Origin of the sequence: Terrabacter aerolatus (assembly GCF_007991735.1) — a bacterium.
GTDB lineage: Bacteria > Actinomycetota > Actinomycetes > Actinomycetales > Dermatophilaceae > Terrabacter > Terrabacter aerolatus.
This window is the reverse complement of the sequence record NZ_BJYX01000024.1, coordinates 1-47,728: the sequence shown is the minus strand read 5'-3', so window position 1 is coordinate 47,728 and position 47,728 is coordinate 1. Positions and strand designations below refer to the sequence as shown.

The 47,728-nt window shown below is 65.7% G+C and carries 35 protein-coding genes and 1 riboswitch; of the genes, 21 read left to right on the top strand and 14 right to left on the bottom strand.

What is annotated here, in order from left to right:
- A partial coding sequence (locus TAE01_RS17410) for an oxygenase MpaB family protein (protein WP_147068077.1) occupies nt 1-803 on the top strand: 803 nt, incomplete at its 5' end.
- Nucleotides 804-1,056: 253 nt separating this feature from the next.
- On the opposite strand, the gene TAE01_RS20740 is transcribed toward TAE01_RS17410, so the two are convergent.
- The gene (locus TAE01_RS20740) at nt 1,057-1,194 is read right to left on the bottom strand and encodes a hypothetical protein (RefSeq protein WP_222594174.1); all 138 of its coding nucleotides are present in this window, start codon (nt 1,192-1,194) and stop codon (nt 1,057-1,059) included.
- 306 nt (nt 1,195-1,500) lie between these two features.
- Here TAE01_RS20740 and TAE01_RS17405 point away from each other — a divergent pair, with 306 nt between their 5' ends.
- From TAE01_RS17405 to TAE01_RS17390, 4 genes are all read left to right on the top strand, one after another.
- Nucleotides 1,501-2,022: a glycine cleavage system transcriptional repressor gene (locus TAE01_RS17405; RefSeq protein ID WP_186815265.1), complete on the top strand. Its 522-nt coding sequence runs from the start codon at nt 1,501-1,503 to the stop codon at nt 2,020-2,022.
- A gap of 480 nt (nt 2,023-2,502) precedes the next feature.
- Nucleotides 2,503-4,401 (top strand): glycoside hydrolase family 15 protein, encoded by a 1,899-nt coding sequence (locus TAE01_RS17400; protein WP_222594173.1) that lies wholly within the window; start codon nt 2,503-2,505, stop codon nt 4,399-4,401.
- 43 nt (nt 4,402-4,444) lie between these two features.
- Nucleotides 4,445-5,122, top strand: coding sequence for a cysteine hydrolase family protein (locus TAE01_RS17395; protein WP_222594172.1), 678 nt, complete (start codon nt 4,445-4,447; stop codon nt 5,120-5,122).
- 80 nt (nt 5,123-5,202) lie between these two features.
- A complete protein-coding gene (locus tag TAE01_RS17390) occupies nt 5,203-5,760 on the top strand; it encodes a hypothetical protein (RefSeq protein ID WP_147068075.1) in 558 nt (185 codons plus the stop codon).
- Nucleotides 5,761-5,947: 187 nt separating this feature from the next.
- On the opposite strand, the gene TAE01_RS17385 is transcribed toward TAE01_RS17390, so the two are convergent.
- The 3 genes from TAE01_RS17385 to TAE01_RS17375 all read right to left on the bottom strand — a co-directional run bounded on the left by TAE01_RS17385 (nt 5,948) and on the right by TAE01_RS17375 (nt 8,178).
- Entirely contained in the window at nt 5,948-6,658 is a 711-nt protein-coding gene (locus TAE01_RS17385; protein WP_147068074.1) for a DUF6308 family protein, read from the bottom strand.
- A 96-nt stretch (nt 6,659-6,754) separates the two neighbouring features.
- Nucleotides 6,755-7,366 carry a PASTA domain-containing protein gene (locus tag TAE01_RS20735; protein WP_222594171.1) on the bottom strand — a complete coding sequence of 204 codons (612 nt, stop codon included), beginning with the start codon at nt 7,364-7,366 and terminating at the stop codon, nt 6,755-6,757.
- 158 nt (nt 7,367-7,524) lie between these two features.
- Nucleotides 7,525-8,178, bottom strand: coding sequence for a DUF4352 domain-containing protein (locus TAE01_RS17375; protein ID WP_147068073.1), 654 nt, complete (start codon nt 8,176-8,178; stop codon nt 7,525-7,527).
- A 173-nt stretch (nt 8,179-8,351) separates the two neighbouring features.
- On the opposite strand from TAE01_RS17375, the gene TAE01_RS17370 reads away from it, so the two are divergent.
- Together TAE01_RS17370 and TAE01_RS17365 are read left to right on the top strand one after the other, a co-directional pair.
- On the top strand, nt 8,352-9,719 hold the full coding sequence (locus TAE01_RS17370; protein ID WP_147068072.1) for a sensor histidine kinase: 1,368 nt from the start codon (nt 8,352-8,354) through the stop codon (nt 9,717-9,719).
- Nucleotides 9,707-10,396 (top strand): response regulator, encoded by a 690-nt coding sequence (locus TAE01_RS17365; RefSeq protein ID WP_222594170.1) that lies wholly within the window; start codon nt 9,707-9,709, stop codon nt 10,394-10,396. Before TAE01_RS17370 ends, TAE01_RS17365 begins: the two co-directional genes overlap by 13 nt.
- 384 nt (nt 10,397-10,780) lie before the next feature.
- Here the strand turns inward: TAE01_RS17365 and TAE01_RS17360 are convergent, their stop codons facing one another.
- The 6 genes from TAE01_RS17360 to queC all read right to left on the bottom strand — a co-directional run bounded on the left by TAE01_RS17360 (nt 10,781) and on the right by queC (nt 16,035).
- Nucleotides 10,781-12,814: a DUF3293 domain-containing protein gene (locus TAE01_RS17360; RefSeq protein WP_147068071.1), complete on the bottom strand. Its 2,034-nt coding sequence runs from the start codon at nt 12,812-12,814 to the stop codon at nt 10,781-10,783.
- The gene (locus TAE01_RS17355; protein ID WP_147068070.1) at nt 12,811-13,305 is read right to left on the bottom strand and encodes a cyclic-phosphate processing receiver domain-containing protein; all 495 of its coding nucleotides are present in this window, start codon (nt 13,303-13,305) and stop codon (nt 12,811-12,813) included. The genes TAE01_RS17360 and TAE01_RS17355 overlap by 4 nt, the downstream gene beginning before the upstream one ends.
- Nucleotides 13,306-13,341: 36 nt before the next feature.
- Nucleotides 13,342-13,459, bottom strand: a riboswitch (SAM riboswitch).
- Nucleotides 13,460-13,549: 90 nt separating this feature from the next.
- Complete coding sequence (folE2, locus tag TAE01_RS17350) at nt 13,550-14,335, bottom strand: GTP cyclohydrolase FolE2 (RefSeq protein WP_222594169.1); 786 nt, start codon at nt 14,333-14,335, stop codon at nt 13,550-13,552.
- A 4-nt stretch (nt 14,336-14,339) separates the two neighbouring features.
- Nucleotides 14,340-14,708 carry a 6-carboxytetrahydropterin synthase QueD gene (gene queD, locus TAE01_RS17345; protein ID WP_246111427.1) on the bottom strand — a complete coding sequence of 123 codons (369 nt, stop codon included), beginning with the start codon at nt 14,706-14,708 and terminating at the stop codon, nt 14,340-14,342.
- Complete coding sequence (queE, locus tag TAE01_RS17340; protein WP_147068068.1) at nt 14,705-15,340, bottom strand: 7-carboxy-7-deazaguanine synthase; 636 nt, start codon at nt 15,338-15,340, stop codon at nt 14,705-14,707. Before queE ends, queD begins: the two co-directional genes overlap by 4 nt.
- Complete coding sequence (gene queC / locus TAE01_RS17335) at nt 15,337-16,035, bottom strand: 7-cyano-7-deazaguanine synthase QueC (protein ID WP_147068067.1); 699 nt, start codon at nt 16,033-16,035, stop codon at nt 15,337-15,339. Before queC ends, queE begins: the two co-directional genes overlap by 4 nt.
- 101 nt (nt 16,036-16,136) lie before the next feature.
- Here queC and TAE01_RS17330 point away from each other — a divergent pair, with 101 nt between their 5' ends.
- The 12 genes from TAE01_RS17330 (at nt 16,137) to dpdD (ending at nt 38,439) form a co-directional block, all read left to right on the top strand.
- Complete coding sequence (locus TAE01_RS17330; RefSeq protein ID WP_147068066.1) at nt 16,137-17,006, top strand: hypothetical protein; 870 nt, start codon at nt 16,137-16,139, stop codon at nt 17,004-17,006.
- Nucleotides 17,003-18,139 (top strand): DGQHR domain-containing protein DpdB, encoded by a 1,137-nt coding sequence (gene dbpB / locus TAE01_RS17325; RefSeq protein WP_147068065.1) that lies wholly within the window; start codon nt 17,003-17,005, stop codon nt 18,137-18,139. Before TAE01_RS17330 ends, dbpB (TAE01_RS17325) begins: the two co-directional genes overlap by 4 nt.
- On the top strand, nt 18,136-19,374 hold the full coding sequence (gene dpdA, locus TAE01_RS17320) for a tRNA-guanine transglycosylase DpdA (RefSeq protein ID WP_147068064.1): 1,239 nt from the start codon (nt 18,136-18,138) through the stop codon (nt 19,372-19,374). The genes dbpB (TAE01_RS17325) and dpdA overlap by 4 nt, the downstream gene beginning before the upstream one ends.
- Entirely contained in the window at nt 19,367-20,470 is a 1,104-nt protein-coding gene (dbpB, locus tag TAE01_RS17315) for a DGQHR domain-containing protein DpdB (RefSeq protein ID WP_147068063.1), read from the top strand. The genes dpdA and dbpB (TAE01_RS17315) overlap by 8 nt, the downstream gene beginning before the upstream one ends.
- A gap of 128 nt (nt 20,471-20,598) precedes the next feature.
- Nucleotides 20,599-23,991: a protein DpdE gene (gene dpdE / locus TAE01_RS17310; protein WP_307723854.1), complete on the top strand. Its 3,393-nt coding sequence runs from the start codon at nt 20,599-20,601 to the stop codon at nt 23,989-23,991.
- Nucleotide 23,992: 1 nt separating this feature from the next.
- Nucleotides 23,993-26,590 (top strand): protein DpdF, encoded by a 2,598-nt coding sequence (gene dpdF / locus TAE01_RS17305; protein WP_147068061.1) that lies wholly within the window; start codon nt 23,993-23,995, stop codon nt 26,588-26,590.
- On the top strand, nt 26,590-27,510 hold the full coding sequence (dpdG, locus tag TAE01_RS17300) for a protein DpdG (protein WP_147068060.1): 921 nt from the start codon (nt 26,590-26,592) through the stop codon (nt 27,508-27,510). The genes dpdF and dpdG overlap by 1 nt, the downstream gene beginning before the upstream one ends.
- Entirely contained in the window at nt 27,507-30,563 is a 3,057-nt protein-coding gene (gene dpdH / locus TAE01_RS17295; RefSeq protein WP_147068059.1) for a protein DpdH, read from the top strand. The genes dpdG and dpdH overlap by 4 nt, the downstream gene beginning before the upstream one ends.
- A complete protein-coding gene (locus tag TAE01_RS17290) occupies nt 30,560-31,270 on the top strand; it encodes a type 1 periplasmic-binding domain-containing protein (RefSeq protein WP_147068058.1) in 711 nt (236 codons plus the stop codon). The genes dpdH and TAE01_RS17290 overlap by 4 nt, the downstream gene beginning before the upstream one ends.
- Complete coding sequence (gene dpdJ / locus TAE01_RS17285; RefSeq protein WP_147068057.1) at nt 31,267-35,763, top strand: protein DpdJ; 4,497 nt, start codon at nt 31,267-31,269, stop codon at nt 35,761-35,763. The genes TAE01_RS17290 and dpdJ overlap by 4 nt, the downstream gene beginning before the upstream one ends.
- A complete protein-coding gene (gene dpdK / locus TAE01_RS17280) occupies nt 35,760-36,284 on the top strand; it encodes a phospholipase D-like domain-containing protein DpdK (RefSeq protein WP_147068056.1) in 525 nt (174 codons plus the stop codon). The genes dpdJ and dpdK overlap by 4 nt, the downstream gene beginning before the upstream one ends.
- Nucleotides 36,274-38,439: a protein DpdD gene (gene dpdD / locus TAE01_RS17275; protein ID WP_147068055.1), complete on the top strand. Its 2,166-nt coding sequence runs from the start codon at nt 36,274-36,276 to the stop codon at nt 38,437-38,439. Before dpdK ends, dpdD begins: the two co-directional genes overlap by 11 nt.
- An 889-nt stretch (nt 38,440-39,328) precedes the next feature.
- Here dpdD and TAE01_RS17270 read toward each other — a convergent pair.
- From TAE01_RS17270 to TAE01_RS17255, 4 genes are all read right to left on the bottom strand, one after another.
- Nucleotides 39,329-41,065: a hypothetical protein gene (locus TAE01_RS17270; RefSeq protein ID WP_147068054.1), complete on the bottom strand. Its 1,737-nt coding sequence runs from the start codon at nt 41,063-41,065 to the stop codon at nt 39,329-39,331.
- A 273-nt stretch (nt 41,066-41,338) separates the two neighbouring features.
- The gene (locus TAE01_RS17265) at nt 41,339-41,560 is read right to left on the bottom strand and encodes a hypothetical protein (RefSeq protein ID WP_147068053.1); all 222 of its coding nucleotides are present in this window, start codon (nt 41,558-41,560) and stop codon (nt 41,339-41,341) included.
- Nucleotides 41,561-41,794: 234 nt separating this feature from the next.
- Nucleotides 41,795-41,974: a hypothetical protein gene (locus tag TAE01_RS17260; RefSeq protein ID WP_147068052.1), complete on the bottom strand. Its 180-nt coding sequence runs from the start codon at nt 41,972-41,974 to the stop codon at nt 41,795-41,797.
- A 168-nt stretch (nt 41,975-42,142) separates the two neighbouring features.
- A complete protein-coding gene (locus tag TAE01_RS17255; protein ID WP_246111426.1) occupies nt 42,143-43,867 on the bottom strand; it encodes a ribonuclease J in 1,725 nt (574 codons plus the stop codon).
- Between the two features lie 312 nt (nt 43,868-44,179).
- Here TAE01_RS17255 and TAE01_RS17250 point away from each other — a divergent pair, with 312 nt between their 5' ends.
- Together TAE01_RS17250 and TAE01_RS17245 are read left to right on the top strand one after the other, a co-directional pair.
- Complete coding sequence (locus TAE01_RS17250) at nt 44,180-46,942, top strand: MGH1-like glycoside hydrolase domain-containing protein (RefSeq protein WP_246111425.1); 2,763 nt, start codon at nt 44,180-44,182, stop codon at nt 46,940-46,942.
- Nucleotides 46,943-46,944: 2 nt separating this feature from the next.
- Entirely contained in the window at nt 46,945-47,712 is a 768-nt protein-coding gene (locus TAE01_RS17245) for a glucose 1-dehydrogenase (protein WP_147068051.1), read from the top strand.
- The last annotated feature ends 16 nt before the right edge of the window (nt 47,713-47,728 follow it).

Below are 47,728 nucleotides of genomic sequence, written 5' to 3'. Positions count from 1 at the left end.
GGGTCCACGCCGACGCCTCGATGTTCCCGGCGGGTGTCACCTCGCTCCTGCTGCAGATGCTGCACCCGATGGCCATGGCCGGGGTCGCCGGCCACAGCGGCTACAAGAGCGACCCGTGGGGCCGCCTGCAGCGCACGAGCCACTACCTCGCGACGACGACGTTCGGCACCGTCGAGCACGCCGAGGAGGCCATCGCGATGGTGCGCTCGATCCACGAGCGCGTCCGCGGCAAGGACCACCTCGGCCGGCCGTACCGCGCCGACGACCCCCACCTGCTGAAGTGGGTGCACGTCGCCGAGATCGACTCGTTCCTCCGCGGCTACCAGACCTTCGGTGACACGCCGCTGACCGACGCCGAGGCCGACGTCTACGTCGCCCAGGCCGGCATCCCTGCCGCGCGCCTCGGCGTCATCGACCCCCCGACGTCGGTGGCCGAGCTGCGTGCCGTCCTCGAGGAGTACCGGCCCGAGCTCCAGACGACGCCGGCCGCTCGTGAGGCGGCGCGCTTCCTGCTGCTCGACCCGCCGCTGCCCTACTACGCCCGTCCGGGCTACGGCACGCTCGCGTCCGGTGGCGTCTCCCTGCTGCCCGGCTGGGCGCGCGAGATGCTCGGCATCCCCGTGCCCGACATGGTCTCCTCGCTCGTGGCGCGGCCGCTCGGGCACCTCGGCACGGCCGCGGTGCGCTGGGGCATGGCCGGTCTCGCCGAGCGACGACCCTCGGACGTCCCGCCGGAGACGCCCGACCCCCACAGACCCCCCGACGAGCCGGATGAACTCGTCGGGGTCCAGGCCGCCAGCTGAGCGGCCACCTTTGACCGGGCCGGGTGGCACTCAAGAAGCGGGTGCCCCCGGCCCGGTGCCTACTGCTTCCGGGGACTCGACCCTGACCTGAGTGCGCTGTGCCAGCAGCCGCAGAGGGCTGTCCCGGTTCGGGATAGGGTCTGGGTCAGGACGGCGTCGGGGACGGTGCGTGCCTCCGTCGTGGGCATCGAGCAGACCCCCGGGTGCCGCGGCCTTTCGTGTCGAACAATCCGTGAGGGCGTCGCTCGCGGGCTCAGAAGAGGAACGGCTGGTTGGGCCGCGCCAGCTGCTGCTCGGCCTGCGCTCGCAGGGCCGCGTCGCGAAGACGGTTCCCGGCCGAGGCGCCGGTTTCGGGCGGTGCGGCCGGGGCGTCATCTGCCGGCCAGGTCAACGGCTCCCCCTCGGCGATCTCGTGGAGCCTGTCCGACGCCGGGACTACTGCCGACGGTCTCTGCCTCCTGCGCATGGGCTGCTCCCTGTTCCTCGGTTGCCGTGGCGGGTGCTGCGGACCGGTCGCCGGCCCGCGACCGTCCCGCCTGGTCATGGATACTCCCGCACGCCGCAGCGTCCTGGGCAAGGTCCTCTGGGGCTGTTATGGCTCCAAGGCGGACATGGGACTACGACCGGAGCTTGCTCCTCGTGATGCGGAATCGGAGCGCGACCGGCTTGGCCTTCACACGGTCAGTAGGCTGCAGTCGTGCCCAGACTCGTGTTCACCGTCATCGGCGACGACCGCGCCGGCCTCGTCAGCGCTCTCGCGGACGTCGTCACCGCGCACGACGGCAACTGGGAGGACAGCCAGCTCGCCGAGCTGGCGGGCAAGTTCGCCGGCATCGTCGTCGTGGGCGTGCCGGCCGAGCGGGTCGACGAGCTGACCGCGGCGCTGCGCGGGCTCGACGGGCTGCTCGAGGTGACGGCTCACCCGGGCGCCGAGGGAGCCGGGGTCGTGGCGGACGACGCCGATGCGCAGCGGCTGACCATAGACCTGCTCGGCAACGACAGCCCGGGCATCGTGCGCGAGGTGTCGTCGGTGCTGAGCAGGCGCGAGCTGTCGATCGAGACGATGACGACGGAGACGCGCGAGGCCCCGATGGCCGGCGGCCTGCTCTTCGAGGCGCACGTCGTCGTGCGGGTGCCGGGCGGCTCGGACACGGCGGCGCTGCGGGCCGACCTCGAGCGCCTGGCGACCGAGCTGCTCGTCGACATCGCCGTGGCCTGACGGGCCGACCGGCTGTTCGCTCGTCGCGCCCGCGGGTGCGGCGAAGACAATGGGGCCCGCCTCGCGATGCAAGCTCGGACCCCGAGACGGTTCACGTACCACAACGGGCCAACCGCCAAAGTCTGCGTCACCACGTCGGGCGACATCATTCAGTGGACGCCATCGACGGCGGTGATACGTCCCGATTCGGGACTGCTTGCGCAGATCTTGCAGTCGTCTTGCAGCGGTTGGAGCCGGCGGCTACTGCCAGGAGGCGGTCGGATCCGCGAAATCGCCGCGCCCGGTGGGGCGGCGGCGCACACTGGGAGGACGGGGACGATCACGAGCCGCAGGCGTCGTGCATCCAGGAACCGCCCGTCGCAGGGCGTCCACCGTCGTCGTGGCGCTGGGCCACTTCCCTCCCTGGCTGCGTGCAGCCGTGGCTCGGCGCTGCGACGGCCCGCCCTTGCGGGAGCATCGCGGCGCGCGCACAGTGAGGGCATGCAGGCTTCCGGCGAGATGGCGAGCTCGATGACCCACGTCAAGGCCGTGCCGATCGCGGACTACGGCTTCCTCTCCGACGGCGAGGTGACGGCGCTCGTCGCGCCGGGCGGTGACGTCGACTGGATGTGCCTGCCGCGCCTGGACTCCCCGAGCGTCTTCGGGGCGCTGCTCGGGCGGCACGCGGGGCGCTTCCGGCTCGGGCCGTCCGACGTCAGCGTGCCGACGGCGCGCCGCTACCTGCCGGGCACCATGGTGCTCGAGACGAGCTGGGGCACGCCGACGGGCTGGATCATCGTGCGCGACGTGCTGCTCATCGGGCCGTGGCACCACGACGACGGGGTCTCGCAGAAGCACCGGCGCACGCCGGCGGACTACGACGCCGAGCACACGCTGCTGCGGACCATCCGGTGCGTCTCGGGCGAGGTGCAGACGGTGATGGAGTGCGAGCCGGTGCTCGACTACGGTCGCTCGCCGGTCACGTGGACGTATGCCGACCACGGCTACCACGAGGGGCGGGCGGAGGCAGCGGGGTCCGACGTGTCGTTGACCCTGACGACCGACCTGCGGCTCGGCTTCGAGGGCGGGCAGGCTTCTGCCAGAACGCTGCTCAAGGAGGGTGACGAGCGCTTCATCGCGCTGTCGTGGGGTGCGGTGGCGCCTCCGACGACGAGCGAGGAGGCGCACGACCGGCTCGAGTGGACGGCGCACCACTGGCAGCACTGGCTGGCGCGCGGGCACTTCCCTGACCACCCGTGGCGCAGCTACCTCCAGCGAAGCGCCTTGACCCTCAAGGGTTTGACGTATGCGCCGACCGGCGCGATCGCGGCCGCGGCGACGACCTCGCTGCCGGAGAGCATCGGCGGGGAGCGCAACTACGACTACCGCTACACATGGATCCGTGACGCGACGTTCGCGCTGTGGGGGATGTACTCGCTCGGGTTCGACTGGGAGGCGGTCGACTTCTTCTCGTTCATCGCCGACGTCGCCGAGCGGGACGAGGACCTGCAGATCATGTACGGCATCGGCGGGGAGCGTGACCTGCCGGAGTCGACGCTGGACCACCTGCAGGGGTATGCCGCGTCGCGCCCCGTGCGCATCGGCAACGCCGCGCACTCGCAGGTGCAGCACGACGTGTGGGGCGCGCTGCTCGACTCGGTCTACCTCCACTCGAAGGTGGCCGACCACCTCGACGGGCGCATCTGGCCGATCCTCGGCAAGCAGGTCGAGGCGGCCCTCAAGCACTGGCGCGAGCCCGACGCCGGCATCTGGGAGGTGCGCGGCGAGCTGCAGCACTTCACGTCGTCGAAGATCATGTGCTGGGTCGCCGTCGACCGTGGCGCCCGGCTGGCCTCGATGATCGGGCAGGACTCGCAGGCGGCCGAGTGGCAGCTGGCGGCCGACGAGATCAAGGCCGACATCCTCGAGCACGGCGTCGACTCGCGCGGGGTGCTGACGCAGTACTACGGGACCGACGCCCTGGATGCGTCGTTGCTGCTGGCCCCGCTCGTGCGGTTCCTGCCGGCCGACCATCCGGTGATCCGGGCGACGGTGCTGGCGATCGCAGACGAGCTGACCGTCGACGGGCTGGCGCTGCGCTACCGCGTCGAGGAGACGGACGACGGCTTCTCCGGCGAGGAGGGGACCTTCACGATCTGCTCGTTCTGGCTCGTGTCGGCCCTCTCGGAGATCGGTGAGACGCGGCGGGCGCACGAGCTGTGCGCCAAGCTGCTCTCCTTCGCGGGTCCGCTCGAGCTGTATGCCGAGGAGATCGACACCCACACGGGCCGCCACCTCGGCAACTTCCCGCAGGCCTTCACCCACCTGGCCCTCATCAACGCCGTCATGCACGTCATCGCCACCGAGAGCGCGGCCGCCGCGGCGGCCGACCAGTCGTGACGCACCGTCGAGGACACCCGCACCGACCGGAAGGCCTGCCGTGATGCAGTTCGAGGTCGTCCCGTCGCGGATGGCGCTGCTCAACGTGGACATCCAGAACGTCTTCGTCGAGGGGGCCGTCGACGGGCTGGCGGTGACCCAACGCATCAACCGCCTCGCCGCGGTCTGCCGCGCAGCCGGCATCCCGGTCATCCACGTGCGGCACGCGGTGCCGGCGGGCGCCGACCTCGGCATCCTCGGCGAGATGTTCCCCGGCGTGGGCGACATGCTCGAGCGCACGTCGCGCACCGCGGCCTTCCACGAGGCGCTCGTGCTGGACCCGGGCGACCACCTGCTCGAGAAGCCGCACTTCGGCGCCTTCCACGACACGGACCTCAAGGCGCGGCTCGACCTGCTCGGGGTCGACACGATCATCATCACCGGCATCGAGACGAACGTCTGCTGCGAGACCACGGCCCGCGAGGCCATGGTCCGTGACGTCAAAGCTTTCTTCCTCAGTGACGCCACGACGACGGGCGGGGTGCCCGGGCTCGACGTCGCCGAGGTCCAGCGCGCATCGCTGGCGACCGTCGGCAGGTTCTTCGCGCAGGTGGCCACCGTCGAGGAGATGATCGGCTGGATCACCGAGGCGAGTGAGATGACTGGGGCGCGTGAGGCGGATCGCGACGTCGGGGCACCGCCTGCGGCGGCTCGGATCGAGGGCCGGACCGCTGTCGGCTGACACCGGGTCTCCACCACGGGCCTGGTGGGTGGAGACTGGTGCTCTGATGACGGATAAACGACGGAAGCGAATGGCTGACCATGTCTGAGCACGAGACGTACGTGACGCCGAAGTTCGCGCAGCCCCACTGGGCCAAGGCGGCATACGAGATCCTCGCCGAGACGGCCGGCCGCTACAACGCCGTGATCACCTACTCCGAGCTCGCCGAGGAGGTCCAGCGCCGCTCGTCGCTCCACACGAAGTCGCAGATGCGCAACTGGATCAGCAGCCTGCTCGTCGACCTCGTCAAGGTCAACCACCTGCGCGAGGAGCCGCCGCTGGCGTCGCTCGTCGTGCGCAAGGACGACGGGCAGGTCGGCGCCGGCTACGACGAGGTGCTCCGCATCTCCGGCGAGTCACCGATCGCGGACCCGCTCGAGCGCGAGACGCACGCCGCCGCGGCCCGGCTCGAGTGCTACCGCCACTGGGGAGCCGACGTCCCCGCCGACGCCGAGCCGACGCTGAGCGCCCGCGCCCGCGTCGTGCGTGCTCGGACACCGGTCGTGCGGACTGCTCACGTCGAGGCGCGACGCGGCGCGGTGTGCCCGACCTGCTTCATGGAGATGCCCGTCTCCGGCCCCTGCCCCAACTGCGACTGATACCGACTTCGCGGGTCCTGGTTGGTGTCTATTCGATGAAGTGAGGCTCTGGGATCGCAGGGTGCTGCGTAAACCGGCCAGGAGACTCCAAGAGCGTGATCGAATCGACGCCGTGGGTCGCCATGGTGCTTGAGCGGGCCGCTGGCGCTCTCGGACCACTCCGAGTCCTTCTGGACCGGCTTCTGCTTCAGGCAGGCGCCCCGCTGCGATCAGGCATCATGACGCTCGACCACAGCGCAGCGTCGAGGACGCGAAGCGGCTCCTGGTCGACCACCAGCACCGAACCGTCCGTGCCTTCGGTCGCCGCCCCCGTCGCCATCGCGATGGCGTCGAGGATCTCGGAGTCAGCCATGAGATGGCGGAAGACCTGCCAGTCGACTTGATAGTCGCCCTTGGGCAGGAGACCGAGCAGCTCGCAGACCACGTTGTCACGGACGGGAAAGAGGTCTGGCCGCTTGCGGGCGCACAGCTTGCTGGCGGTGACCCACGGGTTGGAGTTCTCGACTCGAGCCTTGGCCAGCGCCTTCTTGACGTGGCGGTAGAACACCTCCATGTCATGCAGGCCGTCCTCATCGACGTGCTGCAGTGAAGCAGTGGCAAGGGCTCGCAACGCCTCGTTAACCGCTTCCTTCGTCTCTCCCTCCTCCGTCAGGAGCCGCGCAGCGCCAGCCGGGACACCGACGCTGAGAAGGGTCACGGCGAACAGGTCGTCGGGGGCAATGACCCGCGGGTCATTCATTCCCATCGAGACGAAGCTGGCACCGGCGTAGTCGCCGGCAGCGTCGTAGTAGCGGCGCAGTCGCCAGCCGGAACGTTCGGGCGACAGCGCTTCCAGCGCCTGGCTCTTCGCGTGCGACAGCCGCTCCTGGGTCGGCCGGCTCCACTCGTCCTGCGTCATCGTCAGCCCCCCTGTTCGTGGATTCGCACCGTAACAACTGCGTACGACAGTCGGGCAGGTGCCGCGCCACGTGGCGCGGCACCCACCGATCCCACATCAGCCGTCGGTGTACTTCATCACGGTGGCGGTGATCATCGATCCGGATGCCACCTTGCTGCCGGCCGTCAGGTCCTGGCCCAGCACGACCCAGTTGGAGTCGAGCACCGGCAGGCGGTGAGCACGTGTCGCGTCATCGGCCGGAGCGACGACGAGACCTGCGGCCCGCCACAGGTCCTGGGCTTCCTGATAGTTCATGCCCACCCCGTCGGGCACCGTGATCTTGGACGCCGGCTTCGCCGCAGGCTTCGCGCCCGAGTCCGCTGCGGCGGGCGAAGCCGAGACGGTCACGGTCGCTCGCACGGTCTGGGTCACGGTCTCGGCAGGCGGAGCAGGCGCCGTCCGGGTGACCACGACGTTCGCCGGGGCCGCCGCCGGAGTCGAGGCATCTGCCCCGCCGCCGCCTGCGGCTCCGATGCCGAGTGCTAGCAGGGCCGTCACGGGATAGCCGATCAGGTGCTTCCTGCGGCGCTTCTGGGGCTGCGGCTGCAGCTGCAGCTGCGGCTGCGGCGACTGATTCGTCCACGCCTGGTGAGGTTGGCCCAGCGCAGGAGGCAGTTGGATGGTCGGCTCGTTCCGAGCGTCGGGTGTCGGCAGTCCCTGGGTGTCCACGTGAGTTTGCTTTCTGTTCGGCGCAAAAGGCCCATCTTGGACGTCGCGGGCGATGCGCGGGACGATTTCGCGAAACTGCCCCTGGCCAGAGCCCTTTGACAGGCGGTGGGCGCCGCGCCCCCTCACCACGCGGCGCCCACCACACGGCATACGACCGCTCAGCGCAGCTGGACGGTGATGCCGTCGGAGAAGGGCGAGTCGTGCAGCTCGATGCTGGCCGGCTCGGTGCCCTTGGGCATGTCGAAGACGAGGGTGCCCTTGACCGTGTTGCCGGGGTTGATCTCCTCGAGGAAGACCTTGTTGTCCTTGACGTAGATCGCAGCCGCCGTGTCGCTGGAGAACTCGCGCCCCTTGGCGTCGCGCACCTTCTGCGAGGAGTCCGAGAGCGTCTGCGCGGAGTCGCCGATGTTGCTCACGGTGACGTTGACGAGGACGAACTGGCCCTGCGCCTTCTCGTTGAGGTACTGGTCGCCGACGGACTTCACGCCCTTCTGCACCTTGGTGACGGTGAACTCGAACTGGCCGTCGCGGACCTTCTGGCCGACCTTCGCCGAGGCCGGCGCACCCTCGGCCGGCGCGTCGCCACCCCGTCCCCCGGCGGCTCCGGGCGAGGTGGTCGTGGGCAAGCTCGAGCCTCCCCCGTTCACGGCGCTCGCGACGACGCCGATGAGGACGAGGGCGAGCAGCCCCGTGATGATCTTGTGCCGGGCGAACCAGCTCTTGCGCGGCGGCGCCGGGACGGGCGGCGCGGGGACCACCGGCGTCTGCCAGGTGGTCTGCTGCGTCGGGTCGTGCGGCTGGTTGGTGCTCATGGCGGGTCTCCCTGGGATCGGTCTGCTGTATGCCGGGGAGACCGTCTCGCGTGGACGCCGGCGGCCGCCTCGGCCGAGAGGACGGAGCAGGCTGACCGAAAGGATGAGATCGGGACGGGCGAACTGCCCGGACGGTGGAGGCCGTGGTCGGCGCCGTGCCCTACCTTTCGGGTATGCCGTCCAGCCTGCCCCCGTGGGTGCGTGACCTCTCGCGCCGCGACCTCTGGCTGCGCCGGCTCCGCAGCGTAGGGCTCGGCTTCCTCCTGCTCGTGGACGCGGTGTATGCGTCGGGTGGCTTCGACGGTCGTCGCCGGGCTGCCGAGGGGCTGCCGGTGTCGATGTCCGATACCGCGAGCGGTATCGGCATGCTCATCGCGCTCCTGGGGATGACGCTCATGGTCGCCGTGGCCTGGCGGCAGCGGGGGCCGGTGGTGCTGACGCTCGTCGGGTGCGCCGCCACCCTCGTCCAGCTCGGCCCAACCGCTGCCCTGATCGGCCTCATGTCGGTCGTGATCTGCCGCCGCTTCGTCGACGCCTACCGGCTGGCCCCGCTCGTCGTGGCCGCGACCTTTTTCGCGGTGTCGCGCGACCTGCGGTGGACGCCGCGGCCGGTCTCCTTCTGGGGCAGTCTCTTTGCCGCCGACGGCGAGCCCGTCGGATGGTTCGTCGTGGTGGTCCTCACGGTCGTGCTCGTCGCGCTCTTCGTCGGCATCGGCGTGTGGCTGCGGACGCGAGCGCAGCTGCGCACGGCGGCCGAGGTCGTTGCCGAGGAGCGTGAGGTGGTCTCGTCGCTGGCCGACCAGGTCTCCCGCCAGGCCGAGCGCGAGCGCCTGGCGCGCGAGATCCACGACGGCCTCGGCCACAACCTCTCGATCCTTTCCGTGCACGCGGGCGCACTGCAGGCGATGGCCGACGCGTCGGCGGCGGAGGCGCAGACGGCAACTGAGCAGCCGCGTGCAGCCACGGCGCAGATGAAGGAGTCGGCGCAGGTGGTGCGCGAAACGGCGGCCCGCTCGGTGGCGGAGCTGCACAGTCTGCTCGACCTGCTCCGCAGCTCCGACGACCCCGACGTCGCGGCGCCGACGAAGACGCTGCGCGACGTCCGTGCCCTCATCGACGACTCCGTGACCGCCGGCATGCCACTGGTCGCGACGGTCTACGTCGAGGACGGCGAGGCGCTCGACCCGCACATCGCCCAGGCCGCCTATCGGATCGTGCAGGAGCTGCTGACCAACGCGCGCAAGCACGCTCCCACGGTCAGCGTCCGCCTGTCCGTGACGGGCAGCCCGGCCGAGGGGCACCTCGTCATCGCGACGGCGAACCACCTGCCGCCGCCGGTCGGGCCGCATGGTGCAGGCGCTGCCGACGGCGGCGGCGCGCGTGCCGGGATGGGTCTGACCGGCATCCGCGAGCGGGTCGAGCACTACGGCGGCGACATGCAGGCCGGCGTCGATCCCGACGGGGCCTTCCGGGTGTCGATCCGCCTGCCGTGGCGCGCTCCCGACACTGACTCGACGAAGGGGATCCGATGGACCACGTGAACGCCGGTGGCTCCGAGCGGGCGATCCGCGTGATGCTCGTGGACGACGACCCGATGGTGCGGATGGGCCTGCGGCACATGCTCGGTGCGGCCTCGGACCTCGAGGTCGTGGCGGAGGTGAGCGACGGCGACGAGGTGGTCGCCGCGGTGCAAGCGCACCGATCCGACGTCATCGTGCTCGACGTGCGCATGGCGCGCTTGGGTGGCATCGAGACGATCGCCGCGGTCAAGGCCCGGCCGGAGGCGCCGAAGGTGCTGATGTTCACCGTCTTCGACCACGACGACGTGGCTCAGCGCGCCATCCGCGCCGGTGCTGACGGCTTCCTGCTCAAGACCGCCTCGCCGGAGGAGATCTGCGGCGGAATCCGCAACGTGGCCGGCGGCCTCGGAGCCGTGTCACCGAAGACTGCGGCTCAGCTGTTCACTCGGGTCCGGGATGACCCGGCCGCGGCTCAGCGCGCCGAGGCGGCCCAACTCATGGCGACCTTGACGGCTCGCGAGCGCGACGTCGTGGCGGGACTGGCCCGAGGACTGTCGAACGCCGACCTGGCCCGCGATCTCTACGTCAGCGAGACGACGGTCAAGACGCACCTCCAGAGCGCCTTCATCAAACTCGGCGTGGACAACCGCGTCCAAGCCGGAGTCATCGCCGACCGGGCCTACCTTTCGAAGCCCTGAAGGGAAGACTCGTCACCGGCACGACAACGAGTTCACGCCCGTGTTGCGGGATGCCTGTGTCATCGAGGCAGTCCCGACACGGTCATGACCGTTCACACGCAGCCGTCGAAGCCTCGGTAGCCCGTCTCCCCGTCCGGTTGCTTCGTGATCCACTCGTGCCATAGGACCACTCGCTCAGCCTCGAGGGCGTCGTCGAACGGACCCTGTCGGTGCAGGCAGTCGTCGCAGAGCGTGTGATAGCGGTTGTCGCCGCCGATGCAGACGACGACCACGTGGCAACGCCACGGCGCTATCCCTTCTGGATGTCCGGGTCCCTCCGGCTACTCGCTCAGGCGGCCGGCGAGCTCGACGAGGGCGTCCTCCGGAAGCTTGTCTCGGTAGCCATCAGGCAACGCGCTCATCGCGTTGCCTCCTCGACGTGGGAAAGCCACTGCAGCCGGTACAGGTCGCCTGTGAAGCCCGTCTCGGAAGCTCGCTCGAGCGCTGCCGCGAGCGCGCGACCCGGCTTGCTCCCCGGGTGACGGACTGCCTCTCGCGCGGTCGCGTAGTCGGGGTTGCCGGCCAGGCGCCGCCGCAACGCATCACGCGTCTCGTCATCGAGTCCGAGATCGACACGTCGTACCAGACGAGCCACTGCTCGTCGCACGGCCACGGCTCGAGCACGAGTGCCGCGACGGTCTCGAGATCTGACTCCTTGATCCATTGGCCCACCACGCGGGCGCGGCCCTTCGCGGACGCAGGCCACGTGACGAACTCACGACCGTCGCCAAGGTCACCCCATTGCCTGATGACCGCGAGCTTGGGGGCCACCACCCCGATCGATCCGCCACCGTCCCAGCTGATCGGCGCACCACCGGACTCGCTGAACCACCGGTACTCGACGACGGTCTCCCCGGCGAGCTCGCCGTTCTCGATCTCGTCGTCGCCGACCGTGAGCCACCGCCATCCTTGGGCGGTTCGCACCGCGACGACGGGCTGGCCATCGACGGTGCAGTGCACGAGGCGCGATGGCACGCCCTGCACGAGACGAGCGATCTCGTCCAGGTCGAGCCCGGCCGCCACAGCTGCCTCTTCGTCGATGCCTGGACCTTCAGCATTCGGGTCGACGCCGACTCGCGGGACACGCAGGTGCTCCAGCAGGTTCACGCCGATGTCCCGCGCCACGTTGAGCTCACAGACGACGTCGGGCCTCAGGGTCGAGAGCTCACGCACTCCAGCCAACGCGGCCTCTATGGTGGGGTATGCCGCGACAACGGTGCTTGTCCACTCACGTGGTGCGGTCGCCGAAGGGGTAGCCATTTCCCAGCGCTCGACCCGGACGCTGCCAGCCGCGTCCGGCAGCACGAACCACCGGTCGCGCCGGCCGTCCGAGAAGGACCGCTTGACGGAGACCCGCGTCGAAGCGGGCACCTGCGGCCACGTGCCCGCCGCGATGCCGGCCAGGGAGTCGCCCCACCATGCCACCTCGTCAGGGTCACCGACGGAGCGGGGCAGGTTCGTGCCGCTCCCGTTTGCAGCGGCCGCGCCGACGACATCCGCCGCCGACCACCCCTCCTCCGACCAGCCCCGGGCCCCGTCGATGTCCCCGCCGAGTTCGACCCACTGGCTCACGTGGCGCGGCCGCCAACTTCCGGGCCATCCTGCCTCGACGTGCTCACGATGCTGGGCTGCGTTGCGCTTGCGGGCCTCCGCCTGGCGGGCACGACGCTCCTCGCGCCTCTCCTCGGACGCGCGCGCTTCCGCGGCCGCGGCTCGGTCCGCCTCGTGCTGCTGTTCCTTGCGCTGTGAGCGGCGCACTCGCTCCGCCTCGACGCGCGGTGCCCAGTAGTCCGCCGCGTAGCCAAGGAAGACGTTGTTGAGCAGTGCGGCTCGCTGGTCGTCGGCCACCTCGAGGGCCCGGTCCAGCGCCGCGCTGGCGATGGCGATCGGGACGTAGGGCGACGCCAGGCCGAGCTCCCGCCATGCCCGATCGGCGCCGACTGCCCTCGCGTCAGGAGTGATTTGGCGCCAGCCCAGCGCCACCGTCGTGTCGTCCGTGCATGAGAGGACCGTCAACGCATCAGCCGTCCACTCGAAGACGGCGTCCTGATTGAAACGTCGACCGAGGTCAATGGCATCCTGCCGCGTGAGCCCGACGATGGCGACGCTGGGTTCGACGTGCAGCCAAGCCGGGTCGGCTCCGGCCGCAGGGTTGTGCGACGCTTGCCCCCCATCCAATTGCTCGACCAGTGCGCGCTGCGCGCGACGGTTCTCCGTCTCGGTGGCCCCACGGCCGCGCGGGTTGTATGCCGTGACGATGTGGATCGGCTGCGGGGGTGCTTCACCGACCGCGACCCCGGACTCCGCACTCTCGATGACGAGGAGTCCGGCGGGAAGGTGCAGGCGCAACTGCACCGTGAGGTAGGCATCGCGAATCATGCGTAGACGCCCTCCGTGATCTCGGCGAGGGCAGCCTTCTCCGAGACGATCGGGGTGCGGCGATCAGACATGCCGCCACCTGGTTCGGGTCGCCACTCATCGTGGAGCGTTGCGTCGAATCGCGTCCAGATGCCCTGCGCGTAGCACCGTCGTGCGGGGTATCCAGCGCGCCGCAGACGCTGGGTGATGTGCAGCGCCTCCGGGACCCGAGCGGCGTGAACCTCGATCACATTGACGGACAAGCGATTACCGCGCGCTGCTCGGGCCACGAGATGGTCGACCGCGCTGGCGGACGTCGTCCCGTCCAGGAGGTCGTAGTCGAGCCACAACTCGTCGACCAGTCGGTCACGGACGCGACGAAGGAGTTCCACGGCGTCGTCCCCGTGGCGGACCTGTACGTGGGGTCGCCGGTCACGGAAGGCGCGCGTGTCGTCGACCAGAACGGTCAGCGGAGTTGCCGCGCTCGGCTCGGCAGACAGGGATGGGTGCATCGGCAGCCCTTTCGGTCCAAGGAGCCCCTGAACCGAGGCCCGCTCTGGCCAGACCGACGGATGCCGGCGCGGCCGGGTCTTCCTTGGACGGCACCGGGGCGGACCGGTTGCCGGGCGACCCCTCCAAGGTGGGTAACGGTCGCGCCTCTTGACCCACTAGAGATGATGACATAAGACGCCGACAGTCAGTTCATGTTGAAGCCCTGACCGGCGAACTTTGTCTCAGTTTGATGAGCGAACGGTTCTACCCTTCGGGGCGCCACGACAACGAGGCGATGGCATCGTGACTGTGAATGCTCTCCAGATTCCGCACTCGGACGCTATGACGCACTCGCTGCTTCCTTAGCAGCCCAGAGAGGTCGCGCGCCATGTCCTCTACAAATGCGGCGTGCTCGAAGGCCGTCATGGTGATAGAGCGCTCGTCCGGTCGCTTCACGATCGGAAAGACGGGGCAAGAACCCGTCAGGCGAATCAGTTCCACCAGACGGGCGACCGAAACGGGGTACGGACAGTCGTCGTGTCCGTGCACATCCACGGTTACAACGCTGCGTTGATTGTGTGCGCCGTAATCGCTGATCGCCTTACTACATGGGCACAGGCTGGTCACTTCGCTAGTAACAGATGTTACGAGTTCGAAAACGTCCCCACGCAGCGTTGCCCGCAAACGCAAGTCACTCGGTTGCCAGGCCTCTCGCCCGGACACGGGTGACAACACGCGCGTCGCGAACGGCAGACCAATGCCGATGGTGGCCACACCAACGTCAAGGCGGGAGGCTGCCTGCTTCAGGACTGTGGGCAACTCGCGCGGGTCGATGACCTCTAGGTGCTCGTGTACGAGCTCGACCATGCGACTCATGTGGGTGCCGCGCCGGTCCTCGGGCAGTTGCACCACTACTTCAAACGACGCCACTCCAGCCTGGGTGGTCACCCCGTCTGAGAACGTGCTTGGCATCCGGACTCCGTCAATGCCGACGTTGTCGAGGGAGATTCCTCGCTCGTCAACCTGGTCCTGAATGTCTGGCAGCGCCACGTTTCTACTCTCCTCGGTAAATGCAACCCGAGGTGCACGTCTCGCGCACCCTCACCTCGGTCAAGTTCGGAAGAGCCACTACGAGGCGATCCCAGATCCACTTGGCAAGCACCTCGCTCGTCGGGTTCTCGAGGCCCCGGACCTCATTGAGGAAGTGATGATCAAGTTGCTCCTCGAGGGGCTTGAATGCCGCCTTAATCTCGCCGAAGTCCTGCACCCACCCCGTCTCCTCGCCGACGGGACCAGCGACGTGGACCGCCGCTAGGTACGAGTGTCCGTGCAGGCGTGCACACTTGTGGCCCTCGGGCACGTTCGGCAACCTGTGAGCCGCCTCAAACGTAAACTCCCTATAGATCTCACTGTTGTGGGTCACGGTATTCCTAGCTGCTTGTGCGTCTGCAGACTGAGCTGCCATAGCGGGTGGTCGAGGCAAAACTGCACGGCCAGTTCGGTGTTCGCCGCCACATCCGGGCCATCCATCGGCTGCACTCGGTAACTCTCGAACTCGAGGTCTTCGAACGTGGTCGGATCGACGCCGCCCTGAGGGACGACAAATTTGAGCTCGTGGCCCTTCGTGACGAGTAGTTCGGACCCGATCTTGGGGCTCACGCAGAGCCAGTCGATACCGGGGGGCGGCGTGACAGTCCCGTTCGTCTCGACTGCAACATAGAAGCCACGTGCATGGAGGGCATCCACGGCGTCGGCATCCAGCTGCAGTAAGGGTTCGCCGCCCGTGCACACAACCATCGGTCGCCCTCCGCCGTTCACCGGCCATTTAGACGCCACTGCGGTCGCCAACGCCTCGGCGTCATGAAACTTGCCGCCCCCTTCGCCGTCCGTGCCAACAAAGTCGGTGTCGCAGAACTTGCAGATCGCTCTCTCACGATCGGCTTCACGGCCTGTCCACAGATTGCAGGACGTGAAGCGACAGAAGACGGCGGGGCGGCCGGCATGCGTGCCCTCGCCTTGAAGGGTGTAGAAGATTTCCTTGATCTTGTAACTCACGCAGTCGCCTCCTGATAAATGACCGGGTCAACGAGTCCGGCGTCAGCGAAGCCGCGCAAGCGCAACAAACATGAGTCGCAGTGACCGCACGCCCGCCCCTGGTCATCGGGGTCGTAGCACGACAGGGTCAGGGAGTAGTCGACCCTCAGGCGCGTTCCCAACTCAACGGTTTCAGCCTTGGTGAGGCTGATCAGGGGAGTGTGGATTTTCAGTTCATTGCCTTCGACACCGGCGCGAGTGGCCAGGTTGGCCATGCGTTCGTACGAAACTATGTACTCGGGCCGACAGTCGGGGTATCCGGAGTAGTCGAGGGCATTCACACCGATGAAGATGTCGGTCGCGCCGACGACCTCCGCGTACGCCAGTGCGAGGGAGAGGAAGACGGTGTTGCGTGCCGGGACGTAGGTGATGGGGATGTCGTCCTCTGACAACTCCTCCGCCGACTGATGCTTCGGCACGTCGACGTCGGCCGTGAGCGCCGACCCTCCGAATATTCGCAGGTCGATGTCGCACACGACGTGGCGTTCCACCCCGGCGGCCTGCGCCACCCGGCGCGCTGCCTCGAGCTCAACGACATGCCGTTGGCCGTAGCGGAAGCTGATTGCGTACGGCTCGAACCCCTGATCCTTCGCGACCGCGAGGACCGTCGTTGAGTCCAGCCCCCCGCTGAGCAGCACTACTGCCTTGCGGCCCATAACATCCACCTCTCGATACCGGCTGTGCGTACGCGCACCGTCCGACGAAACTACACGCTAGAGTACCGACAACCAAGCCGTAGTTTTGTATCCGAGGGGTCATGGCGCGCCAAAAACTGACGATCGTGGTCACCTGTACCGACCGCAAGACGGGTGCTCCGCACCACGACCTGATGGCCCGTACGCTACCAACCGGCACCGTCAAGGAACGCGCCGATGACTGGGTGGGCCGCCTCCGTGCGACAAGGCCGACGACGCGTCTGCTCGACCTCTACGCGGGGGAGAGTTGGACTCAAGCCAAGCGACTGGCCGCTACCGCTCGGAGCACTGGATTCCAACCGGAGGTCTTCGTCGCGTCTGCGGGCTTGGGCCTGCGCCCGGTCGATGACGTCGCGCCGCCCTATGCAGCAACGTTCGCCACCGGCCACCGTGACTCCGTGGTGCAGGCCACTCCTGATGCGAGCGTTTGGTGGAAGCAACTCGCCCACGCCGCTGGCCCTCGAGCCGACGCCCCTTCTATATGGGTCTTGTCGGAGTCGTACGCGCGGGCCATGACGGACGACCTCCAAGCGCTCGATCCTCAATCGACGGTTGTCTTCGGCGGGGCGTCGGACACGCCGGCGAGTCTCCGGATCCGATCGGATCGGAACCTCCGAGGAGCACTCGGCGGCACGATCACGAGTTTGAACGCACGCATGGCGATCCGTTGGTTAGAGATCGCCGATGGCAAGATGCCAGCCGCACCCGAGGTCCACCGCAACTGGGCTACCTGGGCCCTGGGCGCTCAGCAGCAGGAACGCTACGACCGCAAGCCCGTCTCTGATCACGCCATCAAGCAAATGATCGACCAGATGCGAGGACTGAATCCGAAGTTGCCCAAGACAGTTGCTTTAAGGAATCTGCGCAACTCCGGCATAGCGTGCGAGCAGCGCCGGTTCACGCGACTATTCGAGGAGGCCCTCACCTCATGAGCGGCATTGAATGGCTGGAACGGCGAGCACTGAAGGTGCTCCAAAGTGATGACACCCCCCTCTACCTGTTCACACTCGCCGCTGAGGAAGTCGACCTTGTTGCCGACGTCGCACGCATCAGCCGCGATGAGGCCGGCAAGCTGATTGGCTACCAGAGGCCGGAGAAGAAGAAGCACGTCAAGCAGATTCAGGAGTACCTCGACTCCGAGGCCCCACTGTTTCCCAACGGCCTGATCCTCGCCCTCCCGCAGGAGGTTCGCTGGAGGTCGAGTCGTGGACCCTCGACGAGCGACGGCCTGGCAGTCTCCGGAACATTGGAGATTCCGATCAGTAGAGATAGCGATGGTCCTCGACCAGCGTGGATCGTAGACGGCCAACAGCGAAGCCTCGCGTTGTCTCGCACGAAGAACCGGCGCCTGCCAGTGCCTGTCGCTGGATTCGTTGCGCCCACCCTTGAACTACAACGCGAACAGTTCTTGAGGGTGAACACGGTTCAACCGCTTCCCTCCGGACTGGTGACCGAACTGCTACCTGAGATCACTCGCGTCCCTTCGGGCCGTATGGCAACACGGCAGTTGCCATCTGCGCTTGTGGACATGCTCAATCAAGATCCGGAGTCGCCGTTCCGGGGAATCATTCGGCGCGCTTCGACGGACCCCGACGCCAAAAGGTCGACCTTTGTCACAGACACAAGCCTGATCGAGGCCGTCCGCGAGTCCATCGAGTCTCCTTCTGGCGTCCTTTTCCCATATCGCAACATCGCGACTGGCACGACCGATACGGAAGGCATCCGGCGTCTGCTCATCGCATATTGGGGAGCAGTCCACGATGTCTTCCATGACGCATGGGGTAAACCTGCGACTGAGAGTCGTCTGATGCATGGCGTTGGCATTCGCGCTATGGGACGACTCATGGACCGCGTCATGACACACGTGCGCGACGACGATCCGAAAGCTAGAGCGGCAGCTGCAACGGAACTCAGGCTCATCGCTATTCACTGCGCTTGGACAGGGGGTTCCTGGGACGCACTTGGACTCGCATGGAATGACTTGCAAAACACGCCCCGGCACATCAGCGCCTTGTCAAACTTCCTCATCCGCACCTATCTAGCGGAACGGACCCATCGCAAGTGAAGTTCTTCTTCCCCGACAGCCAGGACCTGGTCAGCCCCACGTACGACTTCCTGCACGACGAATACGCTGCCCACCGAATTCGACAGCGTGACGATCGATACGCCCATGAAGTCCTTGCTCGGGCACCTTACGACGGAATCCTCGTAAGCAAATCCATAGTGGACGGTTCGATTAAGGGCGCGGGCAAGTACACAGCAGCCCAGAGAGCACGCCTTTACCGCCTGGGCTTGAAGAAGTTTTTTCGCCTTCCTAGTGAGGTTAAAACTCTGGGTGACAACGGTGCGTTCAATTACGCCAGCGAACCTGTTCCTCCTGTCACCGTGGACGAGACTCTCGATTTCTACGAAGGATGCGGCTTTGATGCCGGAGTAAGCGTGGACCACATCATCTTCGGCTACCAACCTGCCGCGGATTTTTCAACAGTAGACCCCGCCTGGGCCGAGCGCCGACGTTTGACCCTGCGACTTGCAGAAGAGTTCATCACCCGGGTCGCGGAGCGCGGAGCAGATATCGAACCTGTCGGCGCGGCTCAAGGGTGGAGCCCTGCTAGTTATGCGGACAGCGTGAGAAACCTTCAGGAATTCGGATTTCGCCGTATTGCGCTCGGCGGCATGGTGCCGCTCAAGACGCGGGAGATACTCGCATGCCTCGAAGCGATCGAAGCGGTGCGCAAGCCCGAATGCGAACTTCACCTGCTTGGAATCACCCGGGTTGAGTCGATGGCACGCTTTGCGGAACTCGGCGTAACCAGCTTTGATAGCACTTCCGCGTTTCGGCAAGCTTTCATGGATGACCGCCTCAATTATCACACTCGCGACGAGGCATTCGTGGCACTGAGAGTCCCCCAAGTGGACGGCAACCCGACGCTCCGGCGCGCGATTCTTGCCGGACGGGTGTCCCAAAGTGACGCCCTCAAGGGCGAACGCGAATGCCTACGCTCGCTGCGGGCGTTCGACGGTTCAGAGACGCGCCTGCAGGAGGCCTTGGAGGCCCTGTCTTCTTACGAGCGACTCTGCCAGAGCAAGAAGACCTATCGCGCTCAATATGAACGGACTCTTCGCGCTGCCCCCTGGACCGCATGCTCATGCTCTGTCTGTCAGAAGCTTGGCATCGAGGTAGCCATATTTCGAGGCACCGAACGCAACAAGAGGCGCGGGTTTCACAACCTGTCGGTGCTCGCCGATAAGATGCATCGACTTGCCCACGAGGACTTAGCGGAGGAATCCCATGGCTGACCGATACGATTTGCGCCTTCCTGCCCTGCGGATTCGACAGGGCCGGAAGCATATCTACTCATTTGGCGTGGACGGGAAGCGCATTCATGACTTCGCTACGGTGTCGCGGGTCCATCGCGATGAAGCCGACCTCAAGGGCTATCAGCGTCCCGAGGTGATCAGCCATATTCGGGCGATTCGACGCTATCTTGAATCCGACGGGGCCCTGCTTCCTAACGCCGTGGTATTTGCCTTTGACGCCAGAGTCCGCTTCGAAATTAGCCATGAGTCGGCCGTTGATTATGCGACCGTGGGCGAACTCATAATTCCGGTCGACGAGGCAGCGTCCGAGGAATCACGCCCAGCGTGGCTCGTCGATGGACAGCAGCGCAGCGCAGCCATTCGCGATGCCGACCTGGCAGAATTTCCTCTCGCGGCGGTTGGATTCATCGCCGACGGCGAAGAAGAGCAGCGGTCGCAATTCATCCTGGTCAATAACACCAAGCCACTTCCCAAGGGATTGATCCACGAACTGCTGCCAAATACTACGGGCCACCTGCCGCCTGCGTATGCGCGAAAGCAATTACCCGCGCAGATCATGACGCGGCTAAATTCTGGCCCTCGCAAGCAAGTTGGGCACCCCTTTGCCAGTCGAATCTCGACGCCCACCCAACCTGACGGAGAGATTAAGGACAACAGCGTCCTCAGGATGATCGAGAACAGCCTCTCCGACGGCGCTCTATACCAATACCGGAACCCTGACGACGGATCCGGGAACGTTGACAAGATCGTCGGGCATCTGGACCGCTTCTGGAGTGCTGTGCAATCCACGTTCTACGACGCGTGGCAGGCCGAACCCCGCAAGTCCCGCCTCACCCATGGCGTCGGAGTTCAGTCTCTGGGGTACGTCATGGATGCTATGACTGAGGGGTACGACGAGACCGAACTGGATGCTCTCGATCTGGAGGGCAGGCTTGCTCGCCTGGTCCCACACTGCGCTTGGACCACTGGCACCTGGCAGTTCGCTGCGGACGACGTGCGCCGGTGGAACGGCCTCCAAAACACACCCAGCGACATCCGACTCCTGACCAACTTCCTCCTACAGGCGCTGAGGTAGGACATCCGTGTCCTAACCGGCCGTTTGCCCCCACGGACCCGGTTTCCGAGTTACCCTCCCGGAGTCGCCGGTCGTACGGAGGGTTCTGAGTGGTTGACCACGTTCGTTGTCCGCGTTGCGAAGCGGCAATGGTCATGCAGTTTGCATCGAAGGGCGCCAACGTCGGCAAGGCGTTCTGGGGTTGCTCGCAGTTCCCACGATGCCGAGGGTCGCGAGACGCGAATGGCGAAGCGGTCGAGAACCACACACCAGCGAGAAGGGTCAGCAAGGCCTCCTCCACGTCCAGGCAGGGGGGCCGGGGCAAGTCGCTATCGGGAGGTGACCTGCTCACTTCTTCCGACAACGTCCTCGGGCCCGGGAAACTCGTTGCGCGGGAAGGTGATGCTCTGGTCCTTGAGTACTTCGACACGCCAGGCCAGGCGCCTTCGGACCGCTATCGGGAGGCTGTGTCACGCGAAAGCCTCCGGCGAGTGACCCTCCCTCCCGAGCAACGTGCCTTCTGGCAGGACCCAACCGGCATTTGGCGCTCCGGACGCGTCATCGAGATCACGGCGTACAACGACATCCATGTGCGGGGCCACGAGTGGGAAGGCTTCATCCCGGAAGAACGCCTCTACGTGCGATGGAATAAGCCACTGACGGACCCGGTGGGTTTTGGCGAGGCCGGCATGCTCGAGTCGCCCATGCTCGCTGAACTGCGCTTGCCGTTCCTCCGCAGCATCCTTCAGCAGCGCTCGGCCGCTCATGGCATGCGCGCTGTGCTGTCGAGCTGCATCGAACTCCATGCCCACCAGGTCGAGACCGCTTGGCGCGTTCTACAGGATCCTGTCCAGCGCTATCTTCTCGCCGATGAGGTCGGCCTAGGCAAAACCATCGAGGCGGGAATCATCATCCGCCAAATGCTGCTGGATAACCCCAGTCTTCGGATCCAGTTCATCTTGCCTCCGTTCCTACTCGACCAGTGGAAGCGAGAGTTGACCCAGAAATTCCGCGTGCAAGACTTCACCCAGTCGCATATTCGCTTCAGTCGTGATGACGAGCCGTCGGCGTGGGACGCGGCCGACCTCGTGTTAGTCGACGAGGCACACAACCTTGCACGAATGTCAGTCAGCACGAATCCCGACCTCGCCCTCCGCTTCCAGCGGCTTCGTGAGATCGCACTTGCAAGTCCGCGCCTACTGATGCTCTCCGCGACACCAGCGCTGCATAACGAGGACGCCTTCCTCGCGATGCTCAAACTGCTAGACCCGGCGGTTTATGCCGACACCAATGCGGAGCAACTTCGATCGCGCTTGGAGGCTCGTGCGGGCTTGGGCCGGGTCTTTCTCGGGCTGCAACCCAGCCTCCCAGGGGTCCTTCTGAAGGGGCGCCTGACGGAGATCGAAGCCTCGTTCCCCGACGACGCCGAGGTCCGCGATCTGGTAGCGCGCGCCCGCGAGTCGGTGGCCACTCAAGACAGGGACGAGACGGCATCCCTGATCCAGGCGCTGCGCACGCACATTGCCGAGGTGTACCGCGTACACCGACGAATGCTCCGGACCCGGCGTACCACGGCGTTGGAGGGCACCTATCGGGTCTCTGGTCGTCGCGCGCCTGAGCCACTTCCCCTGGAGTCGACCCTGCGCGACGACGTTGCAGAGGCTCTCGACCGATGGCGGGAACAGGCTCTTGCGTCGGCAGAGGGCAACCCGGCGGCGATGACCCTGGCCGGGCGCGCATTCGCCGAGGCCGCAGCAGTGAGCCTTGACCCGAGTGCCCTGCAGAAGTGGGCACTGGAGCGGGCCGCCGCGCCGCTAGCCGCTGACGAAATCGCGGCGCTAAAGCGCATCGTGCAGGACGTGGCCTACGCGGACCGACGGGCAACCGTCAGCCGCCCGTTCGCTGACGCGCTCAGCGAGGTCATGACGTCCAACGAGCGTGCTGTCGTCTTCTGCCCCACAACTGAAATGGCAACCGAACTGGCTGAGGAGCTCAAGGATCTCTTCGGCGCCACGTCTGTCTTCTGCCATGTGACGACCCAAAGTAGCCAGGAGAACGACCGCTCGGTGCGCTCGTTCGAGGCGATCCATAATGCCGCAGTCATGGTCGCAGATTCATCGGCCGAAGAGGGTCGCAACCTCCAGTTCGCGAATGTTCTGGTGCATCTGGGACTTCCGGGATCAGCAAACCGTCTCGAGCAGCGCATCGGCCGTTGTGACCGGTGGTCGCCCGAAGGGTCCGGGGGGTGGCGGTCATATGTCGTTTCGGGACACGCGGATGACGCCTACTCCGGCGCCTGGGAGCGCATCCTCAAGGACGGTTTCGGGATCTTCGACAACTCGGTCGCCAGCCTTCAGCAAGCCGTCGACAACGCAACGGACGAGGCGTGGCACATCCTCCTTCAAATGGGACTCGACGGTGTTCCCTCCGCGGTGGCGCGGGTTCGAGAGATGCTGGACGCGGAGATCGAGCGCGTCCGCGAACAGGACGCGCTCGACAGCCTGGAGACGAGCGTCGACGAGCGCTCCGTGTATGCGCGGATCGCTGACGTGGAATCCGATGCGTCAACATTCGCCAACGTGAGCAACAACCTTCTCGCAGCGAATGGCGCGGCGGGCAACCTTAGATTCGAGCGGAGAGGCCACCCTGCCACTGGCTTGGGCGGATACGAGTCGCTCGGCCGTCTGCCGGGGAAGCAAGCGCAGATTCCGCTGATCCCGGCATCGCGCCTCGTTCGCGACTTCCTTCCGTTGAAGGACCACGTCGGAACCTTCGTTCGGGAGTTTGCCCTCTCGAGCGAGGACGTCCACCTCTACCGCTACGGAGACCCGTTCATCGACGCCGTCAGCGACTTCCTGTGGCACGACGATCGTGGCCGAGCCTTCGGCATGTGGCGTTCGATGCCCGAATGGCCCCGTGAGGACACTCCGCTCTACCGATTCGACTACGCCGTCGAGGCGAACCCCCTTGATGTTCCCTCCTCAAGGGACCCGCGTGGTGAACTCGTGACAGTCAGTGCGGGCATCGACCAGCTCGCCTTTACGCGGCGGGCCGATGGAATCTTTCCTCCCATCATCGTCAGCGTCTGGATGACAGCCAGCGCGCAGGAGTTGACCGCGCGGACGCATCTCGACGCCCTCGACGCCCCATACGCGAAACCGGGCACCACTCGTGCCGGCGGCGACTACTCGCTAAACCGTATGAGGATCCAGCACGCCTACGACCTCATTCCCGCACAACACTGGGGCGAGTCTTGGCGATCCGCGGAAAGAGCGGCTCAGCATCTCGTCCGCAGTCGCGAGGACGTTCGTTCGGCGGTCGAGCGAGCTTCTGCCATCGCCGATCGCGACGCGGCAACAAGGCTCTCCCAGTTGCGACTGCGAGCCATGCGCACTACAGGATCCGAACTCGTGCGTTTGCATGAGGAACTCCATCGCGAGGAAGTCATTGCCCGCGCCATGTCCGCCGCCGTGACCGCGCCCTCACTTCGGCTTGACAGCACTGGGCTTGTGGTTCTCTCCGGCCGAGCACTGACGAACTGACATGACGGATCAGTGGAACCTGGGGGCAGCCAAGTTGGCTGGAGCCACAAACAACCGCGATCTTCTCATCGGGCCCCACCGCCGACTGGTAGATGCATGGTTCTCAGATGTTCCGGGGCCCGAGATCGCGGGTGACGTTGCCGCGCTTCTAGGCCAGGTACTGCGTCATCGCCGAGGGACTACAGGGCATTCCAACAGCTACCTGACCCTTCGCCTCTACGACCGCGGCCTTCCGCTCGAGACGCTTCGCCGGGCAAACCTCGACGTCGCCACGTTCGGGCTGCACGAGCACCGCGTCACCCTTGGCCCAGACTGGGCGCCCGACTGGCTCCGCGGCGACGGGCGTTGGATCGATATGGCCTGCACAAGCCCCGACAATTTCGAAGGTCCGGAGGGCGTCGTATCCACCTTTGCCCGGCACGACATGGCAGTGCCGGTAGACCCGTCCGTGGCTGCGATTGCTGGGATTGACACCTACCGTTCGCGAAGCCAAGCGAGCGCCGTCCGGGCTGCTGCGCTTGCACCTGCAGGCAGCACACTCCACGTGGTCCTACCCACCGGAACAGGTAAGTCCTTGGTCGGCATCGCCCCTGGACTACTCGCTCGTACCAGCGTGACAGTCGTCGTGGTGCCGACCATTGCGCTGGCGCTTGACCAGGAGCGCCAACTTCATCAGCGGTTTCCAAACCAGGGCCTTCCTCAGGAATTGGCCTACTACGGCGATCGTGCCGCGACCGAAAGGGAAGCGATCAAGGAGCGCCTGCGCGAAGGGACGCAAAGGGTTCTCTACACCTCGCCCGAGGCTCTGGTCACCGGTCTGGCGCAGACTCTGCGGCGCCTAGCTGCCCGGGGCGAACTGAGCCACGTTGTGATCGATGAGGCGCACCTCGTACGCACCTGGGGCCTGAGCTTTCGACCCGAGTTTCAAGTAGTCGCCTCCCTGATCGCCGAACTGAGAGAGGTCGCCCGGGCTCAAGGGGTAGCACCGCCCCACGTAGAACTGCTGACTGCGACACTCTCCCGACAGGGCCTCTTGCTGAACGACGAACTGTTCGCCGGAGCCGACACTTCGCTGTTCGTAGGTTCCACGTACCTGCGCACGGAACTCCGTTACCTATTTGCGCCGCCCGTCCCTAACGAGGCGCGCCTCGATCGGGTTGTCGAAGCACTCCACCACCTTCCGCGGCCGGCGATCGTTTACACCAGCAAGAAGGAGTCGGCCGACACGCTTGCAGTTCGACTCCGAGAGGCGGGATTTGGCCGCACGGCGGTCTTCCATGGCGATGTGCACGCGGACGACAGGCTCGAAATCCTGAGGGCGTGGTCTGGCGATGCTGGCCCAACGTCCGTCGACGTGGTCGTGGGGACCAGTGCGTTCGGGCTTGGTGTGGACCAGAGTGACGTTCGTTCTGTCATCCACGCCTGTGTGCCGGCCTCAGTCGACCGCTTCTATCAAGAGGTTGGCCGCGGTGGCCGCGACGGTCACGCAGCCGTATCGGTCTGGATGCCGAGCACCGCCGATGCCCAGGAAGGTCGCAGCATCGAGAATGCCACCGTTCTTGGCGATAAGAAGAGTTGGGGTCGATGGGACGCGATGCGTACGGCGCGCATCTCGGCGGACCCAACGCGCCGCGAACTCGTCGTGGACACCAGCACCGTCCCTCCCTGGCTCTCCCACGCCTCCGACAGCAACCAACTGTGGAACCGCAACACTCTGGTCCTGCTACAACGGGCCGGGGTGCTCGACATTGTCGACACTCCCCCGCCGACCCTGGAGCGCGCCGAGGACGAATCTGAAGCCGATTGGCAGAAGCGAGTCGATACAGCCTGGTCCGCGTACGTGACGCGTGCGACCGTGCGCATCCGCTCGGGCATTGCGAATGTCGATGAGGCCACCGTCCTGCGTGCGATCGACAAGGTCCGACGTGAGATCCGTTATTCAGAAGCCGGCTCGCGCGACCGCATCGAGCGCATGTTCAGGCTCGATGAATGCTGGGGTTCAATCCTGAGCGAGGAATATGCGTACGACGAGGTGGGCGCGATGCGCGCTCACCAGGTGGTCGCACCCGCGTGTTCGGGATGTCCCGCTGCCGCGCATGTCCATGAGCCGTCTTTGCGGGCTGCACGACCAGTGGTGCAAGAAGCACCGCTCCCCCTGTTGCACCGCGGAGTAAGTCCCACCCTTGCGTCGATGGCCTCCAGCGGCCGGTCACTGGTGGTGACCTATCCCGAGGGAGATCTTCGGATCCACCTTGCCGAACTCGTCACAAAGGCAGTGACACACGGGGTCCGAGGAATCTTGGCATCTGCAAGTCTGACCGGCTTGCCCGCAGTGGTGGGGGCAGGTCGCTCTGCACCCGAGGGACTGGTCGCCATCGATCCGATCATCGCGGGTCCGCCCCGAACCTTCCCGATCCCCACGCTGGTCCTATTGGACCGGACCGATCCACCTCAGTTGAGTTGGCTTGCTGGGGAGGCGGGTTCCCTTCGGATCGTCGTACTCCCGGAGGACACGCCGGACCCTCAGTATCCGGGCCAACCCGTGAAGGCCATTCGCTTCCCGCATTGGACGCTGTCGTACTTCCTTAGGAGCCTGTGATGGCAGTACTCAACCCGCCACGCACATTGCCAGGCCTCGGCCGCGCCATCGTGAACTACCTTCTCGACGCACGACGTTCGTCAACCGAGGACGATCTCGTTGCCGCCTTCAAGCCGGAGGGGCTGAACCCCGGCAGCGAGGCCGCCGGCGGACTGAAGAACACGATCTCCTCTCTGCGCGCCATCAACGTGCTCGAGACGAATCCCGACGGAACTCTTCAACTAGGCGCTCAGGTTCCGACGCCGAAGGCACCGTTCGACCCTCCGGAGTTTCGACGACTCCTTCAAGCCCGCGTGTTCGACCTCGGCCGGGATGGCGATGTCTGGGCAACGCAGCTGGGCGATGGACACACGAGCGGCGCTCGTGACCTCAACCGAGCCCTGACCTGGGTGTTGGCACAGGACGCGTTGGGGCAGCCGCTGTCGTGGACCGAGAATCTACAAACACTCCAGTCTGAACAGTTCGGCACAACCGATCGTGAATCGTGGGCCATCGTCAATGACACGCGTTGGGTGGCTGCGTCGCGTTGGATTGTCGCGCTCGGTTTGGCGACCCCGTCAGTCATGAAGGACCGGACCGGCGTGGTTCCACTGCCGGTGCCCGCGGTGGAGGACGCCCTACGAGCGATGCCCGCCGAACGTCTCTCGATCCACGACCTGTTGGCACGCATCGGACAAGCGCTCCCCGTCCTTCATGGTGGGTCAATGCGGTTCGGACTCGTGGCTCTCCTTGGAGCCGATCCCGACCCAGGCATCGTCGCCGAGTGCGCGGACAGTTCAGTCGGACAGGCACTGCGCATCCTCGAGGAACGCGGACGGATCCGATTCGAGACGCTCCCAGACGCACAAGGCATCCGCCTGTCCCGTTTCGACGCCGCGCGCCAAACGCACGCCATCGTGAACCATGGAGGAAAGAAGTGAGTTGGCGCGGCAACCTCCCAGCGGCTTGCTGGGACGCACACGAGGCTTCAGCCATCATCCCTGTCGAGGCGGAAAGCACGTCGGACGGCGTCTTTCTTGCCACACACAGCACGATCCCCATCACGCAGCGCGATCAAGTAGACAGCGCCCGCGGCGGCGCCGTTGTTGACGAGCAAGCCCTGCTTCGCGCTGTCCAGGACCAGCCTGCGGACCAGCCGATCATTCCGATCCTGGGTAAGTCCGGTACGGGCAAGTCCCACCTCGTTCGGTGGCTACGGGCTCATTTGGAAACCAAGGAATCGACCCGCCTAATCTTCGTGCCCAAGCACCGCATGTCCTTGCGCGGGATCCTCGAACTGATTCTTGAGCACGCGAGCGGCGAACGAGCCGACGAACTCCGGTCGAAGGTAGCGACCGCGGTCGATGCCGCCGCGGACGAAAAGACTGCGCAACTGAAACTGCGCAACGCCCTTGCGGTGAACATCGAGACGCGCGGCAACCGCACCGACGGCTCCCCCGAGGAGATCGAACTCCGATCTTATCTCGCCTCTGCCGGTGGCCTTCCTGCCCTCTTTGGCGACGACGTCTTTCGGAGCCGACTGCTCGACCAGAACGGGCCAATCGCCCGCCTGGTGCGCGAAAAGTTGTCCGGGAAGGGCGACGAGGACAAAGAGGACGCCTTCGGGTTCACCCCCGACGACCTGAATCTTTCTGTGGACGACGTCAACCGGGCCGGCCAAGCGGCCCGCGAGGTCGCTGGAGCACTCACGAGTGAGCACTCGTTCCGTGAACTAGCCGCCAAGATGATCAACGAGCAACTCGGTCCATCTGTGAGCGAGGTCTTCGGCGTGGGCGGTGACGACCTCAAACAGATCCTCGTCGACGTTCGCGTCGAGTTGGACAAACAGGGCCTTGAACTGCTTGTGCTCATCGAGGACTTCTCGATCTTCCAAGGGATTCAGGGTGGCCTCATTGATGCCATCACGCTCATCTCGACCGAGGCGCAGAAACTCTGTCCAATGCGCGTGGTCATGGCCGTCACGACCGGTTACTTCATCAACCAGATGCCAGAGACGGTCTACACGCGGACGTACCGAGTGTTCGACCTCGACCTACCCGATGGAATGAACGCGTCCTTCCAGCCGACAGGGTTCGCCAGCCGATACCTCAACGCTGTTCGAGTCGGGGCATCGGAGCTTGATGCAGCGCATGCACGCGAAGAGGAGGTGCCCAATGCGTGCGAGCAGTGTCCTGTCAACGCGGCATGCCACTCATCGTTCGGCCAGGTTGACGGTTACGGCCTCTTCCCGTTCAACCAAGCCGCCCTCGATCGTGCAATTAAGAGTCACTCCACCGACGGCAGCTTCGTCGCTCGCAACGTGCTGACGCGTGTCCTCCGCCCGGTCCTGCATCGTGACCAGGCTGAGATCAACCACGGTCGATTCCCGAGCGAAGGCTTTGCCAACGACTTCCGGGGCGGCGCAAGCCACCGCCTCACGAACATCGAAGACCAGTTCAAACTGCGGTCGCCCGGAGACGAGGAGCTTTCCGAGCGTCGCATCCGCCTCGTACGCTTTTGGGGCTCGGGGCCAGGCGCGGAGAATCTCGCTCCGACGATCCATGACGCCTTTGATGTCACACCGATCGACGATCTCGGCGACGCAAGGCCACCTACTCCGGACTCCCGTCCGACGCTGCCCACCAAGCCTTCGGCTACCTCCACCTCGACTCCGCAGCCAGTCGCTCCGGACCCGCCGCTCGTCAAGGCTGTCGATGGCTGGCTCGCAACGGGCAACATCCTGCAAGGTGAGATCAACGATCTGCGAAACATCGTCTTCCAGGCGGTTCGACAGCGCCTCCCGTTCGAGGACGGATACGGCGGCGAGAGCTTGTGGGGCAACGACAAGGCCCTCGCGCCAGGGTTCGAGGCGAAGATGGTCGAGTTCAGCCAAGCGAAAATCGCTGACGCTGTGTTACCGATGGACCGATCCAACCCCGACGACATGCGAGCCCTTCGCGCACTCGCGTGGGCAAATCATAAGAACAACTGGGCAGACGTGCCGGATGGAGAGCGACTGCAGAGGCTCACCGAGACTGCCATCGATAGATGGGCATCCAGAGTGGGCATCAATCTGCTCCCTCCGCAGCGCCCCGACAACGACACCGAGTTAGCTCGGCTCGTAGAAGTGCTCCTCAGCATCGCGCGAGGGCTCGGAATCGCCGACGCCTTCAAGTCGGACACCACTAGTCGGATCCGGGCCATGTTCGCCCCGGTCCCAGACCGCCCGGATCTCGAGTCGCGGGCCGGTCTCCGGGCCCTCCACAGCTTCCTGGAGGAAGGTGCTCGTAGCGGCAGCGCCGTCACTCGTGTCGGCCGCGGCCAACTCCAGCAGCGACTGCTCCGGCACGCTTCATTCAGCCAAGGCTCCGGTAAGCCGCTTGCCTTGGACCTCAGCAAGGTAGCCAAGGTCGTCCGAAGTGAGGTCACGGGCGCACCCTGGCCGGCCTCGACGCCCGACCTGATCAGATCCTCGGTCTCGACGATCGAGGCGCGGCTCGCGTCGATCGACTCCTTGCACGCGGAAGCTTCAAACCTAGTACCCGATCTTTCCGACCTCGGAGGTGAGCTCGCCGACGTCGCCTGGGAACTTCTCGTCCTCGTCAACGAGCGCGCTGCCGCCGGTGCGCTGCCAGGCGGAATCAACCCTGCCGAACTCCAGGCCGCAGTCAAGTCCGTCAAGCCCGGTGACCAACGCAAGGTCGAGGCGGCCTTTGCCGAGCTGAGTCGCTGGGATCAACTCACACACGACGAGAAACTGCAGGTCCTCAACGGCGACTGGGATGAGCCCGCACGGCGGGTAGGTGCCTGGCTCCAGATGGCAAGGCAAACGGTCCGACTGCTTGAGCACAGCCTCGGCAACGGCAGTCCCTCTGACGTGCAACGCGAATACGCTGAGGCCCGTGAACAACTGATCGCCAACCTCACGGCCATGGCCGACTCGATCTCGCCCCCAGCAACCGAAGCTTGGTCCGAAGCAGAGGAAATCGCATGACCCTGCGCAGCACGATCCAGGATCTGCGTGCCCACGCCGAAGTCGCCAACGACGAACACCAGGTCAAGGTCCGGACAGGCCAGTTCGCAGATCTCAGTGCACGCCTCGCCCAAATGTTGACGGAGTTGCCCGCGCTCATCGTCGCGCTGAGTGAGGTCATGCAACTCGATGTCGAACTGCCGGCGGGGCACGAACAGGATGCGGCCCAGGTAGCCCAGAGTCTCCGTGCTCTGGCGAGTGAAGTGCCTGCGCTCGGAATGGAGCAGAATCTCGACCTCGCCAAGGAGCGTGTCCGGTCGGCCGAGAAGTACGCCAAAGAGCTACGCGCTCTCGTCGCGGGCACGTGGCAAACGTATGTGAGTCAGCCTCCGCCTGCGGTCAACGTCGATCTCATCGACGCACTGGCGCAGGGCGGGGTCGACGTCGAGGAGATCCGCGATGCGCTGGAGACCGCACGGGCCCGGTTGCTCGCAGTCACCAGCAGCCCCATCCCGGACCGTGGTGCTGTTAAGAAGCATCGAGCAGCCGTGGAGTCGATCCATCGCTGCGGCGAGCAAATCGGAGAGGTGGTTGACGCCGACATCGCTGAGGGCATCGTGGGGTCTCAGGAGCCGGGCGGCGTCTCGCTGACGTGGTTCACGCCTGAACGTCTCAAGAAGCTCGCTGCTCTTGGCATCATCGCCCGATTCAAGGTGCACCTGCGATGAACTCAGCGCTGTTAACCAGGATCCTTGACCGACTCGAGTCCCTCGAGGATCCGCTCCTGTGCTGGGGCATCGTCGACGGTGGCTTCAGCACCGAGGAACTGCGCCAAGTTATCGCCGATGAACTCACTTCCAGCCACGAGTGGGATTTGAGCGCCGACGACATCATCGAGGCGATGACGACACGCGCGTTACTGTTGCACGACTCCAGCGCTTCGCCCAGCCGTTGGCGTACCCGCAACGGCGAAACCATCCGCTTGGTGGCGCGGCTCCGACAGACCTTCCTCGGCCAGACCTGGCAATCCGGAACCAACCTGATCTCCGACTTCCGGTACGCACGCCGCCCCCGCTTCTACCCAAAGCGAGATCACCCTTGGACCACGGCTCTCGACGGGGTCGTCGGCCCTATCGACGCGTATCGCGGTGTCCTTGAGGTAATGACCCAGCGCGACGGTGAGCACGACCTCCTCGGCGGGTTCCAAGTACGCGCAACGAGGCACATCCTGACGGCGTTGCAGAGTCAGACCACAACAGCAACGGTGGTCGGTGCCGGCACAGGAAGCGGAAAGACGAACGCGTTCTACCTCCCTGCATTCAGCTACCTAGCGGGCATCAGCGACCCTTCTGCGTGGACTCGCGCACTAGCCGTCTATCCCAGGACCGAATTGCTGAAGGATCAACTGGACACGGCGTTCGCCCATGCCTGCCGACTCAACGATCTGTGGAAGCGCTCCACTGGACGATCTATGACGATCGGCGCTCTCTACGGCGGTACACCGACCAACGCCAAGAACGTGAGGGCTTCCTATCGGGGTTGGGGCAAGCGGCCCCATGGCATGGCTTCGCCGCAGATGCGCTGCCCCGGCGATGGCTTCGCCCCCTGCGGGGGCGAACTCATCTGGCGAAACGAGGACATCGACGCCGGGGTCGAGCGCCTGGTGTGCGCAAGGTGCAGGCGCTCATTCGGGCAGGACCAAGTTGTTCTGACCCGGCAAACCATGCAGAGCGCTCCCCCGGATCTGCTGTTCGTGACGACAGAGATGCTCAATCGAGGTCTGTCTGATCTGAACCTCTCACGACCCTTGGGCATTGACGCGCCGCCAGGCAGGAAGCCTCGGATGATGCTCCTGGACGAGATACACACCTACGACGGAACCACCGGGGCGCAAGCCGCAATGGTCCTTCGCCGGTGGCACCACAGCGTTCAGGCTCCGATCACCTTCGTTGGTCTTTCGGCGACGCTGTCCAACCCGATCCGTCACATGGCGGATCTCACCGGGGTCGACGACGACCTAGTCACGAGCATCACGCCCGAACCGGAGGAATTGGAGTACGAGGGGGCGGAGTATTTGCTCGCGCTCCGCAGCGATCCAACCAGCGGCGCATCGGTGCTATCGACCACGATCCAAACGTCCATGTTGCTGCCGCGCACGCAGGATGAACCAGCGAGTCGGATCTCGTCAGGCGTCTTCGGCACGAAGGCCTTCGTCTTCACCGACGACCTCGACGTCACTAACCGTCTGTTCTCATATCTTCTCGACGCCGAGGGCCAGAAGTACGCCTTCGGAAAGCCGAAGTCGTTCAAACCTCCTCTCGCGTCTTTGCGCGCCAACACTGCCGTCGGGGATGTCACGCTGCAACGTCGCGCAGGTCAACTTTGGGATCTACCGACCGCGGTAGGCCACAAGTTCGCGAGCATGGGCGAGGGCCTACGAGTGAGTCGAACGACCTCGCAGGACTCCGGCGTTACCGCCGACAGTCAACTGATCGTCGCAACAGCATCCCTAGAGGTCGGCTTCGACGATCCAGACGTCGGTGTCGTCATCCAGCACAAAGCGCCTCGAGGAGTGGCAGCCTTCCTCCAGCGCAAGGGTCGGGCCGGACGCAAGCGCACGATGCGCCCGTACACGGCAGTCGTGCTGTCCGACTACGGGCGCGACCGCGCGACGTACGAGGCCTGGGACAGCTTGTTTGAACCGGTGCTACCCGACCTAGTTCTGCCGATCCGCAACCGCGCAGTTCTACGCATGCAAGCCACCATTGCAATGATTGATTGGCTCACAACCCAGCTGCGGCAGTACGGCATCCCCAAGACAACTACTGCGTGGTCCGCTCTCGGGCAGAAGCCGGCTGATACTTTCGCCCGGCCGGGTCGCGAAACTCAACTTAAGGCCGTCGATGTGCTGAACGACGCGCTCCGCGACCCGGACCGTCAGCGGAGCCTGCGCATCTGGGTCCAGAACGCACTCGATCTGTCCGACTCGGAGGCCAACGAAGTCCTCTGGCATCCGCCGCGGCCGCTTCTACTCCAGGCCATCCCGACCTTACGTCGCCGTCTCCTCCACAACTGGGGTGTCGCAGACCCCGAAACAGTGCATGGATTCCGGGATCTTATGGGTGGTAACCCGCTACCAGACTTTTTCCCGACGAACCTCTTCAGCGAATTGGCCTTGCCCGAGACCTACGTGAGCATTCCCCCCCAGTCGGATCGGGAGACCGAGCGCGAACTCCATGCCATGGGGCTTGGGCAAATGCTCCGGGAATACGCACCCGGTCGGGTCTCACGCCGATTCGCAACTCGAAATCTCGAACACCGTCACTGGATCCCCGTTCCGATCGATGTCACAGAATCGGTGCTTGAACTCAGCACGGTTCTGCCGCTCTTCGCGGTGGAGGAGCCGTGCACAATCGACATCGACGGCGCGCCGACAACAACGACCGTCGTCCGCCCCGATCAGGTTTTGGTTGAACTGCCGCCGCAGAACGTAAAGGACTCGTCAAATGCGACAATGCAGTGGCGCTCGCAGTTCGTCGAAACCGGAACTGGCCTGATCATCCGCGTGCCAGCGGCCGATCCACTCGGGCGCCTCATCAAGGACGCGCGCTTCTATCTGCACGCTCAGAACGCCCACGTGAAAGTTCATCGCGCCGCTGTTAGCTCCGATGCCACGTTGAATCTCGACGACGGCACCGATAAGCGCGTGCGATCCCGGTTCTCGCTTCAAGGCGAGCCTGCGGCGATGGGCTCCACCTTCGACGTGGACGGGTTGCGCATCCAAGTCGACCTGCCGGAGGAGATTCTTGTCCCGACAGATCTCCTGCCCGGCCTGCGAAGTGCTTGGTTTAAGCACGTATTGCTCACCGACAACGAGTTGCTCAACTGCCTCAACAGTTTCCGCATCGACTGGCTCCATCAGTGTTTGGAGGCGATGTTGCTCACCACGGCAGTCCGCGACAACACCACGGTTGCAGAGGCGTACGCGGCCGTTCACGACTCATTCGACGGTCGGCTCGACGAAACCCTAGACGCCATGTTTAGGGGCACCGGTGTGGTCGAGTCGGAGTCTGCAGCACTCTCGCGGATGGGCGCTCGGCTCAAGGAGGCGCTGAGGAACCCCGCCATCGTCGCCCGCCTCGACGCGTTGGCATCGCAATACTGGGCTCCCGAAGCGGTTGCGTTCAATCGGTGGATCCGGGAACGCACGCTTTCGACTCTCGGACATGCGACCCTCGCGGCCGCTCGACAGATCTGCCCGGAGCACGATCCGGAGAGCGTAATCGTGGACATCGAGCCAGGTTATGACTCGGACGGAAGGCGCAGGACGGGAGAGATTTGGTTGACCGAGTCCTCGATCGGCGGCGGAGGCTTCATCGAGGCTCTTGCATCCCGTGTCCGTCCGGATCCCCGGCGGTTGCTTCGGCTGATCCTTCGAGCCACGCAGCCGAGTACGTACGAACTCGTTGACAGCCACCTTCAACGAGTGATTGACCTGACGGCGACCGACCCAACATGGGGCCGCCTCGTCAACGAATTTCGCGTGGCGCCCGACCAGGCGACGCGCGTCGAGACGCTCGGACGCATCCGGGATGCCCTTCGCCAGTCGGGAATCTACGGCGCCGAGCAGTCGGTTGTATCCTCGCTGGCCAGCCGCGTTCTGCGGCCCGGTTCGACATTAACCACGGACACAACCTTGTCGACTATAACGACCGAGTGGAAGTCGGAAGAGCGGCGGCTCGGTGTCGAAATCCCGCCACGGACTTGGGCGTACTTGATGCGTACGCGCTCAGATCTGGACCCTGGTCTGGTCCTTATAGGCGGAGACCGCGAGCGCCGACGCATGGACGCGGTCCAGAGCCTGCTCTGGCCCCGCGGTTGGCAACTCCGTGCCGAACAGTTGAGTGCGTGGAATCCCTTTGCCGATAACTTGCCCCCGGCACCTGAGGTCCTGCGCTCGCTCGCTGCCGCGGGCGATCCTCCGCTCCTGCTGACCGGCGACTACCGAGACCGCGTCCGCCACGCCCTATCTCGGCGAGGATCCGTACAGGTTCTGGCGACCCCCGAGCAGGCGGGGGATCTCGCGGACCTGCTCGTGGACACGTGTGTCGAACCTGTCGTGACCGAATATCTCAACGTCTATCCGCGTGTTGTGGAGATCGATCATAGGGCGAACGGCGACGTCGTCGTCGCCCTCGAACTCGCTGAGGTGTCGGCATGAGACGGATCACGACCGCGGGCCACGGACAAACCCGCATTCTCAACGACCTGATGCAGAACCTTCTCGTGACAGAACTGCTAGTGCCGTCCAAACAGTTGTGGGTCCTGTCGCCTTGGATCTCCGACATCGACGTCATCGACAACACGGCCGGCCAGTTCAAGACCGTCCTGCCCGGCCTCCCTTCGCGAAAGATTCGCCTGACGGAGGCTTTGGTTGAACTTTCTCGTCGGGGCAGCGACGTGCGCGTTCTCACTCGCGATGTTGAGAGCAACGTTGTTGCCCGACAGCGACTCGAGAATGCTGGCGGCCTCGGGGCGAGACCCACAGTGCAGATTCATTCAAAGCTTCACGACAAGGGTCTCTTGGGCGACCGATTCCACCTCCAGGGATCTATGAACTTCACCTACTTCGGACAGGCGGTCAACGCGGAAGGCGTGACGTTGACGCGCGACCCTCACGCCATCGCCGAGGCTCGCATCGCGTACAACGCTCTTTACGAAGGCGCCCGTCATGCAGATTGACGAGTTCTTCGGCGTGGGCAACGACATCAACCCCGCACGCCTGCCGCCCGAGCAGGAGACGTCGATCGAGAGATGGCGAGATGCCATCGGGCGCGGACAGATCGCGTTCCTGCCGAGGGTGACAAACGGAAGACTCTATTGGTATGGGTTTGCTCCTACATTGCGGGAGAAGAAGGAACTGCTCACACTCCTGGACGCTTGGATTGGCCCGACGTTCAGTGACCTGCCCAGAAGCCGGGGGCGTCTGTACCCACAGGATGCGTTTGACAGCGCACTAGCCTTGACCGACGTACCACCACTGCGCTTTGAGGTCCTCCCACGCGGGAGTGCTCCCTCCCGTGATGAGGTACGTCAAACACTCCTTGTTCTCTCCAAGTTGGTGTGGCAGCGCCCGCGCTCGGAATTCGACGCACCTCGAACCACGGTGGAGATCCTCGACGACCTAGGACACGCCATCGGCGCTCGAGATGGTCGGATCGCCCTCGAATGTCTCCGTGAACTTGAGACGTCCGCTGATCTTGACCATTCGAACCTCGCTTTCCTCCGCTTGCGCGTATATGCCGCGCTTGGCGACACGACGGCGATCTTTGCCGACCAAGACCTCGAGCACGTCCTTCAACTGCGTCGCCCAATCGGTATCACGCGTTTGTTGCAAACCGCAGTCTACGAACGGTATTTGGCGTCCGCGGACGTCTCAGGCGACGGCGCGGCACTGCTCGAAGCGGCACAGCAGATTCCGCCTCAATTCCGCGAACTTGCGACAAGCGGGGCCACCTCGACTAGACCCGCAGTGGTCACCGAGTTCATGCTCAGAACCCTTCGAGGAGGGTCACCCGCAACCCTTGGCCGGTTGGCCGACGAGGCTAAGACCCTGTCGAAGGCCTTGGCTGACTCCCTGCGACTTCTGCACGCTCCGGCAACCAAGCCCACCTCGGAAACGGTTCAGTTGGAGACAGTGGCAACGGCCACAATCACAACGGAGGATGAACTTCACCGCTTCATCGCTGAGGGCGAGTTCGCCGCCGCCGTAATGACAGGCCTCGCTGAGCCACCGACCCCGGTCGTGGCTGCTTTGCTGCTCTCCTGCATTCGGGAGTTGGAGGACCCAGGCCTCGCAGTGGAGGTGGCGGCCTTCGTCGACGCCTGCGGACTCCGCGAAGAAGCAGGGGACGATGTCGTTGTACACGCCGACTTGGAGTGGCTCGACAGGTTCATCAATCCGCAAAGAAACCTGGGATGGCTCGGTTGGTTCGATGCCTTGGAGGCGAACGACCTCAAGGACGCGGCGCTAGACCTCAGCGTTACGTCTGAATGGCATCCGCTGGATCATGCCACCATCTCAGACCGGTTGGCGTCCATGGACGAGGAGGCATTGGCGCGCCTCGGAGACCACGGCGGTGCCTTCATGGCTGCGCATTCGACGGTCTTTGCAGCAGCGGACGGCGCCGAACTGTGCGAACGAGTGCTCGCCGGATTCGCCGTTAGCGAAAGGAGTTCCATCGGCGTGCGGGTGCAGACGGTCGCACTCCTCGAGTACTTGTCTGCGTCTGCGCCCGGAGCCGCATTGCTCTCCTCCGCCCTGGAGTGGTCGGAGATGATCGTCGAGGCCGCGACCTCCGCTGTCACAGCCAGCTGGACCGTCGACGTTCTCCAGGCAGCCACGACAACCCCCCAAGCTCTCGCCCTGTCCGCCAAGAGCAGGCTGTACTTTCGCGCACTCGACGTGCTCCGACCGGTGAGATCCAGCCTCAGTCTTGCTGACATTGAGGGGCTCCGCCTCGTGGGCGAGGAGTTGGCCACGGCGCTGCCCGACGACTTCGAGGTACAGAACTCGGACGCCGACCCGGGCGCCGCCTATCGACACTTGAAGGACGCTGTGGTGGTGCTCTATTCGTTAACAGAGTCAGCCATAACGCGTGCTGCACAAATTCTGCGCCGATTGATGCCAGGCATCGATGTGCGTACGACATCCGAGCATGACGGCAGCCAGCAGTTGGCCGCCCTTAGCGCGAACGCTGACGTCTTCGTAATGGTCGCCGCCTCCGCCAAGCACGCAGCAACAGACTTCATCAAAGAGCACCGCGGCAGTCGTCCAATCATCCAGGTGAACTCCCGTGGTTCCTCGGCCATTCTTCGCGAGTTGGCTGAGGGCTGATTGCCTGGGCGGTTCACGGTTCAGACTGCGGTCGCCACCAGGGCGTCATGATGCAGCCAGTAGGAGGTCCCGGGCGGGGCGTGCTCGACGCAGAAGTGCTCGAGGTTGTCTACGCTTAGCGGTTGCTTCGCGACCTTAGGCGCAAGGAGCATGCAACTGGATAGCGCGCTAGCAGGGCAACAAGCCTGGGAACATCGCGGCCGCTCGTTCAGAGACCAGAACGCCACACGACGGAGCACTTGGACGCGGTCGCGCGGCCGAAACGTATTGCCGCATAAGACTAATCCGTCCTCCTGAACGCCCAGTCGATCGTTCTTCAACGTATTGCAAGGCCTGCAAAGGACCTCGAACGCTGTGGAATTGCCAACGAGGTAGAAGGGAGTTCGGTGTTCGAGAGTCTCGTCGAGGACCGGTTCATAACCTGTCGCGAAGACATTCGTCCGCCGCCGTATCGAGTGCCGAAGGGGCGCGCCACAAACTGCGCACCGAAAGCCCTGGTTCTCGAGTAGATCGGACACCTCCCCCACTTCAACGTCTCCAATGCCCTGTCGCCGCGCATCCGAAGCCATGTCTATCGCTGTTTGGATCTTCGTGACGAGCGTGACGAGTTCTGAATTCTCAGCCAAACCACCTCTAAGGCGTGAGGGTTCGATCACCTCCTGCAACCAGCGATGGACAGAGCGCCGTCGCCGGAGGAAGTTCGCATGCTGCTTGGGTGGGGTGACCAACCGCAGGGCGATTCTCTCCTCCAGCACGCCCTCCAACTGCGCAACGAGCGTGGTCCTATCAAGTCCAATCGCATCGGCAGCGCTAAGCAAGTCGTCCACGCGCCCGATGCTCCCCGTGTGCACCGAAAGATGGCGCATCAGTGCCTGGCCCAGTTGGCTGATCATGACTTAAAGGAGTCGGAACTCGCGCGGACCTGCGCGACCGATTTCCTGTTGGCCAGAACGTCCATCAAAGCGCGGATGAACACCTGCTTGACCTGCTTCGAAGCGTCAGCACCGGACCGAATGTACTCAGTGAAGAAGTCGCTCGATAGCGGCTTGAGAATGTTCGCGATCTGATCCCGGAACTGGACGGGAGTGATCGTCAAGGTCTTAAAGTCCTCACCGTCCTCAAGGGCACGGTCCTCACGTCGCTCCGCCCAACGCTGAAGCACGCTGATCTGCAACATTCCTAGGATCGTAGCGCCCATTAGACTTTGCACTTTATCCTGGTCGGGCGAACCCGACCGAACTCCAACTCGCGGCCAGGCATCGATGCTTTGCGGCCAAAGACCGTCGGCAAGGTATTTATCCCTAACCGCACCCCAGAACGCAGAGAAGTATTCGAACCACAGACCATCCTGCCACTCTTCAGCCTTCTCGCGCACTGTTAACGCGGAACAATTGGCGCCAAAGAGATCCACCATCCGAAACTCTTTTGACCGCCCGGGATCGTCGGTGATCGCTCGGAACTTCTTGAGTGTCGCTACCGTGCCGGAGGACCCCTTGCTGCCATACCAGAGTTCTATGACTTTCTTCTGCATCGCAGTGGCGTCAAGGAAGCCCTTTTCGCCAGGGGTGTTTGTTTTGAGCATTCCTGCGAAGGGATTCGCTTCTAGGTGGACGCGCATGGACGCCTTAATCAGATTGACCTTGATACCTGACCGGTTGAGTCGACCCTCGATCTCGGATAGCTGTTCAGGCTCAAGGCTTTGCCCCACGATGGCGAACAACAGATTCTCATCCACCTTCTTGGCAGAAGAATTGTTGACGATGAACTGAAACGCCAGTTCCGCCCAGTTGGCGAAGGGGAGAAAAGACACGATAAACGGCACTTCGCCGATGTTTCGCGTTGCTGCCACGCGATGCTGGCCGTCGATGATAAGGCCAGGCTTCCGCTCATCGACTAGCAGGTCGCGAAGTCGGACCAGATCAGTGTCGTCCCAAGACTCGTAGGCTTTGGTTGCGAGGAGGTCTCTAAGTTCGGCATAGGAATAGAGATGCAGGGCTTCAGCAGGCGAAATTTCGGCATCGTCGGACTCTGACACGTCAGGTTGCGACGGGCCGGCATCACCATCGTCGCTATCGTCTACATTGCCATCAGAGTCACCGCCTTCATTGAGGCCCTCCGCAGCAGACTCAGGGACGCCAGCGCCCCATTCAACGTCGTCGTCAATATCAGCCTCGGACGCGTCCGCCTCCTCGTGTTGAGGCTCAGATCTCGCTTCAACGACCGACGCGAGTTCGCCGATTTGGTCGACGAGTGGTGTGCCCTCGTCCGGCAACCATGGGTCGAATTTAAGTGCTAGTTGGCATCGGACTGGGACGGTTCCAACGGTGTCGGGCCGGAGTTCCTCGCCAGAGTCCGCGTCTACCAACGAAACGAGTTCTTGGGCCTCTGGCGCCAGACCCACCAAGATGCTGGTGGGACTTGCATTGGTGTGACTCAGATCCTGTTGGAAGAAGCGCTCGATTTCCGCGATGTGGCCCTTCACTGCCGCCCGTTGGAAGCCCTGCGGTCGGTTAGAGAGGCGAGTAGGAACTCGGGCCCACTCATCGAGGTCGCAGGTTGCCAGTACTAGCGAGATTTGAAGCGGGGCATTCTCATTCTGACGAAACGCGAACCCGGTGTACTCCACGGTGACTCCTATCAGGGGTGGTAGCACACGAATGTTAGCCGCTGACTCCCAGCGGACGGTGACGCCTGCGGTCTGCGCGGCCGGCACCCGAGGCGACGCGCCGCCACCCGACCGGTGCACGGGTCTCCGCGGGTGAGGACACTGGTGCCGCCACTTGTCGGACGGCGGTTGCCGAGTCCGTGCATTTTTCGAAGGCCCCTACGCCGGGTTACGTCTCGCCAGGGCCCGGACAGCGACGGGACCATCCTCGTTAGCGAGGCGATGTCACTGAGATCAGAGATGCAGTAGGAGACGGTCGCCGTCCCAGGTGACGGCATACGGGTCGGTGATCTCCCCGACGAAGGCGCCGTCGCGGTCGTGGACGAACGCCAGCAGCTTCGTCTCCCCGGAGTCGCGCTCGGTGACGAACTTGCCGACGTAGAGCGACGGGTCGTCGATGACCTGGGCGCCGGCGATGTCGTAGGGCCGATCGGCGACTTCGCGTCCGCGATACACACCCCGCCCGTCACGCCATCTGTCCGCCCCGCCTCCGGCATGTCCCCGACCATGCAGTTGAAGAGCAGCACCTCACGGCCGTCGACGACGAAGGGCTGAAGCACATCGAGCTACGCGAACCCCTGCCCCTTGAAGACAGCAGCTCCCGCAGCTCCCAGGTCTCGAGATCAGCCGGCCACGCGTGCCCGACCACCCCGCGGTCCACGACGTCGCCGTGGTTGGCGCGCGCCGCGATCAGCATGTGCCGGCCTCCCCGTCCGGGTCCTCCAGCACCCACGGGTCGCGGAATGCCTTGTCGTGCCAGTTCCCGTCGGCGATGGTCTCGTACCACCGCGGGTCGGCCGACAGCGCCGGCCCCGGCGCCTTGTCCCACGTCATGAGGTCGGTCGACACGGCATACCCGATCGACTGCACGTTCGCGCCCACCTCGTTGAGCGACGCCCCGTGTAGAACATGAACCACCGCCCGTCCGGGTGCCGCACGACGGACCCGGTCCACGTCGCGCAGTCGTCGAAGGCCGGCGCGTCAACGACTCCCCCGTGCACCAGGTCGGAGGCGAACCCGAGCCCGAGTGCAAGCCGCTCAGGCGTCCACGATGACGGGGATGATCAGGGGGCTGCGGCGGGCCTGTCGGTGGACCCAGTTGGACATGGCCTGACGCACCAGGTCCTCGACCTGCTCGATGTCGTCGATCCCTTCCTTGGTCGCGGTCGTCAGGGCCTTCTGGATCGCCGGCGTGGCCTTGGCGAAGTCGCCGGGCTCGTGCTCGAAGCCGTGGGCGAGGTAGTCCGGCTCCTCGACGAGCTTGCCGGTGTCGGCGTCGACGATGCAGACGACGGTGATGACGCCCTCCTCGGCGAGGGTCCGGCGCACGTGCAGGGACTCCTCGGTCGCGCCGCCGACGGTCATGGCGTCGACGTAGACGAGCCCGGCGGGGACCGAGCCGGTGACCTTGGCCTGCCCGTCGACGAGGTCGATGACGGCGCCGTCGTGCCCGATGAGGGCGCGGGTCGGGTCGACGCCGGTGCGGATGGCGATGTCGGCGTTGGCCCGCAGGTGACGCCACTCGCCGTGAACCGGCAGCACGTTGGAGGGCTGGACGACGTTGTAGCAGTAGGCGAGCTCGCCGGCGCTGGCGTGGCCGGAGACGTGGACCTTCGCGTTGCCCTTGTGCACGACGTTGGCGCCCCAGCGGGTCAGCTCGTTGATGACGCGGTAGATGGCGTTCTCGTTACCGGGGATCAGGGAGCTGGCGAGCAGCACCGTGTCGCCCTCCGTGATCCGGATGGGGTGGTCGCGCCGGGCCATCCGCGACAGCGCGGCGAGCGGCTCGCCCTGCGACCCGGTGCAGATCATGGCGATCTGGTTCGCGGGCAGGCGCTCGAGCTGCTTGAGGTCGACGACAAGGCCCTTGGGGATGTCGAGGTAGCCGAGGTCGGCGGCGATGCCCATGTTGCGCACCATCGACCTCCCGACGAACGCGACCTTCCGGCCGTGGTCGCGGGCCGCGTCGAGCACCTGCTGGATGCGGTGCACGTGGCTCGCGAAGCTCGACACGATGACCCGGCCAGGCGTGGTGCGGAAGACCGCCTCGATGGCGGGGGACAGCTCGCCCTCCGACACGGTGAAGCCGGGCACCTCCGCGTTCGTCGAGTCGACCATGAAGAGGTCCACGCCCTCCTCGCCGAGGCGGGCGAAGGCGCGCAGGTCGGTCACCCGACCGTCGAGCGGGAACTGGTCCATCTTGAAGTCGCCGGTGTGCAGCACGAGGCCGGCGGCGGTGCGGATCGCGACGGCGAGCCCGTCGGGGATCGAGTGGTTGACGGCGACGAACTCGCAGTCGAAGGGCCCGAAGGAGCGCCGGTCGCCCTCGCTCACCCGGACCGTGACGGGCTTGATGCGGTGCTCCTGCAGCTTGGCCTCGAGGAAGGCGAGCGTGAGGCGCGAACCGACGACCGGGATGTCGGGTCGCTCCCGCAGCAGGTAGGGCACGCCGCCGATGTGGTCCTCGTGGCCGTGCGTCAGCACGATCGCGTCGACCTTGTCGAGACGGTCCCGGATCCACGAGAAGTCGGGCAGGATCACGTCGACACCGGGCTGGTGCTCCTCGGGGAAGAGGACGCCGCAGTCGACGATGAGCAGCCGTCCGGCGTGCTCGAAGACCGTCATGTTGCGCCCGATCTCACCCAGGCCGCCGAGGGGGACGATGCGCAGGCCGTCGGCCGGCAGGCCGGGCAGGTCCGAGGAGCGTCGCGAGCCCCGTCCCCGGCCGCGGGTCTGCTGCCGGCGACCGCCGCCCGCGCTCACGCGCCGCACCCGGGACGGGACGGGACTGCGCGGCGCTGCGGGGTGACCGGGGCCTGCCCCGTGGCCGACGGCCCGGCCTGCGTGCTCGACTGCGGACTCATGGTGGTCCCTCCTGGTGCTGGGCGACGGCCGGGTGGCAGGCCCAGCGGTCGAGGCTCTCACCTGGGAGGGAGCCGCCGTCTGGGGGAAGTCGCTAGGTGAATGCTGTCAGACGCGTCCCGACCACGCTCCCCCCGCACCCCTGCGGCCCTTGACGACGTCCGTGGAGCCGAACCACAGGCCACCCTCGGGAGGCTGGCCTAGGGTGCCCCCATGGCGCGAGGGGGCAGGGACGAGACAGCCGAGCACCAGCGCCTGCGCGCGGCGCGCGAGGGCAGCGCGGACTGGCGGCTCTGGGGCCCGTATCTGCCGGCGCGACAGTGGGGCACCGTCCGCGAGGACTACTCCGCCGACGGCGACGCCTGGGCCTACCTCCCCTTCGACCATGCGCACCTGCGCGCCTACCGGTGGGGCGAGGACGGCATCGCCGGGCTCAGCGACAGCCACGGGTTCCTGAACCTCGGCCTCGCCGCGTGGAACGGCGCCGACGACCGCCTCAAGGAGCGGCTCTTCGGCCTGACCAACCCGCAGGGCAACCACGGCGAGGACGCCAAGGAGTACTGGTGGCACCTCGACGCCACCCCCACCCACTCCTACGCGCAGGCGCTCTACCGCTACCCGCAACGCGCCTTCCCGTATGCCGGCCTCGTCGCCGAGAACGCGTCGCGCGGTCGCGACCTGGCTGAGTTCGAGCTCTCCGACACCGGCGTGCTCGACGACAACCGCTTCTTCGACATCACCGTGACGCACGCCAAGGCCGCGCCCGACGACATCTGCGTCGAGATCGTCGCCACCAACCACGGCCCCGACCCGGCGCCGCTGCACCTCGTGCCGCAGCTGTGGTTCCGCAACACGTGGGCGTGGGGCCGCGACGACCGTACACCCTCGATCCGGCTGCTGCCCGGCAAGGACGGTGCGCCGACGCTCGAGGCCACCCACGCCTTCCTCGGCACCCTGACGCTCCACGTCGAGGACGCCGAGGCGCGAGCGCTCTTCTGCGACAACGAGACCAACGACGTCGCCCTCTACGGGTCACCGTCCAACCGCACCCCCTGGCCCAAGGACGGCATCGACCGCGCCGTCGTCCACGGCGACACCTCCGGCCTCAACCCCGACCACACCGGCACCAAGGCCGCCATCGTCCGCTCGTGGGACGCCGTGCCGCCGGGCGAGTCGGTGCGCCTGCGCCTCCGGCTGCGCAGACCCGACCACGACGACGAGCCCTTCGGGGATGGTTTCGACGCCGTCCTCGCCGGCCGCCGCGCCGAGGCCGACACCTTCTACGACGCCGTCATCCCCGCGAGCGCCGACGACGCCGACCGGCACGTCGCGCGCCGCGCCTTCGCCGGGCTGCTCTGGGGCCGCAAGCACTACCGCTACTCCGTGCGCGACTGGCTCGCCGGCGACCCCGGCCAGCCGCCCCCGGCCGCCGAGCGCACCGCACCCGGCGCCCGCAACACGGCCTGGCGCAGCCTCGCCCTCGCCGACGTCATCTCCATGCCCGACGAGTGGGAGTACCCGTGGTTCGCCACGTGGGACCTCGCCTTCCACTGCGTCACCCTCGCCCACGTCGACCCCGACTTCGCCAAGGACCAGCTCCTCCTGCTCACCCGCGAGTGGGCACAGGGCCCCGACGGCGCCCTCCCGGCATACGAGTGGGCCTTCGGCGACGTCAACCCGCCCGTCCACGCGTGGGCGGCCTGGCAGGTCTACGTCATCGACGGCGCGCACGACCACGCCTTCCTCGTGCGGATCCTCGACAAGCTGCTCCTCAACTACGCGTGGTGGCAGAACCGCAAGGACCCCGACGGGTCGAACCTGTATGCCGGGGGCTTCCTCGGGATGGACAACATCGGCCTCTTCGACCGGTCGCGTGACGTCCCCGCGGGGTGGCGTCTCGAGCAGTCCGACGCGACCGCGTGGATGGCCTTCAACACCCTCTCGCTCATGCGCATCGCCCTCGAGCTGTCGCGACGCGACGACGCCTACGGCGACCTCGTCACCACCTTCCTCGAGCGCTTCTGCGGCATCGCCGAGGCGATGGAGAGCTTCGGCAGCCAGGGCATCTCGCTGTGGAACGACGACGAGGGCTTCTTCTACGACGCGCTCGTCTGCGACACCGGCGAGACGGTGCAGCTGCGGGTGCGCTCGCTCGTCGGACTGCTGCCCCTGCTCGCCGTCGACCTGCTCCCGAAGTGGGCGACGACCGCGCTGCCGACGCTCGGCACCCACCTGAGCTGGCTCCAGACCAACCGGCCCGAGCTGATGAACGCCGTCGCCGGCACCACCGACCGCCCCGACGTGCACCGCCTGCTGCGCCTGCTCGACCCGACGCGCCTCAGCCGGCTGCTCGAGGTGATGCTCGACGAGGGCCAGCTGCTGTCGCCGCACGGGGTGCGCTCGCTGTCGGCGGCCTACCGCGACGGCTTCAGCCAGCACGTCGGCGACCGCGACCTCGGCATCCGCTACGACCCCGGCGAGTCGACGACCGGCCTCTTCGGCGGCAACTCCAACTGGCGCGGGCCCGTGTGGATGCCGGTCAACGTGCTCCTCATCAGCGCGCTGCGACGGCACGCGCAAGGCCTCGGTGACGACTTCACGGTCGAGCTCCCCCACGGCTCCGGGCAGCACGTCACCCTGACCGAGGTCGCCGACGAGCTGCAGCGACGCCTCGTCTCGCTCTTCCGACCCCGCCCCGACGGGCCACCGCCCAGCCACCCGCGCGACCAGGGCGCCGGGCCGCTGTGGACCGAGCACCCGACGTTCAGCGAGTACTTCCACGGCGACACCGGCCGCGGGCTCGGTGCCTCGCACCAGACCGGCTGGACCGCGCTCGTCGCGCACCTCATCTGCTCGCCCGACGGCCGCCTCCACGCGCCGCCCCCACCCCCGGCCTCGCCACCGCCGGCCTCGCCACCAGCTGCGCCGCCAGCACCCGCGTCATCCACACCACCCCCAGCACCTGAGGAGAACTGACCATGCTGCTCCAGGACAAGGTCGTCGTCGTCACCGGCGGCAACAGCGGCATCGGCGCCGCCATCTGCGAGGTCGCCGGGCGCGAGGGCGCCAAGGTCGTCGTCGACTACGTGACCCGGCCCGAGGACGCCCAGTCGGTCGACGACGTCATCACCCGCGGGGGCTCCGAGGCGATCAGCGTCGACGCCGACGTCAGCAAGGTCGAGGACCTGCGCCGCCTCGTCGACGCTGCGGTGACGGCATACGGCCGCATCGACGTGTGGGTCAACAACGCCGGCATCGAGACGCGCACGTCGCTGCTCGACACCGACGAGGACGCCTACGACCGCGTGCTCGCCATCAACCTCAAGAGCGCCTTCTTCGGCAGCCAGCTCGCGGCGAAGCAGTTCATCGCGCAGGGTGGCGGCGGCGTCATCGTCAACGTGACCTCCGTGCACGAGGACTGGCCGATGCCGGGCAACACCCCCTACTGCGTCAGCAAGGGCGGCATGCGGATGCTGACCCGCACCGCCGGCGTCGAGCTGGGTGAGCACGGCGTGCGCGTCGTCGGCGTCGGGCCCGGCGCGGTCGACACCCCGATCAACGCCACGACGACCGCCGACCCGACGAAGCTGGCCGCCCTCGACGCGGCGATCCCGCTGCGGCGCGTCGCCAAGCCCGAGGAGATCGCCGAGACCGTCGTCTTCCTCGCCTCGGACCGCTCCGGCTACGCGACGGCCACGACGGTCTTCGTCGACGGCGGCATCATGCAGGGCTCCGTCGGGCTCTAGATGTACCCGGTAATGA

Coding starts and splice junctions, on each gene's coding strand:
- TAE01_RS17400 (WP_222594173.1), top strand. CDS start 2,503: ATGCAGGCTTCCGGCGAGATGGCGAGCTCGATGACCCACGTCAAGGCC.
- TAE01_RS17395 (WP_222594172.1), top strand. CDS start 4,445: ATGCAGTTCGAGGTCGTCCCGTCGCGGATGGCGCTGCTCAACGTGGAC.
- TAE01_RS17390 (WP_147068075.1), top strand. CDS start 5,203: ATGTCTGAGCACGAGACGTACGTGACGCCGAAGTTCGCGCAGCCCCAC.
- TAE01_RS17385 (WP_147068074.1), bottom strand. CDS start 6,658: ATGACGCAGGACGAGTGGAGCCGGCCGACCCAGGAGCGGCTGTCGCAC.
- TAE01_RS17375 (WP_147068073.1), bottom strand. CDS start 8,178: ATGAGCACCAACCAGCCGCACGACCCGACGCAGCAGACCACCTGGCAG.
- TAE01_RS17370 (WP_147068072.1), top strand. CDS start 8,352: ATGCCGTCCAGCCTGCCCCCGTGGGTGCGTGACCTCTCGCGCCGCGAC.
- TAE01_RS17365 (WP_222594170.1), top strand. CDS start 9,707: ATGGACCACGTGAACGCCGGTGGCTCCGAGCGGGCGATCCGCGTGATG.
- TAE01_RS17360 (WP_147068071.1), bottom strand. CDS start 12,814: ATGATTCGCGATGCCTACCTCACGGTGCAGTTGCGCCTGCACCTTCCC.
- TAE01_RS17355 (WP_147068070.1), bottom strand. CDS start 13,305: ATGCACCCATCCCTGTCTGCCGAGCCGAGCGCGGCAACTCCGCTGACC.
- queC (WP_147068067.1), bottom strand. CDS start 16,035: ATGGGCCGCAAGGCAGTAGTGCTGCTCAGCGGGGGGCTGGACTCAACG.
- TAE01_RS17330 (WP_147068066.1), top strand. CDS start 16,137: ATGGCGCGCCAAAAACTGACGATCGTGGTCACCTGTACCGACCGCAAG.
- dbpB (WP_147068065.1), top strand. CDS start 17,003: ATGAGCGGCATTGAATGGCTGGAACGGCGAGCACTGAAGGTGCTCCAA.
- dbpB (WP_147068063.1), top strand. CDS start 19,367: ATGGCTGACCGATACGATTTGCGCCTTCCTGCCCTGCGGATTCGACAG.
- dpdE (WP_307723854.1), top strand. CDS start 20,599: ATGGTCATGCAGTTTGCATCGAAGGGCGCCAACGTCGGCAAGGCGTTC.
- dpdF (WP_147068061.1), top strand. CDS start 23,993: ATGACGGATCAGTGGAACCTGGGGGCAGCCAAGTTGGCTGGAGCCACA.
- dpdG (WP_147068060.1), top strand. CDS start 26,590: ATGGCAGTACTCAACCCGCCACGCACATTGCCAGGCCTCGGCCGCGCC.
- TAE01_RS17290 (WP_147068058.1), top strand. CDS start 30,560: ATGACCCTGCGCAGCACGATCCAGGATCTGCGTGCCCACGCCGAAGTC.
- dpdJ (WP_147068057.1), top strand. CDS start 31,267: ATGAACTCAGCGCTGTTAACCAGGATCCTTGACCGACTCGAGTCCCTC.
- dpdK (WP_147068056.1), top strand. CDS start 35,760: ATGAGACGGATCACGACCGCGGGCCACGGACAAACCCGCATTCTCAAC.
- dpdD (WP_147068055.1), top strand. CDS start 36,274: ATGCAGATTGACGAGTTCTTCGGCGTGGGCAACGACATCAACCCCGCA.
- TAE01_RS17250 (WP_246111425.1), top strand. CDS start 44,180: ATGGCGCGAGGGGGCAGGGACGAGACAGCCGAGCACCAGCGCCTGCGC.
- TAE01_RS17245 (WP_147068051.1), top strand. CDS start 46,945: ATGCTGCTCCAGGACAAGGTCGTCGTCGTCACCGGCGGCAACAGCGGC.